The sequence below is a fragment of the Nonomuraea sp. NPDC048916 genome (genome assembly GCF_040649575.1).
Lineage (GTDB): Bacteria > Actinomycetota > Actinomycetes > Streptosporangiales > Streptosporangiaceae > Nonomuraea.
In genome coordinates, this window is sequence record NZ_JBEZFS010000031.1 from 1 (window position 1) to 55,566 (window position 55,566).

The 55,566-nt window shown below is 71.4% G+C and carries 54 protein-coding genes and 4 pseudogenes (1 of these 58 only partly in view); 37 read left to right on the forward strand and 21 right to left on the reverse strand.

The features are described 5' to 3' along the window. Positions 1–281 (forward strand): annotated as a pseudogene (locus AB0C16_RS28905) (hypothetical protein); the annotation flags it as partial. Between the two features lie 287 nt (positions 282–568). Here AB0C16_RS28905 and AB0C16_RS28910 read toward each other — a convergent pair. The 4 genes from AB0C16_RS28910 to AB0C16_RS28925 form a co-directional block, all read right to left on the reverse strand. Beyond that, positions 569–1,993 carry a beta-propeller fold lactonase family protein gene (locus AB0C16_RS28910; RefSeq protein ID WP_357687237.1) on the reverse strand — a complete coding sequence of 475 codons (1,425 nt, stop codon included), beginning with the start codon at positions 1,991–1,993 and terminating at the stop codon, positions 569–571. 30 nt (positions 1,994–2,023) lie between these two features. Beyond that, positions 2,024–2,392 carry a hypothetical protein gene (locus AB0C16_RS28915; protein WP_357687239.1) on the reverse strand — a complete coding sequence of 123 codons (369 nt, stop codon included), beginning with the start codon at positions 2,390–2,392 and terminating at the stop codon, positions 2,024–2,026. Positions 2,393–2,693: 301 nt separating this feature from the next. Further along, positions 2,694–3,530, reverse strand: coding sequence for an MBL fold metallo-hydrolase (locus AB0C16_RS28920; RefSeq protein WP_357687241.1), 837 nt, complete (start codon positions 3,528–3,530; stop codon positions 2,694–2,696). Further along, on the reverse strand, positions 3,524–3,880 hold the full coding sequence (locus AB0C16_RS28925) for a hypothetical protein (protein WP_357687243.1): 357 nt from the start codon (positions 3,878–3,880) through the stop codon (positions 3,524–3,526). Before AB0C16_RS28925 ends, AB0C16_RS28920 begins: the two co-directional genes overlap by 7 nt. A gap of 164 nt (positions 3,881–4,044) precedes the next feature. Here AB0C16_RS28925 and AB0C16_RS28930 point away from each other — a divergent pair, with 164 nt between their 5' ends. Then, on the forward strand, positions 4,045–5,493 hold the full coding sequence (locus AB0C16_RS28930; RefSeq protein ID WP_357687245.1) for a PLP-dependent aminotransferase family protein: 1,449 nt from the start codon (positions 4,045–4,047) through the stop codon (positions 5,491–5,493). Positions 5,494–5,548: 55 nt separating this feature from the next. On the opposite strand, the gene AB0C16_RS28935 is transcribed toward AB0C16_RS28930, so the two are convergent. Further along, positions 5,549–6,904: an FAD-binding protein gene (locus tag AB0C16_RS28935; protein WP_357687247.1), complete on the reverse strand. Its 1,356-nt coding sequence runs from the start codon at positions 6,902–6,904 to the stop codon at positions 5,549–5,551. Between the two features lie 205 nt (positions 6,905–7,109). Here AB0C16_RS28935 and AB0C16_RS28940 point away from each other — a divergent pair, with 205 nt between their 5' ends. After that, complete coding sequence (locus AB0C16_RS28940; RefSeq protein ID WP_357687249.1) at positions 7,110–7,454, forward strand: hypothetical protein; 345 nt, start codon at positions 7,110–7,112, stop codon at positions 7,452–7,454. A gap of 130 nt (positions 7,455–7,584) precedes the next feature. Here AB0C16_RS28940 and AB0C16_RS28945 read toward each other — a convergent pair whose 3' ends face one another. The 4 genes and pseudogenes from AB0C16_RS28945 to AB0C16_RS28960 all read right to left on the reverse strand — a co-directional run bounded on the left by AB0C16_RS28945 (position 7,585) and on the right by AB0C16_RS28960 (position 9,927). Then, positions 7,585–8,541 carry a TIGR01777 family oxidoreductase gene (locus tag AB0C16_RS28945; protein WP_357687251.1) on the reverse strand — a complete coding sequence of 319 codons (957 nt, stop codon included), beginning with the start codon at positions 8,539–8,541 and terminating at the stop codon, positions 7,585–7,587. A gap of 166 nt (positions 8,542–8,707) precedes the next feature. Continuing rightward, positions 8,708–8,902 (reverse strand): annotated as a pseudogene (locus AB0C16_RS28950) (transposase); the annotation flags it as partial. A 333-nt stretch (positions 8,903–9,235) separates the two neighbouring features. Continuing rightward, positions 9,236–9,637, reverse strand: a complete 402-nt coding sequence (locus tag AB0C16_RS28955) for a DUF6223 family protein (protein WP_357687253.1) — start codon at positions 9,635–9,637, stop codon at positions 9,236–9,238. Positions 9,638–9,753: 116 nt separating this feature from the next. Beyond that, positions 9,754–9,927, reverse strand: a complete 174-nt coding sequence (locus AB0C16_RS28960) for a hypothetical protein (protein ID WP_357687255.1) — start codon at positions 9,925–9,927, stop codon at positions 9,754–9,756. A gap of 154 nt (positions 9,928–10,081) precedes the next feature. Between AB0C16_RS28960 and AB0C16_RS28965 the strand changes: the two genes are divergently transcribed. From AB0C16_RS28965 to AB0C16_RS29015, 11 genes are all read left to right on the forward strand, one after another. Then, positions 10,082–11,221, forward strand: coding sequence for a LuxR C-terminal-related transcriptional regulator (locus AB0C16_RS28965; RefSeq protein WP_357687257.1), 1,140 nt, complete (start codon positions 10,082–10,084; stop codon positions 11,219–11,221). A 39-nt stretch (positions 11,222–11,260) separates the two neighbouring features. Further along, positions 11,261–11,653 carry a hypothetical protein gene (locus AB0C16_RS28970; RefSeq protein WP_357687259.1) on the forward strand — a complete coding sequence of 131 codons (393 nt, stop codon included), beginning with the start codon at positions 11,261–11,263 and terminating at the stop codon, positions 11,651–11,653. 261 nt (positions 11,654–11,914) lie between these two features. Next, positions 11,915–12,430, forward strand: a complete 516-nt coding sequence (accB, locus tag AB0C16_RS28975; RefSeq protein WP_357687260.1) for an acetyl-CoA carboxylase biotin carboxyl carrier protein — start codon at positions 11,915–11,917, stop codon at positions 12,428–12,430. Further along, on the forward strand, positions 12,427–13,809 hold the full coding sequence (locus AB0C16_RS28980; protein ID WP_357687262.1) for a biotin carboxylase N-terminal domain-containing protein: 1,383 nt from the start codon (positions 12,427–12,429) through the stop codon (positions 13,807–13,809). Before accB ends, AB0C16_RS28980 begins: the two co-directional genes overlap by 4 nt. Then, complete coding sequence (locus tag AB0C16_RS28985) at positions 13,810–15,282, forward strand: hypothetical protein (RefSeq protein WP_357687264.1); 1,473 nt, start codon at positions 13,810–13,812, stop codon at positions 15,280–15,282. Further along, on the forward strand, positions 15,279–16,136 hold the full coding sequence (locus AB0C16_RS28990) for an HAD hydrolase-like protein (protein WP_357687266.1): 858 nt from the start codon (positions 15,279–15,281) through the stop codon (positions 16,134–16,136). Before AB0C16_RS28985 ends, AB0C16_RS28990 begins: the two co-directional genes overlap by 4 nt. Then, positions 16,133–17,977, forward strand: coding sequence for a PEP-utilizing enzyme (locus tag AB0C16_RS28995; RefSeq protein ID WP_357687268.1), 1,845 nt, complete (start codon positions 16,133–16,135; stop codon positions 17,975–17,977). The genes AB0C16_RS28990 and AB0C16_RS28995 overlap by 4 nt, the downstream gene beginning before the upstream one ends. Continuing rightward, positions 17,974–19,080, forward strand: a complete 1,107-nt coding sequence (locus tag AB0C16_RS29000) for a PEP/pyruvate-binding domain-containing protein (protein WP_357687270.1) — start codon at positions 17,974–17,976, stop codon at positions 19,078–19,080. Before AB0C16_RS28995 ends, AB0C16_RS29000 begins: the two co-directional genes overlap by 4 nt. Beyond that, on the forward strand, positions 19,073–21,100 hold the full coding sequence (locus AB0C16_RS29005; protein WP_357687271.1) for an acetoacetate--CoA ligase: 2,028 nt from the start codon (positions 19,073–19,075) through the stop codon (positions 21,098–21,100). Before AB0C16_RS29000 ends, AB0C16_RS29005 begins: the two co-directional genes overlap by 8 nt. Further along, positions 21,097–22,002 (forward strand): amidohydrolase family protein, encoded by a 906-nt coding sequence (locus AB0C16_RS29010; RefSeq protein ID WP_357687273.1) that lies wholly within the window; start codon positions 21,097–21,099, stop codon positions 22,000–22,002. The genes AB0C16_RS29005 and AB0C16_RS29010 overlap by 4 nt, the downstream gene beginning before the upstream one ends. A gap of 44 nt (positions 22,003–22,046) precedes the next feature. Beyond that, on the forward strand, positions 22,047–22,829 hold the full coding sequence (locus AB0C16_RS29015; RefSeq protein WP_357687275.1) for an IclR family transcriptional regulator: 783 nt from the start codon (positions 22,047–22,049) through the stop codon (positions 22,827–22,829). Between the two features lie 43 nt (positions 22,830–22,872). Here AB0C16_RS29015 and AB0C16_RS29020 read toward each other — a convergent pair whose 3' ends face one another. Next, positions 22,873–23,535 (reverse strand): response regulator transcription factor, encoded by a 663-nt coding sequence (locus AB0C16_RS29020; RefSeq protein WP_357687277.1) that lies wholly within the window; start codon positions 23,533–23,535, stop codon positions 22,873–22,875. Beyond that, positions 23,532–24,659, reverse strand: coding sequence for a histidine kinase (locus AB0C16_RS29025; RefSeq protein WP_357687278.1), 1,128 nt, complete (start codon positions 24,657–24,659; stop codon positions 23,532–23,534). The genes AB0C16_RS29020 and AB0C16_RS29025 overlap by 4 nt, the downstream gene beginning before the upstream one ends. A 217-nt stretch (positions 24,660–24,876) precedes the next feature. On the opposite strand from AB0C16_RS29025, the gene AB0C16_RS29030 reads away from it, so the two are divergent. Next, on the forward strand, positions 24,877–25,299 hold the full coding sequence (locus AB0C16_RS29030; protein WP_357687280.1) for a DUF6223 family protein: 423 nt from the start codon (positions 24,877–24,879) through the stop codon (positions 25,297–25,299). Positions 25,300–25,328: 29 nt separating this feature from the next. Here the strand turns inward: AB0C16_RS29030 and AB0C16_RS29035 are convergent. Beyond that, positions 25,329–25,489, reverse strand: a pseudogene (locus tag AB0C16_RS29035) (IS5/IS1182 family transposase); the annotation flags it as partial. On the opposite strand from AB0C16_RS29035, the gene AB0C16_RS29040 reads away from it, so the two are divergent. Then, positions 25,446–26,078 (forward strand): hypothetical protein, encoded by a 633-nt coding sequence (locus AB0C16_RS29040; RefSeq protein ID WP_357687387.1) that lies wholly within the window; start codon positions 25,446–25,448, stop codon positions 26,076–26,078. The pseudogene AB0C16_RS29035 and the gene AB0C16_RS29040 overlap by 44 nt on opposite strands. A gap of 137 nt (positions 26,079–26,215) precedes the next feature. On the opposite strand, the gene AB0C16_RS29045 is transcribed toward AB0C16_RS29040, so the two are convergent. Then, positions 26,216–26,833, reverse strand: coding sequence for a class I SAM-dependent methyltransferase (locus tag AB0C16_RS29045; protein ID WP_357687282.1), 618 nt, complete (start codon positions 26,831–26,833; stop codon positions 26,216–26,218). A gap of 104 nt (positions 26,834–26,937) precedes the next feature. Between AB0C16_RS29045 and AB0C16_RS29050 the strand changes: the two genes are divergently transcribed. The 3 genes and pseudogenes from AB0C16_RS29050 to AB0C16_RS29060 all read left to right on the forward strand — a co-directional run. Next, the gene (locus AB0C16_RS29050) at positions 26,938–27,441 is read left to right on the forward strand and encodes a PrpF domain-containing protein (RefSeq protein WP_357687284.1); all 504 of its coding nucleotides are present in this window, start codon (positions 26,938–26,940) and stop codon (positions 27,439–27,441) included. Further along, complete coding sequence (locus tag AB0C16_RS29055; protein WP_357687286.1) at positions 27,362–28,315, forward strand: VOC family protein; 954 nt, start codon at positions 27,362–27,364, stop codon at positions 28,313–28,315. The genes AB0C16_RS29050 and AB0C16_RS29055 overlap by 80 nt, the downstream gene beginning before the upstream one ends. Before the next feature lie 209 nt (positions 28,316–28,524). Then, positions 28,525–28,620, forward strand: a pseudogene (locus AB0C16_RS29060) (ABC transporter ATP-binding protein); the annotation flags it as partial. 97 nt (positions 28,621–28,717) lie between these two features. Here the strand turns inward: AB0C16_RS29060 and AB0C16_RS29065 are convergent. Continuing rightward, entirely contained in the window at positions 28,718–29,380 is a 663-nt protein-coding gene (locus AB0C16_RS29065) for a response regulator transcription factor (protein WP_357687288.1), read from the reverse strand. Next, a complete protein-coding gene (locus AB0C16_RS29070; RefSeq protein ID WP_357687290.1) occupies positions 29,377–30,597 on the reverse strand; it encodes a HAMP domain-containing sensor histidine kinase in 1,221 nt (406 codons plus the stop codon). Before AB0C16_RS29070 ends, AB0C16_RS29065 begins: the two co-directional genes overlap by 4 nt. Before the next feature lie 86 nt (positions 30,598–30,683). On the opposite strand from AB0C16_RS29070, the gene AB0C16_RS29075 reads away from it, so the two are divergent. From AB0C16_RS29075 to AB0C16_RS29095, 5 genes are all read left to right on the forward strand, one after another. After that, on the forward strand, positions 30,684–31,601 hold the full coding sequence (locus tag AB0C16_RS29075; protein ID WP_357687292.1) for an ABC transporter ATP-binding protein: 918 nt from the start codon (positions 30,684–30,686) through the stop codon (positions 31,599–31,601). Next, positions 31,598–33,166, forward strand: coding sequence for a hypothetical protein (locus AB0C16_RS29080; protein ID WP_357687294.1), 1,569 nt, complete (start codon positions 31,598–31,600; stop codon positions 33,164–33,166). Before AB0C16_RS29075 ends, AB0C16_RS29080 begins: the two co-directional genes overlap by 4 nt. A gap of 43 nt (positions 33,167–33,209) precedes the next feature. Continuing rightward, positions 33,210–33,974 carry an ABC transporter permease gene (locus AB0C16_RS29085; protein WP_357687296.1) on the forward strand — a complete coding sequence of 255 codons (765 nt, stop codon included), beginning with the start codon at positions 33,210–33,212 and terminating at the stop codon, positions 33,972–33,974. Between the two features lie 120 nt (positions 33,975–34,094). Then, complete coding sequence (locus tag AB0C16_RS29090; RefSeq protein WP_357687298.1) at positions 34,095–35,000, forward strand: SPFH domain-containing protein; 906 nt, start codon at positions 34,095–34,097, stop codon at positions 34,998–35,000. A gap of 209 nt (positions 35,001–35,209) precedes the next feature. Further along, positions 35,210–35,671 carry a helix-turn-helix domain-containing protein gene (locus AB0C16_RS29095; RefSeq protein WP_357687300.1) on the forward strand — a complete coding sequence of 154 codons (462 nt, stop codon included), beginning with the start codon at positions 35,210–35,212 and terminating at the stop codon, positions 35,669–35,671. Positions 35,672–35,769: 98 nt separating this feature from the next. Here the strand turns inward: AB0C16_RS29095 and AB0C16_RS29100 are convergent, their stop codons facing one another. Both AB0C16_RS29100 and AB0C16_RS29105 read right to left on the reverse strand, forming a co-directional pair. Next, the gene (locus AB0C16_RS29100) at positions 35,770–36,273 is read right to left on the reverse strand and encodes an Lrp/AsnC family transcriptional regulator (protein ID WP_357687302.1); all 504 of its coding nucleotides are present in this window, start codon (positions 36,271–36,273) and stop codon (positions 35,770–35,772) included. A 53-nt stretch (positions 36,274–36,326) separates the two neighbouring features. After that, entirely contained in the window at positions 36,327–36,611 is a 285-nt protein-coding gene (locus AB0C16_RS29105) for an FAD-binding protein (RefSeq protein WP_357687304.1), read from the reverse strand. 288 nt (positions 36,612–36,899) lie between these two features. Between AB0C16_RS29105 and AB0C16_RS29110 the strand changes: the two genes are divergently transcribed. The 3 genes from AB0C16_RS29110 to AB0C16_RS29120 all read left to right on the forward strand — a co-directional run bounded on the left by AB0C16_RS29110 (position 36,900) and on the right by AB0C16_RS29120 (position 42,084). Next, complete coding sequence (locus tag AB0C16_RS29110) at positions 36,900–40,400, forward strand: indolepyruvate ferredoxin oxidoreductase family protein (RefSeq protein ID WP_357687306.1); 3,501 nt, start codon at positions 36,900–36,902, stop codon at positions 40,398–40,400. Positions 40,401–40,594: 194 nt separating this feature from the next. Continuing rightward, the gene (locus AB0C16_RS29115; protein WP_357687308.1) at positions 40,595–41,815 is read left to right on the forward strand and encodes a cytochrome P450; all 1,221 of its coding nucleotides are present in this window, start codon (positions 40,595–40,597) and stop codon (positions 41,813–41,815) included. Positions 41,816–41,853: 38 nt separating this feature from the next. Then, on the forward strand, positions 41,854–42,084 hold the full coding sequence (locus AB0C16_RS29120; RefSeq protein WP_357687310.1) for a (4Fe-4S)-binding protein: 231 nt from the start codon (positions 41,854–41,856) through the stop codon (positions 42,082–42,084). A gap of 283 nt (positions 42,085–42,367) precedes the next feature. Here AB0C16_RS29120 and AB0C16_RS29125 read toward each other — a convergent pair whose 3' ends face one another. From AB0C16_RS29125 to AB0C16_RS29135, 3 genes are all read right to left on the reverse strand, one after another. Next, positions 42,368–43,051, reverse strand: a complete 684-nt coding sequence (locus AB0C16_RS29125; protein ID WP_357687312.1) for an SDR family oxidoreductase — start codon at positions 43,049–43,051, stop codon at positions 42,368–42,370. 9 nt (positions 43,052–43,060) lie between these two features. Next, positions 43,061–43,858, reverse strand: a complete 798-nt coding sequence (locus AB0C16_RS29130; protein ID WP_357687314.1) for a TIM barrel protein — start codon at positions 43,856–43,858, stop codon at positions 43,061–43,063. 97 nt (positions 43,859–43,955) lie between these two features. Next, complete coding sequence (locus AB0C16_RS29135; RefSeq protein WP_357687315.1) at positions 43,956–44,900, reverse strand: 2-dehydropantoate 2-reductase; 945 nt, start codon at positions 44,898–44,900, stop codon at positions 43,956–43,958. A 177-nt stretch (positions 44,901–45,077) separates the two neighbouring features. Here AB0C16_RS29135 and AB0C16_RS29140 point away from each other — a divergent pair, with 177 nt between their 5' ends. The 9 genes from AB0C16_RS29140 (at position 45,078) to AB0C16_RS29180 (ending at position 53,937) form a co-directional block, all read left to right on the forward strand. Then, a complete protein-coding gene (locus AB0C16_RS29140) occupies positions 45,078–45,845 on the forward strand; it encodes a class II aldolase/adducin family protein (RefSeq protein ID WP_357687317.1) in 768 nt (255 codons plus the stop codon). Between the two features lie 2 nt (positions 45,846–45,847). After that, positions 45,848–47,035 carry an alpha-hydroxy acid oxidase gene (locus tag AB0C16_RS29145; protein WP_357687319.1) on the forward strand — a complete coding sequence of 396 codons (1,188 nt, stop codon included), beginning with the start codon at positions 45,848–45,850 and terminating at the stop codon, positions 47,033–47,035. Positions 47,036–47,160: 125 nt separating this feature from the next. Beyond that, a complete protein-coding gene (locus AB0C16_RS29150; protein ID WP_357687321.1) occupies positions 47,161–48,375 on the forward strand; it encodes an ABC transporter substrate-binding protein in 1,215 nt (404 codons plus the stop codon). A gap of 75 nt (positions 48,376–48,450) precedes the next feature. Continuing rightward, positions 48,451–49,311, forward strand: a complete 861-nt coding sequence (locus AB0C16_RS29155; RefSeq protein ID WP_357687323.1) for a branched-chain amino acid ABC transporter permease — start codon at positions 48,451–48,453, stop codon at positions 49,309–49,311. A gap of 46 nt (positions 49,312–49,357) precedes the next feature. Then, positions 49,358–50,380, forward strand: a complete 1,023-nt coding sequence (locus tag AB0C16_RS29160) for a branched-chain amino acid ABC transporter permease (RefSeq protein ID WP_357687325.1) — start codon at positions 49,358–49,360, stop codon at positions 50,378–50,380. Next, complete coding sequence (locus AB0C16_RS29165; RefSeq protein WP_357687327.1) at positions 50,377–51,204, forward strand: ABC transporter ATP-binding protein; 828 nt, start codon at positions 50,377–50,379, stop codon at positions 51,202–51,204. The genes AB0C16_RS29160 and AB0C16_RS29165 overlap by 4 nt, the downstream gene beginning before the upstream one ends. Then, the gene (locus tag AB0C16_RS29170; RefSeq protein ID WP_357687329.1) at positions 51,188–51,892 is read left to right on the forward strand and encodes an ABC transporter ATP-binding protein; all 705 of its coding nucleotides are present in this window, start codon (positions 51,188–51,190) and stop codon (positions 51,890–51,892) included. Before AB0C16_RS29165 ends, AB0C16_RS29170 begins: the two co-directional genes overlap by 17 nt. 99 nt (positions 51,893–51,991) lie before the next feature. Further along, a complete protein-coding gene (locus AB0C16_RS29175) occupies positions 51,992–52,663 on the forward strand; it encodes a hypothetical protein (RefSeq protein ID WP_357687331.1) in 672 nt (223 codons plus the stop codon). 89 nt (positions 52,664–52,752) lie between these two features. Then, on the forward strand, positions 52,753–53,937 hold the full coding sequence (locus AB0C16_RS29180) for an MFS transporter (RefSeq protein WP_357687333.1): 1,185 nt from the start codon (positions 52,753–52,755) through the stop codon (positions 53,935–53,937). Between the two features lies 1 nt (position 53,938). Here the strand turns inward: AB0C16_RS29180 and AB0C16_RS29185 are convergent, their stop codons facing one another. Further along, entirely contained in the window at positions 53,939–54,964 is a 1,026-nt protein-coding gene (locus tag AB0C16_RS29185; protein WP_357687335.1) for an amidohydrolase family protein, read from the reverse strand. Positions 54,965–55,164: 200 nt separating this feature from the next. On the opposite strand from AB0C16_RS29185, the gene AB0C16_RS29190 reads away from it, so the two are divergent. Next, positions 55,165–55,566: the 5' portion of an SDR family NAD(P)-dependent oxidoreductase gene (locus tag AB0C16_RS29190; RefSeq protein ID WP_357687337.1), read on the forward strand. Its footprint extends 369 nt past the window's final position; only the first 402 of its 771 coding nucleotides appear in the window; its start codon is at positions 55,165–55,167; its stop codon lies beyond the right edge, outside the window.

A 55,566-nucleotide genomic window follows, 5' to 3' on the forward strand; every position in this document is an offset into this window, starting at 1 on the left:
AGTTCATCGACGACGGCGAGGGCGGTGCCGCGCCCCGGCTCGCCCAGGTCCGGCCGTCGAAGGAGTTGCTCGGTGTGTACTTCGAGCAGCTCCGCAACGGCATGCGTGAACTGGCCCGCGCGGGGCTCGCGCACGGCGACCTCTCGCGCACCGAGATCGCCAACCAGGAGGCCGCCACGAAGACCACCACGACGACCACCAAGATGACCACGAAGACGACCAAGAGGGGTCCACGTAGCTTCGGCCGAAAATCCAACGGATATGCCTCTGGCCTGCATTGATGGGCAGGGCTCGGGTCTGACCCATCAATCTGAGACCTCTGCATGAGCGCAGGTGGGAGGTATATCCGTTGGATCCTGCGCCATTACTACCGGGATCCCCACTCAAGATCGACTCATGGCCGGTTTGGGCGCGCCCCGCTCGGGCGGCGGGAGCGCGGCGAACCGGGTCGAGCATGCCGCCGAGACCCTTGCCGACGACCTGCCAAGGTCGACGTACCGGGGGCCGGGTGACCGTGACCTCGCGACCCGCGTACCGGATCCTTCAGCACCCAGGGCCAACGGTGCCGTCAGGGACGGGCGGTGACGGTCTGGGACGCCCGAGCCTGGGCTGAGCCGTTGCAGTGCACCGTGGTTCCGGTGAACACCAGAGTCATCGAGCAGTTCTCGCCGTCGGTGACGGTGACGGTCGCGGTGAACCGTCCCGGCCGTCGGTAGGTGTGGACCGGTACGGGGCCGCCGTCGCGCAGGGTCGTGCCGTCGCCGAAGTCCCAGTCGTACCGTGCGACCCGGCCGTCGGGGTCGGTGGCGGCCGAGGCGTCGAAGCGGGTGGCCTGGCCGACGCGCCGGGCCTCGACGGCGAGGGCGGCGACCGGACCCTGGTTGGGAAGAACGGCGAGCGACTGGAACCGGGGAGCTGTGCCGCCGGTGAGGACCGGCGGGTTCGTGATCGGATCGAGGCGGCCGTCAGACCCGATGGCGAACGCGGACAGGAGGCCGGGGCCGGGGCTGCCCGCCACGAGCAGGCGTCGTCCGTCCGGGGTCGTGTCGATGCCGACCGGTCCCTGCCCGGCGGGGGACGGCGAACCGGTGACCTCGGTGAGGGAGCCGTCGCCGTTGATCGCGTAGGCCGACACCGCTCCAGGGTCATGCTCGTTGCCGGGGCCGGCGATGAACAGGTGTCGTCCGTCCGGTGCGATCGCGGCGCCTTCGGCGTTCACCGCGGCGTTGAACGGGCTGCCGGGAACCGGCGTCAGGTCCCCGTCCCGGCCGACGCGAAAACCGTCGACCTTGGCCTCGAACTGCGTGGCGACATACAGGAACCGCCCGTCAGGCGTGAAGACCATCCCGGCTCCCGCGGGATTGGTCGGGACCGGGCGACCCACCCGGCGAAGGGTGCCGTCCCGCCTGATGGCGAACCGGACGATGACATCGGGACCGGGCAGTGTGGGCATGCCATGCCCCACATAGAGGAAGCGGCCATCGGGGCTCACCCCCAGGCCCCGCGGGAGGGTGAAACCGGTCGGGACCGGGTCACCGGCTCTCTTCAGCGTTCCGTCAGCGTTGATCGTGAAGGCCGTGACCGTGTCGGACAAGAGGTTCGCGGCGAACAGCGACGTGCCGTCGGGCGCGATCGCGAGACCGAACGGCGTCATGCCGCCGGTCGGCTCGGCCGCCAGCAGCGTCAGCTCACCGCCGGAGCCGACCCGGTAGGCCGCGATCTCGCTGACCGTCCGGTTCGTCACGTAGGCCGTACGGCCGTCCGGAGCGAAGAGGATGCTTGCGGGCCCCGTGCCGTCGCCGGTCTTGACCAGCTCGCCGACGCGCTCCGGACTGCCGTCCTGGCCCACCCTGAACGTGGCGATGTCGTGGGAGAGGGCGTGGGTCACGTAGAACAGGCGGCCGCTCGGGGCGTCGGCCGCCTCGGCTGCGGGAGAGAGCAGCGCGACGCCCAGCCCGAGGACTGCGGCGATGGTGCGTGTTCGTAACAGCATGGCGGAATCCCGATGTAGGTGACACAAGCTCTAACGGAATCCACCGCAGCTAGGTTCAACGGCGATCGGGTCTTGGGATGGGAGCGTCGCGACGATCGACAGCAACGAGCGTTCGGGCATGCGCCGCTCGATCTCGGCCGCCAGCCGCTCGGCCTCGGCATCGGCCTTGAGATGGGCGACGAAGGCGGCAGGGGTGTCGGGCAGCCCGACCTTCTCGCAGAAGGCCGCCAGTTTCGGCTGGCATTCTTCCCAGGGCAGCAGGTGGGCGCTCCAGTCGGCGGACTCGTTCGAGCCGAGCACGGCCACGTCGCCAGTGCGCAGTTCCTCGGCCAGGTAGCAGAACACCATCGCCTCGAAGTGCCTGCGCGCGACCATGCCGGGGCGGCGCCGGTCGGTCACCGCGCGCCGCGGCGGGCGCCCGCCGACGGGGTGACGATGAGGAAGTGCCGGGGGGTTTCGGGGGGTGGACCTGCAACGAAACCGTTTCGTGCCGCGAGATCCCCAGCTTGCCCGCCGCCGCGTCCGCGGCCGCCAATCCCACCCGAGGCTCGGCGGCCAGCCGGCCGATCACCTCAGCCTGGTGCGTGTCCCGCAGAGGGCAACCCCCGCTGACCAGCCCGACCACCCTGGAGAACGTCGTGCCGCTGCCCCAGATCCCGACCGGCGACCCGCGCGTACTGGCTGTGTCGCACACCGATCGCTAGCGGGGCGCCCCGTCGCGCTCGCTTCTTTGGGCGAGGCGCTGGAGTTGCCCGTTGTGCACATCGCTTACCCACTCCCACCCGGGCTTAGCCGATGGGCCGACCCGCGGGTCGCTGAGAGCACGGCCGTCACGCAAGGCGAGCACGTACGCCCGATCCCGCTCGATCCGTGCGTGTACCTCGTCAGCTCCGCCGACTGACCCGTGGCCCGGGACGACGACATCGACGTCGCCCGCCACGCCCTCCAGCAGCCGCAGCGCGGAGAGGTAGTCCTCGATCGGGTCAGCGGTGCCGTTCAGGTCGAGCATCGGAATCAAGACATCAGAGAGCATGTCGCCGGCGACGAGAACCCCGCGTTCTTCAATGAACAGCGCCGCATGGCCCGGAGCATGCGCTTGATGCTCGATGATCCGGACCCCGGGGCCATCCCATGGAAGCTGCGTCGTCTCGGCGGGCAAGCCGATGATGAGGCCGAGCAGGTCCAGCGGGACCTGCCCGGCGATTTCCGTCTCGAGCAGGTGGGCGGCGATGCGGGCCTTCGCCCCCGGGTCAGAGAGCTGATCCCGGACAGTGGCCGCGCAACGGGCCGTGCCGTAACGAGGGGCCGCGCCGAGCTGGGCGTGCCAGAGTAGGTGATCCCAATCCGGATGCGTCGAGAAGCCTGCCACAACGGTCTGGCCCGAATCGGACAGGTCGTTCGCGAGGCAGGCCATTTCGTGGCCCTGCACCCCGGGGTCGATGAGCAACACGCCAGCCCGGCCGTGCACGACAACGGCGTTGCTCTGGACGAACTCGCTCTCGTGGACCAGCACACCCTCCGCGACCTGCCTCAGCACGAGCTCGCCTCCTTCGCATCCCGGATGGCGTAGCGATGCATCGTGACGCCCTGCTCGAACGATCGCTGCTCGAGCAGGTCGAGCTCGATCGGCACGTCGTAGTCGTCGAACAGCGGCCTGCCGAAGCCGAGGATTGCCGGGTGGGTGCAGTCATTGTCGGCGTCCCAGCCGTCTCGACCTCCCAGCACGGCGCCGGTGGTCTTGATGTACTCGTCTTCCAGGCCCGGACGGGCTGACATCCCGGTCATCCAGTCCATGGTGTGGTTCGGCCCGGCCACGAAGCCGTCCAGGGACATCGTGAAGTGCCAGAGCACCTTCCCGCCCGCGGTCTGCGGCTCGGTGTCGTTCATGCGTCGCCTCCTGCGATCTGCTTGCGGTTTGTGACTTGTCGAAGAGAGATGGCTTCAATCCCCGTGCCTCCGGCCAGGAGCTCATCTGGATGGTTCGCCACCGAGGAACCCGGCAGGTCACTCAGCCTGGCAGGAATTGGTACACGCCGGTAAGGTCCGATCCTGTGGGCCGATTGAGGACCAATTCCGGGCTGGCCGAGGACCTGCTCATCGAGCTGAACCGCGACGCCGGGGTGCCGCTGCACCGGCAGATCGAGGCGTCCATCCGCGCCGGCATCCGGGCCGGCCGGCTGCGATCGGGCGCGTCGCTGCCGCCCACCCGCACCCTCGCGGCCGGCCTCGGGGTTTCCCGCGGGGTGGTCGTGGAGGCCTATCAGCAGCTCGTCGCCGAGGGCTACCTCGCCAGCCGATCGGGCGGTTACACCCAGGTCGCCGCGTCGATGCCGCCAGCCGCCACCCCTGCCGACGGCGCGGGCTCGGCGGCTTCGATGGCGCAGCCGGCCGCGCGCAGCGTGGGCTTCAGGGTCGACTTCGGGTACGGGCGCACCGACGTGTCGCAGTTCCCGCGGGCCGCCTGGCTGCGCTCGGTTCGTACTGTGCTCGCCACCACGCCCAACGACCGGTTCGCCTACCTCGACGGGCGTGGTGTGCCGGAACTGCGCGGGGCCCTGTGCGACTACCTCAACCGGGTGCGCGGCACGTCGTCCGTCCCGGGCAACGTGGTGATCTGCAACGGCTATGGGCAGGGCATCTCGCTGCTGATCCAGGTGCTCGTCCGGCACGGCGCCAGGCGGATCGCCCTGGAAGACCCGTCGTCCAACGACGACGCCCGGGTGCTGGCCGGTGCCGCCGGTCTGGAAGTGGTCGGCATCCCGGTGGGTCCGGACGGCGTTCAGGTCGATGCGCTTCATCGGGCCGACGCCGATGCGGTCGTGCTCACGCCGTCGCATCAGTGGCCCACCGGGGGAGTTCTGTCGGCTGCGGCGCGGGCCGAGGTGATCCGCTGGGCGAAGCGCCGCGGTGCGATCGTGGTCGAGGACGATTACGACGCGGAGTACCGCTATGACCGGTCGCCGGTGGGCGCCATGCAGGGCCTGGCGCTCGATCATGTCGTCTACTGCGGTACGGCCAGCAAGACGCTCGCGCCGGGGTTGCGGCTCGGCTGGCTGGTCGTGCCTCCCCGGCTGGTTGCCGACGTCGCCGAGGCGAAGGTGCTTGCCGACCGTGGTTCGTCGGTCATCGACCAGTTGACGTTCGCCGACTTCCTCGCGCGTGGCGAGTTCGACCGCCATCTGCGCCGGATGCGTCCGGTGTATCGCCGTCGCCGCGATGCGCTGCTGGACGCCCTGCGCACGCACCTGCCCGATCTGGAACCGGGCGGGGTCGCCGCCGGGCAGCATGTGGTCGTCTGGCTCCCGCCCGACCTCGATGAGGCGGCGGTGGTGGCGGCCGCCGCCCGGCACGGGCTCGGCATCCACGGCGTCGGCCCGTACCGGATCGCCGGCACCGGACCGGGCGGCCTGATCTTCGGCTACGCCATCCTCGGCGAGAGCGCCATCGCCGAGGGGGTCGCGCTGCTGGCCAGGGCCATCCGGGAGGTTCGGGGGACCTGATCCCGCGCAAGCGCTCCGCAGGCGCTCCGCCGGCGGTGCATCCAGGAGATGCCCATCAGTGTGCCGGGCGGATGTTCTGGTTCAGGTGAAACACGTTGGCCGGGTCGTAGGCGGTCTTCAGCGCGGTCAGCCGGGCCAGCTTCGCGGTCGAGTACGCCCGCCGCACGCCACGCTGCCCATCGGCCAACTCGTCGGCCGTCAACGAGTTGACGTACACCCCGCTCGCGTACGGTTCGAGCGAGGCGCCGGCGGCACGGGCGGCATCCATCCTGGCGTCGTCCTCGGCCGGGTCGGTCCAGCGGGAGCCGGCACCGAACTCGAACATCGTGCCGCGGTGGCTGAACGCCGCGTCTGCTTCCGGGACATCGGCGATCGCGCCGCCGTGCGCCTGCAGGCCGACGCCCGGCAGGTATGGGTTCGCGCTCAGGTCGGTGCCGCCGCGCAGCAGGAACGCCTCGATCGCCGTGGTGGGGAATCGCCGCAGGTAGTGCCCCTTGGAGTAGCGGCGGTAGGCGTGGCCGCCGGTGGAGTCGTCGCGTTGCTGGAGTTCGAGGTAGGAGGGTGTGGTGACGCGCGAGGTGACGGGGCGTCCGAGCGCCCGCATCGCGGGGAGCAGCCGGCGGCCCTCGGCCGGGTCGCCGACCCACACGAACCCCAGAGTGGCGATCGGGCCGGCGGGACCGCTGCCGACACTGGCGGTGAACGTCGCCTGCCGGGGCGCGACGGCGTTCAGGTCGCGCCAGCCCTCGATGACCGGCACGGCGTCCTCGGCGCGGAAGTCGAACTCGGCGACCAGCGTCCGCGTGCCGGTGCGATGCAACTGGAACTCGAACTCGGTGACGATGCCGAAGTTGCCACCACCGCCGCGCAGGCCCCAGAACAGGTCGCGGTTCTCGGTGCGGCTCGCGGTCACCACGTCCCCCTCGGCGGTGACCATCGTGCAGGAGACGACGTTGTCGCAGGCCAGGCCGTACTGGCGGGCCAGCCAGCCCATGCCGCCGCCGAGCGTGAGCCCGCCGACGCCGGTGTGCGAGACGTTGCCGGCGGTGGTGGCCAGGCCGTACGTCTGGGACGCCCGGTCCAGCGCGCCGAGCAGCGCGCCGCCCTGCACCCGGGCCCGGCGACGGGCCGGGTCGATCCGCACGCCGCCCATGGGCGTCAGGTCGATCATGAGACCACCGTCAGGCACGGCGAACCCGGCGACGTTGTGGCCGCCGCAGCGCACGCCGATCTCCAGGTCCAGTTCGCGGGCCATCCGCACAGCGGCGACCACGTCGGCGACGCCCGCCGCGCGGACGATCATGCGTGGCCGCCGGTCGACCATGGCGTTCCAGACGGAACGGGCGGTGTCGTAGCCGGTGTCGCCGGGAGTGAGGAGCCGGCCGTCGAAGCGGGTCGTTGCCGTTGTCATGCCATTCAGCCTGGCAGGAATTGGTACATGCGATAAGGGCCGATCTTGGAGGCGAACTGAGGACCAATTCAGGGTCGGCCGAGGATCTGCTCATCGATTTCGCACCCGGCATCCGCCGGGTCTCCGTGCCCAGCGTGCTGGTCACGGTGGTGACCGCGGCCGCGGTCCACTCGCTGGAATCTACGATCCGGCCGGGCCTGGCCGGATGCTGTTCGCGTTCTTCGCCGCCATGGCCGAGACCGAACGGGAAGCAATCCGCGAAGCGACGCTGGAAGGACTGGACGCCGCGGCCCGCAGGGGCAACCACGGCGGCCGTCCCACCGTCATCACCGACGACGTGATCCACGCCGTCCTGCGGCGCCGCGCAGCCGGCGAACCCATCGAGAAGATCCGCAAGGATCTGATCATCCCCACTGGCGAGCGCAAGGGTCACAACCCCTCCCTCGCCAGCGTCTACCGCGCCCTCGCAGAACACGAGAAGGCCCAGCGCCACCCCGACGCTGTCGAACAGGCCCGCGCCGAGTACACCGTCCTGCGTCAGGAGCTCTGATCTCGCTCACTCGCGGATCAGTCCTCAACGCCGACACCCAGGGCGGATCAGCCTTCAGCCTTGCGCCTGTTTGTGCGGGCCGCGGAATGCGAACCGGCGAGGCCGTTGACGGTCGGCAGGGGCCGAAGGCTCACCTGGTGAAGCCAGGCCCGCCGCGCACGCGCCGCACGAGGTCGCCGGCGGCCTCCGGCCACTGGGCGTGGTCGAAAGCGAAGCCCGCTTCGAGCAGGCGGCCGGGGACGACTCGGCGGCTTTTCAACAGGAGTTCGGTGTCCGAGCGCAGCGCGAACGCGCCGAGCTCGGCCATCCACTTCGTCGCGGGCAGGCCCACCGGGACACCCCACGCGGTGCGCAGCACGCGCATGAACATGCGCTGTGGTAGAGGAACGGGAGCGGCGAGGTTCACCGGCCCGGCGAGGTCGTCCCGGTCGACCAGGAACTCAACAGCGCGGACAAAATCGCGGTCGTGGATCCAGGACACGTATTGCGCGCCGCCCGCGACCGGGCCGCCAAGGCCGAGCCGCGCCAGCCGCAGCAAGACGTCGAAGACGCCGCCGCGATCGGGACTCATCACCATGGCAGAGCGCATGGCGACCTTGCGCGTGTGCGGGGTTTCGGCTCGCTCCTGCGTCTGCTCCCACGCTTTCGCGATCTCGACGCTGTAGGCCCAGTAGCCCGGGACGCCGAGTTCGGTGCCGCCGAGCACGCCGGTCGCCTCGTCGTTGGGCGCGTCGAAGCGGTGGGAGTAGACAGTGGCAGTGCTCATCTGCAACCAGACGCGGGGAGGCCGCACGGCGGCTGCGATCGCCTCACCCACAACCCGGGCGGAGTGCACCCGCGAATCCATCATGGCCTGCAGATTGGCTGCGGTGTAGCGACAGCTGACGCTGCGTCCGGCCAGGTTGACCACGATGTCGCTGCCGTCGATCTCCTCCGCCCACGGACCCAGGGTCTCGCCGTCCCAGCGGACTTCGCGGTCGCGCACCGGCCCTCTGGTCAGGACCACAACTTCATGGCCCGCGGCGGTCAGCGCGTGATTGAGGATCGTGCCTACCTGCCCGGTTCCCCCGGGTATCACTATCTTCATCAGGCTTCCCCTAGGTGTGCGGGAAGAGCCTAGCGCAGTGGGTTGAACGCGTTCAAAAGGGAGTCGATGCTCACATCAAGGAAAACTCAGCACGGTTCTGGGCCGCGGAACCGAAAGGACTGCGGGTGGTGGACCTCGCGACCAGGTTGCGCTGCTTGTAGGCAAGGGCGTCGAAGGCATGAGGCCGGCCTCCGCGGCTGCCCTTGCGCCTGCGGTTGGCGATCTGGTCGCGCCGCTCGGGGATGACCACCTTGATGCCGCGCCGGCGCAGGTCAAAGCGGATCTTGCGAGTGGAGTATCCCTTATCGGCGATCAGCGTATCCGGCCGGGTGCGCGGACGGCCGCCGCCGGGGCGACGCAGCCGGAACTTTGCCGCGATTGCTTCGTATCGATCGTCCCGCCGTCATCCCCCTTTTTCGTGCTCCGGCGGCGTGCTGATTAACGTTCACCCTTGAATGGTCGATCGTGGTGCGACGTGGTGAGTTGACCGATAGGGCGTGGGCGCCGATTGGGCCGTTGCTCCCGGTGACCGATGGCCGGGAGCGTCCCTGGCGAGGTCATCGGCAGGTGAGCTTGTTGATGTAGAGCTGTCCGCCTGCACGTACATACGTACAAGATCACGACAAGCGGCCGCCGTGCGATCGAGGTGTCTACGGTCATCAGGGCCTCGATCGCGCGCTTGTATTCGCTGCGGTCAGCCGCTCAGCTCGAGGCGGCGGGAGCGGGCCAGAGCCAGCCCGCCGAGGACCGTACCGACCAGCCCGAGCGCCAGGGCCAAGGCCCCCCCGAATACTCCATTGCCGGTGCCGAGACCACCGTCGGCGACAGCCAGATTCACCGCGCCGTTGAGCACGCCGGTCAGCCCCACCACCAGGGCCACGATGGCTCGCCTCCTCCCGCCGTTGCCGATACGGCGGACGGAGCGCAGCGCCAGCCAGCCGATGACCACGCCGCCCAGCGCCACCAGTGCGGCCACACTGGCCCAGATTCGCTGCGGGGTGCCGAGGAAAGTATCGACACCCTGGCCCGCGCACTCTGCCGGCGTCGTACAGACTGGTGAGGCCGCCTGTGCGGCAAGGACAAATAGGACGGACATGAGGTTCTCCTCCGCTTCCTGCGACTGGACGCCAGAACTATGTCCGCTGAACCCGCCGCCCGTCATCCTGCTGACGGACACCTCTTCCTGCCGCAGACGCCGTACGAGCCGCGAATCTACTGCGTCCGCGGTAGGCGCGGGCCCGTGCCAGCAACAGCCGGCCCCTTCAGGTACGCGCGTACCCGGGTGACGTGGACGTTGGCCTTGTTGGCGAACGGCGCCACCGGCTTGGTCTTGGTCGAGACGTGGACCTCCACGGTGAACGTCAGGCTTTTCTTGAAGAGGCGCACCGCGGTGGCAGGCACCTGGTACGTCAGGCCGCGCGCCTTGGGATCGTCGGGGAACGCCTGCCCCTTGCCCGCCTGGCCGATCGCCTCCGCGTAGTGGCCCCCAGAAGGTGGCGACGGCGTTCGTCAGGAACGTGGAGTCGAGCTTGGGCGGCCGGTGCCCGGCGAACGCCTCCCGAAACGGGTCGCGGTCCGACAGCGCCCAGAAGCGGTAGGCCCGCCCGGCGAGGTCCATGAACTGCAGGACCTTCGCGCGTACCGAGTAGTACGCCTGCGTGACGAAGGCGCCGGCTACCACCGAGCGCTCTCCCGCTTCCACCAGGGCGCGCTGACCGCGGCGCTGGCCGACCTGGAGGCGCCCCAGATCACCTACGCCTCCGGCTGGACCTCGGCGGGCGGGTGGATCGCCACGTTGCTCGCCCGGCTGCACCTGGAACACGGCGACCGCGCCGCCGCCGGACAGGCCCTGCGCCTGGCCGACCGCGTCGTGGAGGGGTCGATGGACGCCGCGCTCGTCCGCCACGTCCGCGCGCAGCTCGCGCTGGCCGATGGCAGGCCGGCCGTGGCGCTCGACCTCGCCCGCGCCGCCGGTCGCCGGCTGGCGGAGGGCTACGGCATCGACCACCCGGGCATGCTTCCGTGGCGGGTCACGGCGGCCCTCGCCGCGCACCACCTCGACGACCACGAGCAGGCCCGGCATCTGGCCGCCCAGTCCCTCGACCGCGCCCGCGCCATCGGTGTCGCCCAGGCCATCGGCGTCGCGCTGCGCCTGTCCGGGCTGGTGGCCCGCCCACGCCCCGACATCGACCTCCTGGCCGAGGCAGCGACCCTCCTCCAGCAGACCCCGGCGGCCCTCGAACACGCCCGAACACTCATCGACCTGGGCGCCGCCCTCCGCCGGGCCGGCCATAGGAACGCCTGCCGGCAGCCCTTACGGCAGGGGCTCGCCCTCGCTGACCGCCTGTACGCCCGGCCGCTCGCCGACCACGCGCGGGCCGAACTGCACGCTGTGGGGGTTCGGCCGCGGCGGACGGCCGTGGCGGGGATCGAGGCTCCTACCGCGGCCGAGCGGCGGGTCACCTTGCTGGCCCTCCACGGCGACAGCAACAGCCAGATCGCCCAGGCGCTGTTCATCACGACCAAGACGGTGGAGACACATCTGGCGCGTGCGTACCGGAAGCTGTCGATCAGCAGCCGCCGGCAACTGCACGAGGTCTTCGCCCCCCACACCGGGACCGGCCCGTGCTGGTGGACTGGTTGCCGTGGAGCCACACCTTCGGCGGCAACCACAACGTGAACATGGTGCTGGCCAACGGCGGCACGCTCTACATCGACGATGGACGCCCGGTCCCCGGCCTGCTGGCCAGGAGCCTGGCCAACTATCGGGACGTACGACGTGTGCGCCCTGGCCTGGCTCAATGCCACCGAGGCCGGCCGCGTGCTCGGTGAGCTCCCAGACACCCAGGGCGAGGTCTTGTACTCCGCCGAGCCGGCCGCGCACCTGGCGCCGATCCTGGCCGGGCTCAACGCCGGTGCCGGCTCGGCGTCGCGGATCCAACGGCTCCTGGTCATGGCACGTCCGGCCAGTCTGGACGCCGGTGAGATCACCGACAAGGGCTACGTGAATCAGCGGCGAGTGCTGGCTCAACGAGCAGAATTGGCCGACCTGCTCTACCGCGACCCGCCGCCCGGCGAGGTCATCATCTCTTCGCGCAAGGAGGATTCATGAAATATCAGGACGTGGCGCTTCCGGCCGGGCACGCGTGAAGAGGGAGCTCAGGCAGATCCGCAAGCGGGGGTTCGCGATCAACAACCGGCGGACGGAGACCGTGAGCGACGTCGAGTCCGCCCTGGCCGCCGGGGAGTGATCGATTCCGGGGCGTCCGATTCCGCTCAGCAGAATTTGTCAAAACTTCATTGCGCATAGCAGAAGGCATACGTAACTTCGCCGTAACTCATCGGGATATTTCGGGCAATGGAGTCGGCGCTGATGGACTTTGATCTTGAGGAACTCGCCTCGATCATCGAGCTGCTTGACAAGGCGGACTTCCGGCACTTCAGCTTCGAGAAGGGCGATCTTCGCATCACGGTCAGTCGTGACGGGAACGTTCCACCCGACCTCGCCGCGCCGGCCGCACCGGCTGCTACCGCCGCCGCGCCGGTGCGGGCCGCCACCGTGCCGGCCGCCCCCGCCGGGTTGAGAACTCCCGTGAAGACCCCCGCGAGCGCCCCGGCCCGGACGGCCGTGGAACCGGACGAGGGCGAGATCGTGATCACGGCCCCGCTGCTCGGCACGTTCTACCGCGCCCCCAAGCCCGGCGAGCCCCCGTACGTCGAGATCGGCGACAAGGTCGAGCCCGACTCGGTGCTGTGCATCGTCGAGGTCATGAAGCTCATGAACTCCGTGCCCGCCGGGGTCTCCGGCGAGGTGACCAAGGTCTTCGCCGGAGACGGCGAACTCGTCGAGTTCGGCGGCCCGCTGTTCGCCGTCAGGACGATCGCGTGAGCCGTCAGGCCGACCGCGTGCGGCAGCGGGTCTTCGTCGCCAACCGCGGGGAGGTCGCACTGCGCATCGTCGAGGCGTGCGACCGGCTCGGCTTCGAGACCGTGCTCGGCGTCTCCAGCGCCGACCGCGACACGCTGGCCGCGCGCCGCGCCGGGCAGGTGGTCGTCCTCGGCGGCCCGCACGCCACCGGCAGCTACCTGTCGATCCCCTCCGTGCTGCACGCCGCCATCTCCACCGGCTGCACCGCCGTCCACCCCGGGTACGGGTTCCTGTCCGAGCGGGCGGACTTCGCCCGGGAATGCGCGGCGAACGGGCTGACCTTCGTCGGGCCCTCCCCGGAGGCGCTCGAAACGCTCGGCGACAAGCTGTCGGCCCGCGAACTGGCCGAGTCCCTCGGCGTCCCGGTCTCCGCCGGCGGTTACGCCGCCTCCGTCGCCGAGGCGGCCGAGCTGGCTGCCCGCATCGGGTACCCCGTACTGATCAAGGCGGCGTACGGCGGCGGCGGGCGCGGCATGAAGCTGGTCGAGTCGGACGCCGGGCTGGCCGAGGCGTGGGCGCCGGCCTCCGCCGAGGCCGAGGCCGCCTTCGGCGACGGCACGGTCTTCCTGGAGCGGTACGTCACCGACGCCAAGCACGTCGAGGTGCAGATCCTCGGCGACCGGCACGGCAACCGGATCCACCTGGGCGAGCGGGAGTGCTCGGTGCAGTACCGCTACCAGAAGATGATCGAGGAGGCGCCCTGCGCGGCGCTGCCGCAGGCCACCAGGGAGCGGCTGCACGACAGCGCGCTGCGGATCGCGCGGGCACTGGACTACGTCGGGCTCGGCACGGTCGAGTTCCTGTACGACGTGCGCCGCGACGAGCTGAGCTTCCTGGAGGTCAACCCCCGGCTCCAGGTGGAGCACCCGGTCACCGAGGCCGTCACCGGAGTGGACCTGGTCCGAGAGCAGCTCCTCGCCGCGCTGGGCGAGCCACTCTCGGTCCGCCAGGAGAACGTGCGGCTCAGCGGGCACGCGATCCAGGCCAGGATCACCGCCCAGGACCCGTGCCACCTGCTGCGGCCCTCCCCCGGGACGGTCAAGCGGTGGCGGCCCCCCGTCGGCGGCGGCCTGCGGCTCGACTCGCACATCTACGAGGGGTACGACTTCCCGCCCTTCTACGACGCGCTGATGGGCAAGCTCGTCGCCTGGGGCCCTGACCGGGCCTCGGCGGTGGCCCGGCTGGGCGACGCGCTGGCCGACTTCGAGATCGGCGGCGTCACCACGTCGCGCGACCTGCTGCGGAGCATCACCCGGCACGGCGACTTCCTGGCCGGGACCGTGACCACGCACTGGCTGAACGACCGGTTCAATGATCTGCTCGGCGATCGGAACGAGTGAATGACGGACATCAATCTCATCGACGTGTCGCTGCGCGACGGCAACCAGAGCCTCTGGGGCGCCGTCGGCCTGACGACCAGGATGGTCGAGGGGGTCGCGCCTCTGCTCGACCAGGTCGGCTACCGGGCGGTGGAGATCGCGTCGAGCACACTGCTCGCGGTGGCCGTGCGGTTCCACAAGGAGGACCCGTGGGCCCGGCTGCGCGCCGCCCGCGACCGCATGCCGAACACCAGGCTCGGCTTCCTCACCACCGGCAAGCGGTTCATCACCTTCTACCGGACCCCGGACGTCCTGTTCGAGCTGGCCTTCCGGCTGCTCGTACGCAACGGGGTGACCAGACTGTGGATCATCGACCCGATGCACGACATGGCCGGCGCCAAGCGGATGGCCGCGATGGCGCGGCGCGCGGGGTTCGAGGAGATCGTGGGCGGCGTCTGCTACACGACCAGCCCGGTGCACACCGACGCCTACTACGCCGGGCGGATCGCCGAGCTGGACGACTGTCCTGACATCGACGACGTCTACCTCAAGGACCCGGCCGGGCTGCTCACCCCGGAGCGGCTGTCCACGCTGGTGCCGATGCTCCAGTCGAAGCTGTCGCGGCTGCGGCTGAACGAGCTGCACAGCCACAGCACGACCGGGCTGTCTCCGCTGACCGCGCTGACCGCCGCCGACCACGGGATGGACACGATCCACTGCGCGCTGCCGCCGCTGGCGAACGGCAACTCGCACCCGGCCGCGCAGCGGCTGGTCCGAAACCTGCGCGCCCGCGGCCACCGGGTGGACGTGGACCTCGGCGCGATGGACCGGGCCTCGGCCTATCTGACCAGGCAGGCCAAGATCAAGCGGCTGCCCGCCGGGGTGCCGGCCGAGTACGACGAGGACTACTACCGGCACACCATCCCGGGCGGCGTCCAGTCCACCCTGGCCCGCCAGCTCGGCGAGCTGGGCCGCTCCGAGCTGGTCCCGGCCGTGATCGAGGAGTCCGTACGGGTCCGGGAAGACCTGGGCTGGCCGATCGTCATGACGCCGTTCGCCCAATACATCGTCACCCAGGCCACGCTGAACGTGATCACCGGCGAGCGGTACCGGCAGATCTCCGACGAGGTCGTCGACCTGCTGCGCGGCGACTTCGGCCCGCTGCCCGGCCCGGTGAACCAGGATCTCCTCGACCGGGCGCTCAGCACCAGGCGCGGCAGCCGCCCGGCCGACGACGGCAGCTCCGACATCACGGTGGCCGAACTGCGCAAGCGGTTCGGCGAGACCACCAGCGACGAGGATCTGCTGCTCCGCGCGGTCATGCCCACCGAACAGGTGGACGCCATGGTCGCGGCACGCGGATCCTCGCCGGTGTCAACGCTGCGGAGCCTGCTCAGGTCGGTGGAGGACCGGCCGAGGCTCACCACGGTCTCCATCCACCTGGGCGACACCCGGCTCGACCTGACCAGGAACGCTTCCGAGGAGGCCCGATGACAGGACCGCTGCACGCGATCGACGCCTGGGTGCTCGACGTGGACGGCTGCCTGATGCGCACCGCCCACGCGGGCGGCGCGGGCGGCACGCCGATGCCGGACGCCGTGCCGTTCGTGTCCGCGCTGAAGGCGGCCGGTCACGAGGTGGTGGTGTGCACCAACGCCTCCGAGCAGCCGCCCGGGACGTACGCCGAGCACCTGCGCGCGCAGGGGTTCGACATCGACGACGACCACCTCGTCACCGCGGGCAGCGCGGCGGCCGACTTCATCGCCAGGGAGCACCCCGGCGCCCGGGTGCTCGTCCTCGGCGGGGAGGGCCTGCGCGACCCGCTGCGGCGCCTGGGCGTCACGCCGGCGGACCCGGGCGACCGGGACCTGGCCGACGTGGTCGTGGTCGGCGCGGCCCGCTCGTACGGGACGGGCGAGCTGAACGCGGCCGGGCTCGCGGTGGATGCGGGTGCCGCCTTCTACACCACGGTGGACGTCCGCTGGTTCCACGGCGGGCTCGGCAAGTCCATCTGCGTCTCCGCGGCGATCGCCAACGCGATCGGCTGGGTGGCGGGCGCCGAGCCGCGGGTGCTCGGCAAGCCCTCGCCCGCCCTGGCCGCGACGCTGGCCCTCCGGCTCGGCCGGCCGCCGGGCCGCGTCGCCGTCGTCGGCGACGCTCTCGTCGAGGTGCGGCTGGCGCGGCACATGGGGGCGCACGCCCTTCTCGTCCTCAGCGGGGCGACCACGCCTGAGCGGCTCGACGGCGTGTCACAGGAAGAACGACCGGACGCGGCGTACGCCGACGTCGCGGAGCTTTATCGGCTCCTCACCCCCCACCTCACTCAGTCCGAAGGAGTCACGGCATGACCACCAACGATCATCACAGGTTCCCCTTCTTCGACGAGGCCCAGACCCCCGACGGCGCCACGGGCTGGGAGTCGATGTATCCGTACTTCCTCGTGCCGAGCGAGGAGACTCGCGAGGAGGAGAACTCGCGGTTCTGGTTCGCCGACACCATGCACTGGTCGCGCGGAGTCCATCCGTTCGACAGCATCGGCGCCGAGGCGGTCTACTTGGGCGCCGGCCAGAACAGCACCCGGATCTTCGTGCTGCCGACCTCGCTCGGCCTTGACGTGCGGGTCGTCAACGGCTACGTGTACATCTCGCCGATCGCCGTGACCGACCCGGAGGAGATCGGGCGGAGGGCCGCGTTCTTCCAGGAGCGCGCGGGCTACTACTACGCCAACTGGGACGAGCTGTACGGCCGCTGGAAAGAGAAGATGCTGGCCGCGATCGAGTCCATGCGGACCCTGAAGTTCGTGCCGCTTCCCGAGCTGGACCCGGTCGAGGTGGTCACCGAGGCCCGCGGCCGGTCGGTGTCGTGGGACGTCATCGAGAACTACCACCGCCTGATCGACGAGTTCTTTCTCGTCTGGCAGTACCACTTCGAGTTCCTCAACCTCGGCTACGGCGGTTACATCACCTTCTTCCAGTTCTGCCGCCAGGCGTTCCCGCAGATCAGCGAGCAGGACGTGGCTCGGATGGTCGCGGGCGTGGACGTGCTGGCGTTCCGTCCGGACGACGAGCTGCGCGGGCTGGCCGCGCTGGCCCGCGAGCTGGACCTGGCGGAGCGGTTCGCCGGGTTCACCGCCGCGTCACCCGCCGGCGAGCTGCTGGACGCGCTGTCCGGGACCGAGAACGGCCAGGTCTGGCTGGAGGCGTTCGAGAAGGCCAAGAACCCCTGGTTCAACTACTTCGCCGAGTACGGATTCACCCATGACCAGGACACCTGGGCGGCCAACCTGTCCATTCCGCTGACCGGAATCGCGCGGTACGTCGCGAAGATCCAGGCCGGTGAGGACATCAGCCGCCCGGTGGCCAGGCTGCGCGAGGAGCGGGATCGGCTGGTCACCGAGTACCGCGCGCTGCTCACCGAGGACGAGGCCCCCCAGTTCGACGCGCTGCTCAACCTGGCCCGGATGGTGTTCCCGTACATCGAGGAGCACAACATCTACGTCGAGCACTGGGCGCACGCGGTCTTCTGGGAGAAGGCCTGGGAGCTGGGCGACCTGCTGGTGTCGGCCGGGTTCACCCGGGAGCGTGATGATGTGTTCTACCTGAACCGCTTCGAGCTGGACACCGTCCTGTTCGACGTCGTCGAGTCCTGGGCGATCGGCGTCCCGGCCCGCGGCTCCAAGCGGTGGCAGGCCGAGATCGGCCGCCGCCGCGGCATCGTGGCCGCCCTGCGGAGCCAGGTGGCGCCCCCCGCGTACGGCATCCCGCCGGAGCAGGTGACCGACCCGTTCGCCGTGATGAACTACGGGGTCACCACCGAGCGGGTGCAGGAGTGGCTGGGCGCGGCGAGCGGCAACGACGGCCGGCTCACCGGCATCCCCGGCGGTCCCGGCACGGTCGAGGGCGTGGTGCGGGTGCTGCGCACCGAGAACGACCTCGGGCTGCTCCAGCCCGGCGAGATCCTGGTCGCGTCGATCACCGCGCCGTCCTGGGCGGCGGCGTTCTCCGTCGCGGTCGGCGTGGTCACCGACATCGGCGGGATGATGAGCCATGCCGCCATCGTCTGCCGTGAGTACGGCCTGCCCGCGGTGGTGGGCACCGGCTTCGCCACGGCGACGCTGAAGACCGGTCAGCGGGTCCGGGTCGATGGCGACACCGGTGTCGTGACGATCCTGCCGGAGGTGGGTGAATGACCGCGGTCTACACGGTTCCGTTCGAGTCGGAGACGTGCCGCGACGTGCGCGAGGTCGGCGGCAAGGCGCTCGGCTTGGCCGAGATGACCGCCGCCGGCCTGCCGGTCGCGCCCGGTTTCACGGTGACCGCCGCCGCCTACCGCGACTTCCTGGACGAGAACGGGCTTCGTGACGACGTCCGGCGCATCCTCGGCCAGGTGGATCCGGACGACCGGCCCACGTACGACGCGGCGGAGCGGGCGCTGACCGAGCGGCTGAGCCGGGCGCCGCTGCCGGCGCGGGTCGCCGACGAGGTGCGCCGCGCGTACGCCGAGCTGAACGCGCGGATCGGCCGCGACGACGTCCCGGTGGCCGTCCGGTCCAGCGCCACCGCCGAGGACTCAGGCGGCGACAGCTTCGCCGGGGAGTTCGAGACCTGGGTGGATGTGGTCGGCGCTGAGGACGTGCTGGCCTACGTGCACCGCTGCTATCTGAGCGTGTTCGCCGGCCGGGTGCTGTCGTACGCGCTGGAGCGCGGCATCGACCTGCGGACGGTCGAGATGGCGGTCGTGGTGCAGAAGACCGTCCGCGCCAGGTCGGCGGGCGTGATGTTCACGCTCGACCCGATCAGCGGCGACCGGTCCAGGATCGTCCTCGAATCGAACTGGGGCCTCGGCCTGTCCGTCGTCGGCGGCGAGGTCACCCCGGACCGGTACGTGGTCAACAAGGTCTCGCTCAGCCTGGACATGCGCGCCCTGGGCGACAAGCGGGTGGAGTATCGCAGGGGCGACCGGTCCGTGCCGGTGCCGGAGGACCGCAGGGAGCGGCTCTCCCTGGAGGACCATGAGGTGCTCGCCCTGGCCGCGCTCGGCCGCAGGCTCGAACAGCTCCAGGGCGGGCCGCAGGACATCGAGTTCGCCGTCGACGAGGACCTGCCGCGGGACGCCAACCTGGTGCTGCTCCAGTGCCGCCCGGAGACCGTGTGGAGCTCGGTCAAGCGCGCCCCGGCGTTCGACGCGGGCGCGGGCCTGATGTCGTGGATCACCGGTTCCATCGGAGCGGAAAGCCGGGCGCCCGCCGGATCGGCCGACGGTCACGGGCGCGGAGGTCACCGTCATGGCTAGCCCCACGGCGGACCTGGCCGCCCGCTCCGCCGCCGCGGGTCTCGAACCGCTGACGTCCCCACCGTACGACTCCTCACGTGATTCCGGCGTGCGGCGCTACCTGCGCTGGCTGGAGACCGAGCGCTGGCTGCCGTTCTCCGGCTGGGACGAGCTGTGGCGCTGGTCGGTGACCGACCTCGAAGGGTTCTGGGCGACGATCTGGGACTACTTCGGCGTCAAGGCGCGCACGCCCTACGAGAAGGTGCTCGGCCACAGGGAGATGCCGGGCGCCGAGTGGTTCCCCGGGGCCACGCTCAACTACGCCGAGCACGCGTTCGGCCTGCCGGAGGACGCGGACACGGTGGCGATCGTGGCCCACTCGCAGAACCGGCCGCCGATCGAGCTGACCTTCGGCGACCTGCGCGCCCAGGTGGCCAGGGCTCAGGCGGGCCTGCGCCGGCTGGGCGTCGGCCGGGGCGACCGGGTCGTGGCCTACCTGCCGAACATCCCGGAGACCATGGTGGCGTTCCTGGCCGCCGCCGGTCTCGGCGCGGTGTGGGCGAGCTGTTCCCCCGAGTTCGGCCCGGCCGGCATCGTGGACAGGTTCGAGCAGATCGAGCCGACCGTGCTGCTCACCGTCTCCGAGTACACCTACGGCGCCAAGCACGTCGACCGCAGGGCGGCGGTCGAGGAGATCAGGGCCGGGCTGCCGACGCTCAAGCACGTCGTGCACGTGCCGAACGGCGCGCAGGACCTGCCGGGGACGCTGTCCTGGGCGGGGCTGCTCGGCGAGCCGGTGTACGAGCCCGCGTTCGAGCCGGTGTTCGAGCCGGTGCCGTTCGACCACCCGCTGTGCGTGCTGTTCACCTCGGGGACGACCGGTAAGCCCAAGCCGATCGTGCACGGTCACGGCGGCGTGCTGCTGGAGCACCTGAAGAACCACGCGTTCCAGTGGGACCTCCAGCCGGGCGACCGGCTGCTGTGGTTCTCCACCACAGCGTGGATGGTGTGGAACATGCTGGTCTCCGCGCTGCTGACCCGCAGCTCGGTCGTCCTGATCGACGGCGACCCGACCTATCCGGACCTGGACTTCCAGTGGCGGCTCGCGGAGCGCACCAGGACGACGCTGATGGGCATCAGCCCGCCCTACCTGATGGCGTGCCGCAAGGCCGGGCTCAACCCGGGCCGCGACTTCGACCTGTCCAGCGTTCGGCAGATCGGCGCGGTGGGCAGCCCGCTGGCCGCCGAGGGCTACCGGTGGATCCACGAGCAGTTCGGCGACGACGTGCTGCTCAACGTGGGCAGCGGCGGCACCGACGTGTGCACCGGCATCGTGCAGGGCAGCCCCGAGCAGCCGGTCTGGCTTGGCGAGATGTCCGGCCCCAGCCTCGGCGTGGACGCCAAGGCGTACGACGAGAAGGGCGGCGTCGTGGTCGGTGAGCTGGGCGAGCTGGTGATCACCTCACCCATGCCGTCCATGCCGGTCGGCTTCTGGGGCGATCACGACGGCAGCCGCTACCGTGACGCGTACTTCGGCACCTACCCCGGGGTGTGGCGGCACGGCGACTGGATCAGGTTCAGCGAGCTGGGCAGCAGCGTGATCACCGGCCGTTCCGACGCCACGCTCAACCGCGGCGGCGTACGGCTCGGCACCGCCGAGTTCTACCGGGCGGTGGAGGAGATCGACGGCGTCGCGGACAGCCTGGTCGTCCACCTGGAGGACCCGGAGGGCGGGCCCGGCGAACTGCTGCTGTTCGTCGTCCCCTCCGGCGGCGGGCCGCTCGACGACACGCTGCGGGACACGATCGTCCGGACGGTCCGCACCGGGCTCTCGCCCCGGCACGTCCCGGACCGGATCCTGCGGCTGGCGAAGGTCCCGTACACCCAGACCGGCAAGAAGCTGGAACTCCCGGTTAAGCGGATCCTGGGTGGCGAGGCGCCGCAGACCGTGGTCAACATGGACGCGGTCGCCGACCCCGACGCGCTCACCGCCTTCGCCGACCTCGCCCATCAGCGCACTCACACGCAGGGAGAAGCATGACCGCCCGCTACGAACCCGCCATCGACCTCGCGGGCCTCGTGGCCATCGACGTGCACACCCACATCGAGGCCGACCGCGACCACCGGCACTTCGCGCTCGACGACGAACTGCTCGCCGCCTCCGCGAAGTACTTCAAGTCCGGCGACAACCGCACGCCGACCATCGACGAGCTGGCCGCCTACTACCGCGAGCGGAACATGGCCGCCGTCGTCTTCACCGTGGACGCCTCGACCGGGATGAACCACCCGGCGCTGTCCAGTGAGGAGATCGCCGAACAGGCCGCGGAGCACGCGGACGTGCTCATCCCGTTCGGGTCCGTGGACCCGCGCCGCGGCGCGGCCGCCGTCGCCCAGGCCCGCCGCCTGGTCGAGGAGTACGGCGTGCGCGGCTTCAAGTTCCACCCCAGCATGCAGGCGTTCGAGCCGAACTCCGCCGAGTTCTATCCTCTGTACGCGGCGCTGGAGGAGCTGGGGGTGGTCGCGCTGTTCCACACCGGCCAGACCGGCATCGGCGGCGGGCTCCCCGGCGGCCGGGGCATCAAGCTGCGGTACGCCGACCCGATGCTGCTCGACGACGTCGCGGCCGACTTCCCCGGCCTGGACATCGTCATGGCCCACCCGGCCGTGCCCTGGGTGGACGCGCAGATCTCGATAGCCACGCACAAGCCGAACGTTTACATCGACCTCAGCGGCTGGTCGCCCAAGTACTTCCCGCCGCAGCTCGTCCGCCAGACGAACTCGCTGCTCAAGCACAAGGTGCTGTTCGGCTCCGACTACCCGCTGCTCACCCCGGACCGGTGGCTGTCCGATTTCGACAAGCTGGAGATCAAGGACGAGGTACGCACGCTGGTCATGAAGGACAACGCGGTCCGGCTGCTCCGGCTCACAGCGGAGCGGACGTGAAGTAGCGGAAGCGAATCAGAGGAAGCGAAGCAGAGGAAACGGCGATGGGCACCCCCGAGTCGGCGTCGCCGCTGGAATCGGTCGACCGGGCACTACGCCTGGTCGAGATGCTCCGGCATGGCGAACCACTGACCGTCAAGGCCGCGGCGGAGCGCCTCGACGTCGCGCCCTCCACCGCACACCGGCTGCTCGGCGCGCTGATCCATCGCGGCTTCGCCGTACAGGACCGGGATCGCCGATACCACGCGGGCCCGGCGATCAGCCACCGGCACGAGACCGCCCTGAGCACGAGCGAGATCAGGGCGGTGGCCCGGGCCGGGCTCGACCACCTGCACGCCGCCGTCGGCGAGACCGTCCAGTTGATGGTGCTGCAACGGTGGAGCATCAAGTTCATCGACGGGGTCGAGTGCGACGCCCCGCTCCGGGTCGGCGTGCGCGTCGGCGACCTGATGCCCGCCTACTGCTCGGCCGGGGGCAAGGCCCTGCTCGCCGAGCTGAGCAACGCCGACCTGGAGATGCTGCACCGGGGCGGCCTGCCGCCCTGGCCCACCGCCAGGATCGCCACGCTGGCCGCGTTGAAGAGCCAGCTCGCGACCGTCCGCAGACGCGGCTACGGCATGAACACCGAGGAGACCGAACAAGGGGTGAGCGGCGTCGGCGTGGCCATCCACGATCCGGCGGGCAAGGCCGTCGCCGCGTTCACCGTCGCCGTGCCCGCGGTCCGGTTCCACCGCTCCGGCGTCTCGGCGTACGTGGCCGCGCTGCGCGAGGCCGGCGAGCTGACCCAGGCCCAGATCCGCTCCCTGGCCCGCCGCACCCCGGAGTGATCCGCTTCCCCCCTATATCTCATCCATCGGCGGCGCGTCGAGTTCAGCCGCCGCGCGGGGCTACCAGGCCGGATTCGTAGGCGAAGACCACGAGCTGGGCGCGGTCGCGGGCGTGGAGCTTGGCCATGGCTCGGTTGACGTGGGTTTTCGCGGTCAGCGGGCTGATCACCATGCGGTCCGCGATCTGGTCGTTGGACAGGCCCTGCCCGACCAGGGTGACGGCCTCGCGTTCGCGGTTGGTCAGCTCTTCCAGCCCTGTGTAGGTGCCGGTGCTGAGCGGCTGGGTGACGTACCGGTTGATGAGCTTGCGGGTGATCGAAGGTGCCAGCAGCGCGTCGCCGCGCGCGGCGACGCGCACGGCGTGCAGGAAGTCCTCGGGCACGATGTCTTTGACGAGGAATCCGGCTGCGCCGGCGCGCAGCGCGTTGAAGACGTATTCGTCGAAGCCGTAGTTGGTCAGGATGACGACGTGCACCCCGGCCAGGGCCGGGTCCGCGGCGATGCGCCGGGTCGCCTCGATGCCGTCGACGATCGGCATCTGGATGTCGATGAGAGCGATGTCGGGCAGGAGTTCCCTGGCCAGAGCCAGGCCCTCCATCCCGTCGCCGGCCTCGGCCACCACCTCGATGTCGTCTTCGAGGTCGAGAAGCGCGCGGAATCCGCTGCGCAGGAGCGGCTGGTCGTCGACCAGCAGGACACGGATCACGACGTCTGGTCCACAGGGAGTTCGGCCTGGACGGTGAAGCCTCCATCGCCGCGCGGCTCCGCGCGCAGGCGACCGCCGAGGGCGGTGACACGTTCGCGCATGCCGAGCAGCCCGACGCCGGGCACCGGGGCGGTGCCGGGTGTGGCCTTGCCGTCGTCATCGACGCGTATCGCCAGGGCGTCCGGACGGACGTCGATCTGGACCGACGCGGTGGCGGCGGCGGCATGCCGGGCGATGTTGGTGAGCGACTCCTGAACGATCCGGTAGGCGGTCCGGCTCACCGCGGCCGGCACGTCGTGTCGTTGCCCTTCGATCGTCAGCGTCGCGTCCAGGCCGACGGAACGGGCCCGTTCCACCAGCTCCGGGACGTGGTCGAGCCCACGCGGCGGGGTCGTGTCGTCGTCGCGCAGCGCCTGCAGGGTCGCGCGCAGCTCCCTGGTCGCCTCACGTCCGGCCTCCTGGATCGCCAGCAGGGCCTCCGGCACCTGTTCGCCACGCCTGCGGGCCACGTGGACGGCGACTTCGGCCTGCACCTTGATGATCGAGATCTGGTGGGTGAGCGAATCGTGCAACTCCCGCGCGATGTGCAGCCGCTCCTCGTCGGCGCGGCGCCGCGCGGTCTCCTCCCGGGTGCGCTCGGCTTCCTCCGCCCGCCGCTCGGCCTGTCGCAGCGCTTCACCCGCGGCGCCGGCCGCGACCAGCCAGGCGATCTCGAGGGCGCCTCGGGCCTGCGCGAACGCCTCGCCCGTGTTGTGCAGGCCCGAAACTAGGGCCGCGAAGGGGAGAGCGGCCAGCATGGTCACGCTCGCCGCCACCGTGACGGTGCGGTGTCCCGCCCGTACGGCGGCGTACACCGCGAACAGGTACGCGACGGCGGGCACGTCGAAACCGGCCGCCTGGTAACCCACCGCGCACAGCCCGGTGACGGCCAGGACGGGAACCGGAGCCCGGCGGCGCGCGGCCAGCGCCAGGCCGCCGGCCGCCAGCAGCGCGTAGCCGAGTAGGTCGAGGTTCGTGGCGGAGTTCGGCCCGGACAGCCCGGTGACCAGCAGCGCCGCCGCCACGCAGACGGCGATCGCCCAGTCTTTGACGCCGGCCGGGACACCGGACCGTCCTGTACTCATGCGCGCACCTTAGCCGGATATCCGCGCGGGCGACTCCTGCGCGCGGACGATCGGCCGGCTACCGCGTACGCGGTACCTTCGCGGCTCCTGCGACATCCGCGGCAGCCGGCTGTGGCATCGGCGGCAGCGCGAATTGCCTGCGTCCGCCGGACGACCAGGGGTGGGTCCGGCGGACATGATCAGACGACGTCCAGTCGTAGAAGAGAAGGAGCACTTCATGTCAGTCCGATTCGTGCTTGCCGTGGCCGCGGCCGCCCTGCTCGGAGGTTTCGGGCTTGCCGCGCCGGCGGCCGCGGACGTCTTGGTCCAGCCGGCCGACGTCAGTTCCTACGACATGACCGCCGGGCGTCTCTGGTCCGCGGTGGGCGCGGTGCTGGGGATAGCCGGCGTGGTCATCGGCGGGCTGGCTCTGGCCCGCTCCGCCGGTCGGATCGGCAGCGGCTCCGGCAGAAGGGGGGCCATCGTGGCCTTGGTGGCGGGGCTGGCCGGCGCGGTCATCGGCGGGCTGGTCGTGGCCGCCGCCGAGGGTGGTCCCGGCACCGGCTACGGAATAGTCGGGGGCTTCGTGGCCCTGGTGGTGGGGCTGATCGGCATGCTCCTCGGCGGGCTGGTTCTGGTCCGCTCCCGCCGCGCCGGCTGACCGTAGCGAATACGAGCGCGTTCGGGTCGGCGGCCTCCGCGCGGGCCTCGCTTCTTGCGGTTGGCGACCTGGTCCGTCTTTGCGGGATGACCGCCCGGATGCCGCGTCTGCGCAGGTAGACGCGATTGGCGCGGCAGGAGGAGGCCTTGTCGGCGGCGACCGCGCCGGGGCGGGTGCGCGGGCGGGCGGCCGCAGCCACGCCGATCATGGCCTCGAGACCTTCGCTCCGCGAGAGCATGCCTGGGCGCGAGCCGGTGACCATGACTGTGCACTACCGTCACGATGACAGATTCGACGCGGCGCTGACCTGCGTAATTTCGCTGGCACAGGGACGACAGCGTCCCGTACGACGAAAGGATCTGATCATGGCCGCCGTTGCCTCCCCCTCCACCGCTCCCGCCAAGGCCGAGGCCAAGCTGCTGCGGTTCGCGCTCAAGCAGGACGCCATCGGGTCGGGTGCCAACGGGCTCGTCTATCTGGCCGCCGCTGCGATCTTCGGCTCGATGTTCGGCCTGCCCGCGGCCATGCTGGTGCCGGTCGGGGCCTTCCTGGTGGCCTTCGCCGGGTTCCTGCTGTACCTCGCCTCGCGGCCTGCGGTGAACCGGGCAGCGGTTATCACGGTGATGGCGGTCAACGTGGCCTGGGTGATCGCCAGCGCGGAGGTGCTGATCGCCGGGTGGTTCCCCCTCACCGGACTGGGCATCGCCCTGGTGATTGCCCAGGCGGTGGTGGTAGCGGGCTTCGCCGGCCTGCAGTTCGCCGGCCTCCGCAAGTCCTGACGGCGTGTGGGGTGCGGAACTGGATTCGCTCTGGCCTTTCGTTTCGACAAGACCCCCGAGAGCTACCTGGCCGGGCTTCACCTGCGAGGCATCCGAGAAGCCTCCGACCGCCCAAAGATTCAAACTCCGAACACGGCTTAGAGCCGCCTGACCTTGAGGGTGTTGTTGGTCCGGGTGTGTTCCTCGCCGTCGGGGCCCGGATACGGCTGCGTGAACTCCTCGCTGACCAGCACCTCCCACTGCTCGTCCGTGAGCTCCAGCGACCGCAGCACCTCGCCGGGCGTGGGCAGGTGCAGGTCCGCGTGATCCTCGTGACCCGGCTGCCCCTCCGAGTGCCCCACGATGAGCAGCACACCACCACCTGGGTTGACCGCCTCGGCGGCGGTGCGCAGGATCCGCTCGCGTGGCATGTCACCGTGGGAGTGCAGGAACTGGGCTGAGACGAGGTCGAAGCCGCCCTCGGGGAAGGTGTGGCCGAGGTCGTGCCGCTGCCAGTCGATCAGGTCGGCCACGCCCGCCGCCGCGGCGTGGGCCGCCGCCCGTTCGAGGGCCACGCCGGAGATGTCGACGGCGGTGACCCGCCAGCCTCTCGACGCCAGCCAGATCGCGTCCGCGCCCTCCCCGCAGCCCAGGTCGAGAGCATGGCCCGGGGCCAGCCCGGACGTCTCCCTGACCAGGGCGGGGTTGGGCTTGCCGCTCCACAGCCGGTCCTTGCCGGCGTACCTCGTGTCCCAGAACTGTTGGTCCGTCGTCATGTGCCAGAGGATGCTCCACGGCGTGGGCCTGAGCCAAGTTCTGTTGCCGAACCGGCAAAAGCCGGTCGGGTGAAGCGTCTTCCGGCTCCGGGACCGTCGTGCTGATGGCCGCCGGGTCGCTCGGGGTGACGGGCTACGAGTCCCCCTCCGAGTTGGAGGGCGACGCGACGCTGAAGGCGAAGGTCGAGGAGATCCGCCTGCGGGCGGGTGAGCTCATGGGGCTGGGCGACGTGCGCGCGACCACGGTGCCCAAGATGACCCTGGTGGCCCCGCCCCGCGACGGGGGCGTCATCTCGACCCGGACCTTCATCCCGCACCGGGTCCACACCTCCATCGGCGTCCTGGGGGCGGTCTCGGTCGCCACCGCCGTCCTCGTCGAGGGCTCGGTGGCCGCCGGGGTGGCCTGCGGGGTGGCCTGCGGGGCGGCCGGTGGGGCGGGCGCGCGCACGGCACCGGGGGACACCGTGCGGATCGAGCATCCGACCGGCTCAGCAGACCGACGAGACCAGCAGATCAAGAGGAGATCCGATGCGGCCAGAAGCGTTCCGCGACATCGCCCACGTGGGCTCGGTAGAGCTTTTCACCTCGGTGCCGGAGGACACCCGTGACTTCTTCGTCGACCTGATGGCGATGAAGGAGGTCCACCGGGAGGGCGACTCGATCTATGTGCACGCGTGGGACGACTACGAGCGGTACACCGTGAAGATCACTGGCGGGGACCGGGCCGGAGCCGGCCGGACGTTCCTGCGGGCGGCGAGTCCGGAGGCGCTCCGGCGGCGGGTCGAGGCCATCGAGGAGGACGGTCTCGGCATGGGGTGGAGCGAGTCGGAGTTCGGGCTCGGGCCGGTCTACCTCTTCACCGACCCGGACGGCCACGACCTGGGCCTGTACTACGAGACGGAGAGGTATGTCCCCACCGAGGAGCACCGGCCGTCGCTGAAGAACCAGGCCTCGGCCTTCCCCGGCAGGGGGGCCAACGTCCGGCGGCTCGACCACGTGAACTTCCTCGCCTCCGACGTGCCGGCCGCCTCCGCCTTCATGTCCAGCACACTGGGCGCCCGGGCCACCGAGCGGATCGTCACCGACGACGGTGAGACGGCCGCCATCTGGTACTCGGTCAGCGACAACTCCTACGACATCGTCTACACCTCCGACTGGCTCGGCGCGCGGGGACGCCTGCACCACGTGGCGTTCGCTACCGACACCCGCGAGGACATCCTGCGGGCCGCCGACGTCTTCCTCGAGGCGGGCATCCACATCGAGACCGGCCCCCACAAGCACGCCATCCAGCAGACGTTCTTCCTCTATGTCTGGGAGCCCGGCGGCAACCGCGTCGAACTGTGCAACGCCGGCGCCCGGCTGATCCTGGCCCCCGACTGGGAGGTCATCACGTGGACGCAGGCGGAGCGCGCCAAGGGCCAGGCGTGGGGACTGAAGACCATCGAGTCGTTCCACACCCACGGCACCCCCGTGATCGAGTGACGCCTCCCCGGTGACACGGCGGCCTTCGTGCTGTCGATGCTCTTCCGGGTGGTAGAGGCCCGGTTGCTGAGCTGGTACACCGGACTGCGCATGTCACAGCGAGAGGGCTGAGATGACCACCACGCCCATCGGCGCCGCCGCGCGCCCGGAGACCTCCACCGCGATGCTGGACGTCCGCCTTCGGGCGCGGGCAAGACCACCCTGCTGCGGTGCGTCGCCGGGTCGAGCTCCCGCTGAAGGAGAAGAAGGTCCCCAAGGCCGAGCGCCGGCGGCTGGTCCAGGAGGCGCTGGAGGCCGTCGGCCTGCGTCTACGAGCTCATCCAGCGGGCCAAGAGCGGCCACCGCCCGGCCTCCTGAGCAGTCGGTCCGCCGGGGGATCGGATCACGGTTTCGCCGCGGAGGTCAGGCGGTGGTGATCCGATACCCCACGCCGGGCGTGGTGGTGATGGCCGGAGGCTCACCGAGTTTGCGGCGGAGGCGGCCGATGGTGACCGTGACGGTGTTGGTCAGCGGGTTCGCGTGCTCGTCCCATACCTGTTCGAGCAGGTCCTCGGCGCTGAGGAAGGCGGGGGCGGCGCGGAGGAGTGCTTCGAGCAGGGCGAACTCCTTGACGGACAGGTCCAGGTGACGGCCGTCGCGGGTGGCGGTGCGGCGCAGCGGATCGAGCTCGATGCCGGCCGCGCGCAGCGTACGGGGCCGGGAGGAGGGCTGGCGGCGGGCCAGGGCGCGGATGCGCAGCACCAGCTCGGGGAAGTGGAAGGGCTTGGCCAGGTAGTCGTCGGCACCCAGGGTCAGGCCGGTGACCCGGTCGACGGGCGAGTCGGCGGCGGTCAGCATCAGGACCATGACGCGGTCGTCGCGTTCGGTGATCATCTGACAGAGCGTGTCGCCGTGGATGCCCGGTAGGTCGCGGTCGAGGACGACCACGTCGTAGGCGTTGAGGTCGAGCTTGGCGGCGGCTTCCAGACCGTCGTGGGCCACGTCCACGGCCATGCCCTGATCGCTCAGACCTTCGACGAGCACGGCGGCGAGGGAGCGGGCATCCTCGACCACGAGCACTCTCATGCCGGAACCTCCGCCGGCACGGAGGCCAAGGGCAGCGAGACGGCGACTCTGAGACCGCCTTCCGGCCGGGCGCGCAGGTCGAGGGCGCCGCCGTGCGCGGTGGCGATGGCTGCGACGATCGACAGGCCGAGCCCGGAGCCGTCACCGGAGCGGGTGCGGTCGGCGCCGAGTCGCTGGAAGGGCTGGGCCAGCCGATCGACCTGCTCCTGGTCGAGAACACGCCCGCCGGTCTCGACCACGAGCCGAGCCGTCGTGCCCTCGGCGGTGGCGGCGACTCGGATCCAGCCGCCTTCCCGGTTGTGAATGATGGCGTTGTCGACGACGTTGCCGATCATGCGGGTGAGGAGCGTGCTGTTTCCCTGCGTCCACGCACCGTCGTCGGCGGTGCCCGGGGCGTCGGCGGTGCCGGGGGAGTGGACGAAGCCGGAGCGGACGGTGAGCCGCTTGGCGGCGATGTCGGCGGCGCGGGCGTCCAGGGCGTCGGCCGCCAGACGGCCGAGCGGGAGCGTCGTGCGCTCGGACAGGGCGCCGTGCTGGGCGCGGGCGAGGATGAGGAAACCTTCGAGTAGCCGGTCGACCTGGTCGAGCTCCGTGCGGAGCCGGTCGGCCAGCGCCGCGGTCTGCGCAGGCACGGGCTCCGGCTTGGCCAGGGCCACGTCCAGGGACGCGCGCATGGTGGTCAGCGGAGTGCGGAGCTCATGGGAGGCGTCGGCCACGAACCGCCGCTGCGCGGCGAACGAGCTCTCCAGCCGTTCCAGCAGCTCATCGATGGTGTCGGCGAGGTCCTTGACCTCGTCGGCGGGGCCCTGCGCGGCCAGCCGCTCGTGCAGGTTGTCGGCGGAGATCCGGCGGGTGGCCGTGGTGATCGTCCGCAGGGGGCGCAGCACCCGGCTGGTGATGACCCGGCCCAGCACGACCGACACCACGCCCATGACCGCCAGCGCCACCGCCGAGCCGATCAGGAGCTGGCGCGACTGGGCCGCGTGAGTGTCCGACAGCTGGGTCTGGAGCCACGCGATGCGATCGGACGCGGCGGCGAGCGTGGCCGGCCCGACCGGCGGAGTCCCGGCGGGCGCGGACTGGGTGACCCGTGTCCCCCCGAGGCCCACGAGGTTGGTGATGGCCAGCAATCCGACGCCGGACAGCAGGAACATGACTCCGTACAGGACGGTGAAGCGCAGTCGTACGGTGCGTGCCGGTCGTCGCCACTTTCTCATGGGTCCAGGATGCCGGGCCGGACCTAACAGCGATATGACAGCGTCCGTTCGGCCCGTGTTAGGGCCGGGGCCGTACAACCGGTCGCATGCGAGCAACCATTGAAGTCAACGCGCTGCGCAAGCGGTTCGGCCAGACCACGGCGCTGGACGGCATGTCGTTCACCGTGCTGCCGGGACAGGTCACCGGGTTCGTCGGACCCAACGGGGCGGGCAAGTCCACCACGATGCGGGTGATCCTCGGCTTGGACGCGGCCGACGAGGGCCATGCGCTGATCGGCGGGCAGCCGTACACAAGCCTGCGCGACCCGCTCAGCCACGTCGGTGCGCTGCTGGACGCGGCCGCGCTGCAACCCGGTCGCACCGCGCGCGACCACCTGCTGTGGCTGGCCCACTCCCAGGGCCTGGACGGCAGGCGGGTCGACGAGGTGCTCGAACACGTGGGGCTGCGGTCCGCGGCCCGGCGCAAGGCGGGCGGCTTCTCGCTGGGCATGCGGCAGCGGCTCGGCATCGCGGCCGCGCTGCTCGGGGACCCGCCGGTGCTCATGCTGGACGAGCCGGTCAACGGCCTGGATCCCGAGGGCATCGTGTGGATGCGCGGCTTCCTGCGGTCGCTGGCCGGCCAGGGCCGGACCCTGCTGGTGTCCAGCCATCTGATGAGCGAACTGGAGGACACCGCCGACCATCTCGTGGTGGTGGGCAAGGGCCGCGTCATCGCCGACACCAGTGTGGCCGACCTCATCACGACCGCCTCCCGCGGCCGGGTCACACTGCGTACGGCGGCGCGCTCCGCGGCGATGTCAGTGCTGGGCCACGCCGGCGCCACCATCGCCGCCACCGATCGCGACACTCTTGTCGTCTCAGGGCTGCCGTCCGAGCACATCGTGGCCGTCCTCAGCGCGAACTCGGTGCCGTTCTCCGAAGTGGCGGCGCATCGGGTGACGCTGGAGCAGGCCTATCTGGACCTCACCGGCGACGCGGTCGAGTACCGGGGAGCGGCACGATGAGCACCATCTCACAGCGCTCCGAGCCGCGGACCGGGCGCGGGGGCTTCGGGCGGCTACTGCGCGCCGAGTGGACCAAGTTCAGGACGGTACGCGGCTGGGTGGTCGCCATGACGGCAGCGGCGCTGGTCACCGTGCTGCTCGGGCTGCTGTCCGCGTCCGGTGAGCACTCCTCGTGCAGCGCCGGCCCGGTCGAGACCGCCTGCCCACCGCCTCTGATCGGGCCGGACGGCGAAGCGGTGGACGACTCCTTCTTCTTCGTGCACCGGTCACTGGCCGGGGACGGCAGCATCACCGCCCGCCTCGCCTCCTTGACCGGCGAGATCCGCAAGCCCGACCTCATCCCAGGGCAACGGAACACGATCGCCGGGGTCGTGCCATGGGCGAAGGCCGGAATCATGATCAAGGAAAGCACCAGGCGGGGCGCACCGTATGCGGCGGTCATGATGACCGGCGAGCACGGGGTGCGGATGCAGCACAACTTCACCCATGACGTGGCCGGCCGGCCGGGCCGCGTCTCCAGGCAGTCGGCGCGCTGGCTGCGGCTGACCCGCTCCGGCGACACCCTCACGGGGTACGAGTCCGCCGACGGCACGAACTGGACTCACCTCGGCACCTCATCCCTGGCCGGGCTGCCGGCGACCGTCCAGGTCGGGCTGTTCGCGGCCTCCCCGGGCGACCTGACGGTCACGCGGGGAGATCTCGGCGGGTCCATCGCGGCGGTCCGCTTCACCGAGGCCACCGGCGAGTTCGACCAGGTCAAGCTGGAGGGCGAGGTGTCCGGCACGTGGCGCGACGACGACATCCGCGGCGGCCCCCTCACGCCCGACGGGCAGGTGCACCACCCGGGCCGTGCCAGCCAGTCCGGCGGCACCTTCTCCGTAACCGGCGTCGGCGACATCGCGCCGGTCATAGAGGGCCCGTTCGTCGAACGCCCCCTCGGCAGCGCGCTGACCGGGCTGATCCTGGTGATCGTGGTGGCGGTCATGTTCATCACCGCCGAGTACCGGCACGGCCTGATCCGTGTCACCCTGCTGGCGGGCCCGCGCCGCGGCCGGACGCTGGCGGCCAAGGCCCTGGCGCTCGGCCTGGTCACCTTCGCCATCGCCCTGCCCGCCATCGCGATCACGTTCACGGTCGGCGGGCAGATCCTGCGAGCCAACGGCAACGCCATCCTTCCGGCGCCGGTGCTCACCCAGGTGCGCATCGTGGCCGGCATGGCGGCGGTGTTCGCACTGGCCGCCGTGCTCGCCCTCGCCCTCGGCGCGCTGCTGCGGCGCGGCGTCGCGGCGGTCATCACCGCCGTCGCGGTGATCGTGGTGCCGCTCGTCCTCGCGACCACCTCGATCCTGCCCGACAGCGCCGCGCGATGGCTGCTGCGCGTCACCCCGGCGGCCGGCTTCGCCGTCCAGCAGAGCATCCCCGAGTACGCGCACGTGCTCGGCCACTACGCGCCCACCGCCGGGTTCTACCCGCTGCCACCGTGGGCCGGCCTCGCCGTGCTGGCCGGTCATGCCGCGCTCGCCCTCGGCGTGGCCGTCTTCCAGCTCCGCCGGAGGGACGTATGAGACATCGCCCCCTGTACGTCTCCGGGAGTCGCGGGAGGAACGCATGAGAGAGCACCTGCATGCGGAGTGGACGAAACTCCGTACCCTGGCGGGCACCGGCCGGCTGCTGCTCACGATCGTCGTGCTGACCGTCGCCGTCAGCGTCGCGGCCTCCGCCGTCGTGTCCTGTGCCTCGGAGGACTGCGGCTACGACCCCGCCAAGATCAGCCTCTTCGGGGTCCAGGTGAGCCAGGCGGCCGTCGCCGTCCTGGCCGTCCTGACGATCAGCGGCGAATACGGCACCGGCATGATCCGCGTCACCCTGACGGCCATGCCACACCGGACCTGTGTGCTGGCCGCCAAGGCGATCCTCCTGGCCGGGCTGACCCTGATCGCCGGGAGCGTCGCCGTGCCGGCCTCCGCGCTGCTCGCGCGGCGCATCCTGCTCGACAACGGCTTCGCCCCCGAGATGCTCATCCTCACCAGCGGCCCCATGCTGCGCGCCGCCTTCGGCTCGGTCCTCTACCTGGCGCTGATCGCCCTGTTCAGCCTGGGGGTCGCCACCGCCGTGCGGGACTCCGCGACCGCCATCGGGGTCGTGCTCGGCCTGCTCTACCTCTTTCCCGCCCTCCTCTTGATGATCGCCGACGAGGACTGGCAGCGGCTTGTGTGGCAGATCTCCCCGATGAACGCCGGGCTCGCCATCCAAGCCACCACCAACCTCACCAGCCTGCCCCTCAGCCCCTGGGCGGGCTTGGCCGTGCCGGCCGCCTGGGCCATGACGGCGCTGCTGGGCGGCGGGCTGCTGCTACGGGTGCGCGACGCGTAGCCGCCCGCCGGGGTTCGGCGGCAGGTGGGCCGGACGCCGGGTGATATCGCCTTCTTGACCAGGACGTGAGGATCGCCTGACCCGGCTCGGACCTAGCCTTGGAGTGGAAGGGATAGGCCGATGATGATCATTAATATCGTGCTTGGGCTGATCGCCCTCCTCGTCATCTGGGCCGGGTTCAGCGGCATCCGCATCGTCAACCAGATCGAGCGAGGCGTGATCTTCCGCCTTGGCCAGGCCCAGCGGAAGATCCGCCAGCCAGGTCTCAACCTGATCATTCCGGGCGTGGACCGGATGAAGAAGGTGAACGTGCAGATCGTCACGATGCCGGTGCCTGCGCAGGAGGGCATCACCCGTGACAACGTCTCCGTCCAGGTCGACGCCGTCGCCTACTTCCGCGTGCAGGACCCGCTGCGCGCGGCCGTCCAGGTGCAGAACTACCTGTTCGCCGTGGAGCAGGTGGCGCAGACGTCGCTCCGCTCGATCATCGGTAAGAGCGAGCTGGACGACCTGCTGTCCAACCGTGAGGAGCTGAACAGGGGCCTGGCGCTCATGATCGACAGCCCGGCGCTCGGGTGGGGCATCCACATCGACCGCGTGGAGATCAAGGACGTCCATCTGCCCGAGTCCATGAAGCGTTCCGTGGCCAGGCAGGCCGAGGCCGAACGGGAACGGCGGGCCCGCGTGATCACCGCGGAAGGTGAGTTCCAGGCCGCGCGGAAGCTCGCCGATGCCTCGGCCATCATGTCCGAGACTCCGGGCGCGCTCCAGTTGCGGCTGCTGCAGACCGTGGTGGAGGTGGCGGCGGAGAAGTCCTCCACGCTGGTCATGCCCCTGCCCGTGGAGCTGCTGCGCTTCTTCGACCGCGCTTCGCGGCCCGCCGAGCGCGGCGCCGAACGGTCCTGGGAGGAATCCGGCGAACCGGAGGAACTGCCGGACCCGGCCACGCCCGAGTTGGCACAGGCCGACGAGGTGGTGCGCAGGTCCTTCGCCTACCACGCGGGTGAGGAGGCGGACCGGCGGTAGGCCGGCGCGGGGCGCCTCGACGGCGGGTCGGGCGGGGGCCGTGCCGCCGGCGAGGGATCGGGCAGTCGTGCGGGAGTGGCATGCTGGCCCGGCGGCCGTGTGCGCGGTCCTCCTGTGGAGCGGCGCGGGCCGCACTACTAGCATGATGCAAGCAACCTGGGCGGCGGTCGTGTGCCGCAGGTGACTCACCCGTGGCGAAGGAGCGTCCGATGCTCGGCAGGCTGTACGACAACGAGGTCTGTTCGGCCGCGCGTGCCCTGGAGGTGGTCGGGGAGCGCTGGAGTCTGCTGATCATCCGCAACGCCATGTTCGCCGGCGCCACCCGCTTCACCGAGTTCCAGCGCCGGCTGGGCATCGCGCCCAACATCCTGGCCAACCGGCTGGAACGCTTCGTCGAGGCCGGCCTGATGGAGACCAGGCCCCAGCCGGACGCCCCCGAGACGCGCGAGTACGTCCTGACCGGCAAAGGGCTCGACCTCCAGCCGGTGATCATCGCGCTCACCCACTGGGGCGACCGCTGGGCCGCTCCGAACGGGCCGCCGATCATCTACGAGCACGACGGCTGCGGCGGCACCGTCCACCAGCGCCTCTCCTGCGAAGCCTGCGCGGCCACCCCCGCGCCCGCCCAGGTCAGCGCCCGGCGCGGCCCCGGCATGCCCCCCGGCCGCTGAGCCGAGCACCGTCACCGGCATCAGCACCGTCACCGGCATCAGCCGCGTGGTCAGCCGCGTGGTCAGCGGCTTGGTCAGCGGCGTGGTCAGCGGCGTGGTCAGCGGCGTGGTCCGCCGCTGCGGCCGCGGCCCTGGCCGCTGGTCAGCGTCTCGAGGAGCGGGCCGATGCGATATTGCACCGGGGTCGTCAGGGCGATCTCGGTGGTCGAGCGGACGACGCCGCGGATGGTCAGGACCTCCTGGATCAGCGACTGGAGCTCGGCGTGGCTGCGGCAGGCGACCCGGGCCATGACGTCGCTGGTGCCGGTGGTGGTGCAGACCTCGAGCACGTGGCTGAGCCGCCCGAGCCCGTCGGTGACCTCCTGCAGAGCACCCTGCGCGAGCTGCAGGTGCAGGAACGCGATCACCGGCAGGCCGAGACGTTCGAGGTCGACGCGGGCGCTGAAGCCCGCCAGGATCCCCGACTCGGCGAGCCGCTGGTAGCGGGCCTGGACGGTGTTGCGGGCGACCCCCAGCTTGGCCGCGAGCTCGCTGGTGCCGGCCCGGGGGTCGTCGGACAGCGCGATCAGGAGCTCCGCGTCGAGCCGGTCGATGCTGGTCAAGCGCTCACCTGTCGTCGGTCGCCGTGGCTGCTGGCTGAGCAAGAAGCTCAAGATTATCGCAGGGTGTTGACATCCTGACCATCTGACTTCGGGTCAGCGCACATCGGCGTCAGCTCCGATGGATCCGGCGCCCGGCTCGTCCGAGACCGGTAGGCCGGCGTGATGCCGCGGCCGAGGGCGAAGCCGCTGTTGTAGCCGCTCCCCGTCGTGGTGAGAGCCGCGACGGATCCGACCGCGTACAGGCCGGGGATCACATTCCCCGCCTCGTCGAGCACGTGCCCGTCGCCGTCGATGTGGACGCCGCTCGACCCGGTCCCGGTGCCGGCCGGGGTCCTCATGGCGCTGTGGGAACGCCTGCTCGCCGGGCGTCCGGCCGGGGCCTACATACACAGAACCTGACCAAGGACGGCACCTCGCTGGTGCCGCCCGGGGGCGGCCGAGAGCGCGATCAGGAGCTCCGCGTCGAGCCGGTCGATGCTGGTCGCTGTGCTCACCTGTCATCGCTCGCGATGGTCGCCAACTGCGCAGCATGCTCAAAATTCTGGAAGAACGTTGACTAATTGGACGCTCTAACCGCACATTAGCGCACAAATACGTCAGCTCTGAGCTCGATGAAAGAGGGTGCCGTGACCCAGACCACCGAGTCGGTCGCCGGTGCTGAGGCCCGGATCAGTCTCGCCGATCGCTATCGCCCGGGAGCCCGTCCGGTGCTGCTGACGGGCGTCCAGGCCGTCGCCCGACTGATCGCCGAGCAGCACGAGCGCGACGGCCGGGCCGGCCTGCGCACCGCCACCTTCGTGTCGGGATACCAGGGCAGCCCGCTGGCCGGGCTCGACAAGACGCTCGCGGGCCTGAAGTCCCTGCGGGACGACCACGACCTACGCCTGCTGCCCGGTCTCAACGAGGAGCTCGGGGCCACGGCCGTCTGGGGCAGCCAGACCGCGCTGCCCGCCGGCCGCCGGACCCACGACGGCGTCGTCGGCATCTGGTACGGCAAGGGCCCCGGCGTCGACCGGTCGGGCGACGCGATCCGGCACGCGTCCACGTACGGCGTCGACCCGCGCGGCGGGGTGCTGGCCCTCGCGGGAGACGATCCCGGGTCGTCGTCGTCCACGCTGCCGTGTGTCAGCGAGCGCGCGCTGGCCGCGATGGGGCTGCCGGTGCTGTATCCGCGCGACGCAGGGGAACTGGTCGCCCTCGGGTTGTACGGCGTCGCCCTGTCGCGGGCGTCCGGCTGCTGGGTCGGCGTCAAGGTCGTGGGCGGCGTGGCCGACGGGATCTTCACCGTCGATCGCGACTTCGCCGGCCTGCGGATCGAGATCCCCTCGCTCGAGTGGGAGGGGCGGCCGTGGACCTACCGGCAGCGCACCCTGCTGTCCCCGACCGACAGCCTGCTCGCCGAGGACGACCTGTTCGGCCCCCGGTGGGCGATGGTCGAGGCGTTCGGAGCCGCCAACCCCCTCGACGTCGTCGACGTCGACCCCGCGGACGCCTGGCTCGGGATCGCCGCGCCCGGGGCGACGTACGACGCGGTGCGGCAGGCCCTGCTCGACCTGGGACTCGACCAGCGAGGTCTGGACCGGGCCGGGATCCGGCTCATGCGCATCGGGATGCCCTACCCGCTCGGGTCCGCCACCCTGCGGTCGTTCGCGCGCGGGTTGCGGCAGATCGTCGTCGTGGAGGAGAAGACCGCCTTCGTCGAGAGCCAGGTGCGCGACCTCCTGTACGGCTCGTCCGGCTCACCGGCGGTGCTGGGCAAGCGCGACGCGGACGGCGGGCCGCTGGTGCCCGCCGGTGGGCTGCTGACCGCCGACCGGCTGGCCGGGCCGCTGCGCCGGCTGCTCACCGGCCGGGTCGAGCTGGCCCCGCCCCCGCCGGCGCCCCGGATGACGCTCAGCCTGACACCGACGGCCGCCCGCAAGCCCTACTTCTGCAGCGGCTGCCCGCACAACCGGTCGACGGTGCTGCCCGAAGGGTCGCTCGGAGCCGGCGGCATCGGGTGCCACACCATGGTGACGATCGCCGATCGCGAGACCTCGCAGGTCACGTCCCTGACGCAGATGGGCGGTGAGGGGGTCCAGTGGCTGGGGCAGGCGCAGTTCACCGACGTGCCGCACATCTTCCAGAACGTCGGTGACGGCACGTTCTTCCACTCCGGCCAGCTGGCGCTGCAGGCGTGCGTGGCGGCCGGGGTGAACATCACCTACAAGATCCTCTACAACCAGGTCGTCGCGATGACCGGCGCGCAGGACCCCCAGGGCTCCCTGAGCGTCCCGGCGCTGACGCGCAAGCTGCACGCCGAAGGCGTGTCCAGGATCGTCGTCTGCTCCGAGCAGCCTCGCGGCTACCCCAGGCGGGACCGGTTCGCGCCGGGAACGCTCGTCTGGCACCGTGACCGGCTCGACGAGGCGCAGCGGCTCCTGCGCGACACGCCGGGCGTCACCGTGCTGATCTTCGACCAGCAGTGCGCCGCCGAGGCCAGGCGGCTGCGCAAGCGCGGCCGGCTCCCCGAGCGGACGCGACGGGTCGTCATCAACGAGAGCGTCTGCGAGGGGTGCGGCGACTGCGGGGTGAAGAGCAACTGCCTGTCGGTGCAGCCCGTGGACACCGAGCTCGGCCGCAAGACCCGGATCGACCAGACCTCCTGCAACACCGACTACACCTGCCTGCGGGGAGACTGCCCGTCCTTCGTCACGGTGCGGGTCGGCGCGCCCCGGAAGTCCGCCTCCGGGAAGCGGCCCGAGCCCCCCGCGGTGGCCGATCCCGTCCTCCCCGCGGCGAGCCCGACGTTCGACGTGTTCCTGGCCGGGATCGGCGGCACGGGCATCGTGACGGTCAACGCCATCCTCGCCACCGCCGCGCTGCACGATGGCCTGCGCAGCGCCGGGCTCGACCAGACCGGCCTGTCGCAGAAGGCCGGCCCGGTGACGTCGCACCTGCGGCTCTCGGCCGGCGGCGGTGAGCCGGCCAACCGGGTCAGCGCCGCCGGCGCCGACACCGTCCTGGCGTTCGACCTGCTCGTGGCCGCCGACGCCCGGCACCTGACCCTCGCCGATCCCGGCCGCACCGTCACCATCGCCTCGACGAGCCGGACGCCGACGGGGGAGATGGTCTACGACCCCGGCGTCACCTACCCGGACGCCGGGCCGATGCTCGCGCGGCTGCGGCGCTCGGCGTCCACGCTGCACGAGCTGGACGCGCTCGGCGCCGCCGAGGCGCTGTTCGGCTCCACCGACGTGGCCAACCTGCTGGTCGTCGGCGCCGCGTTCCAGGCCGGCGCCCTGCCGCTGACCGCGCGGGCCATCGAGGAGGCGATCGCGCTCAACGGGGTGAAGGTCGACCTCAACACGGCCGCCTTCCGCTGGGGCAGGGTCAGCGTCGCCGATCCCGCCGCGTTCGCCGGGGCCGTCTCGGGAGCCTCCGGCGGGCCCGCGCGGCCGGCCGTACCCGATGGATCGGAGTTCCTGGCCGGCCGGCCGATGCGGGGCGAGACCGCCCGGTTGACGGGCGTCCGGGCCGCGGGACTCCAAGCCCACTCCGGCGCGGACGCGGCCCGCCGCTACGCCGACCTCGTCGAGGTCGCGTGGACGGCGGAGCGCGCCGTGGGCGACGCGACGGCCTTCAGCGAGGCGGTGGCCCGCGGCGCGCACCGGCTCTGGGCCTACAAGGACGAGTACGAGGTGGCCCGGCTCCTCACCGACCGGGCCCTGGAGTCGTCGGTCGCCGCGCAGGTCCCCGGTGCCGCGAAAATGACCTACAACCTGCATCCACCGATGCTGCGCTCGATGGGAGTCGACCGGAAGCTCGTCCTGGGCCCCTGGTTCCGGCCGGTGCTGCGCGCGCTCGCCAGGGGCCGGGTGCTGAGAGGCACGCCTCTGGACCCGTTCGGGTTCGCGCGCGTCCGGCGCCTCGAGCGGGCGCTGGCGGCCGAATACCGGGACGTGGTCACCGAGCTGGCGCGGACGCTCGACGCCGCGAGCCACGACCGGGCGGTGGCGGTCGCCGAGGCCGCCGAGCTGGTGTGCGGCTACGAGGGCGTCAAGCTGGCCGGCGTCCAGCGCTACCGCGAGCGGCGCGCCGAACTCGGTGTCCCGCTCGGCGACGGAGTGCTGCGGCTCCTGCGCTGACCACGGGTTTCGGCACCGGCCCCGCCGGGGGAGTCGCACGAAGGTTCGCCTCTAGTGTCAAGTCTCCTAACCACCGTTGCTCGTCCGGCTCCATGCCTGCACACGATCTTTGTCCTAACCCTTGAGTAGGTCTTGACGTGAGTGTTCTACCGACTACATGCTGAACGCCAGGCCCGATCCGGAGGATGTCGCGAATGATCACCCCAGAAGCCAGCGTCGCCACCTTCACCATCAGCGGTTTCGATGCGGCGAAGGACGTCTACCGCCAGAAGGACCTGCGGCAGGCGCTCTACGACGAGGGGGAGGTCGTCATGGAGGACGTTCTGGTCAACCTCCACGGCGACGAGCACCGGCGACGCCGGCGGGTCGAGAACCGCATCTTCCGGCGCGAGACCTTCGACCACTACGAGCGTGACCTGTTCCCCAAGGTGACGGAGCGGACCCTGGCCCCCTACGTGGCCAAGGGCGGCGTCGACCTGGTCCACCTCGGGCACGAGCTGATGCTCAACCTCGCCGCGCTGACCGCCGGGATCGACCGGCCGGAGGGCACCGCCGAGGAGACCCGGCGGCTGTACGACTACATGCAGTGGTTCATCAAGGGCGCGACGCTCGCGCACTCCACCGAGGACAAGCAGGCCCTCGCCGCCCGGATCAGCCAGGCCCTCGAAGAGTGGGACGAGGAGTTCCTCAAGCCGTCCATCGCCCGCAGGAAGGAGGCCCTGGCGGCGCTGGAGGCGGGAGAGATCACCGAGGACGACCTGCCGAAGGACGTCCTCATGACGCTGCTGCGCAGCAACGACGAGCTGGACCTGCCCGCGTACGTGCTACGGCGCGAGATCGCCTTCTTCCTGCTGGCCGGCGCGCACACCAGCGCCACCGCGTTCGTCCGGTCCATCGACCACATCCTGGGCTGGCTGGCCGACCACCCCGAGGACGCCGGGCGCGTCGCCGACGACCCCCTCTTCGTGCAGCGGTGCGTGCACGAGACGGTCCGGCTCAACCCCTCCAGCCCCGTCGGCATGAGGTGGGCACTGGCCGACGTGTCATTGAAGTCCGGGACGGAGATCCCGAAGGGCGCCAAGGTCATCGTCGACCTGCAGGCCGTCAACCGCGACCCGGAGGTGTTCGGGCCCGACGCCGCCGACTTCAACCCGTACCGCGAGCTGCCAGCGGGGGTCGGCCCGTTCGGCCTGTCGTTCGCCGCCGGCATCCACGTGTGCATCGGACAGGATCTGGCGGCCGGTGTGGTGCCGAGAGGCGACACCGATCCCGGCACGCACCTGTTCGGCCTGGTGCCCGGCGCGGTGCGGTATCTGTTCAACCAGGGGGTCCGGCGCGACCCGGCGAATCCGCCGCAGCGCGACGCCCACACGCAGCGCCCCTACTGGGGCACGTACCCCGCCCTGCTGGGCTGAGTGCGCGCCCGGACGGGCATCGAATTCGGAGCGATCAGGTGAGGGAGCAGATGGGTTTCGAGGTACGGGTCGACAAGGACGTCTGCATCAGCTCGGGCAAGTGCGTGGCGGACGCGCCGGCGGCCTTCCGGTTCGACGACGACGAGATCGCCGAGCCCACGGGTGACGTGAGCGCGCTGAGCGACGACGACATCATCGAGATCGCGCGGAACTGCCCCTCCGGCGCCATCCAGGTGTTCGACCAGGGAGCCGAGGTCGCGCTCGACTGAGCGCGCCGGCCCCGCGCTCGGCCGAGCGCGCCGGCCCTGTCCGCGACGCGGCCGGCGCTCGATTGAGCGCGCCGGCCCCCGCGCTCGGCCGAGCTCGCCGGCCTGACCACGACGCGGCCGGCGCTCGATTGAGCTCGCCCGGCCCCGCCCGTGCATCGGCCCGGTCCACCGTGAGCCGGACGTCGCCCGGCTCTCGGACGTCGCCCGGCTCTCGGAGGTCGCCCGGCTCTCGGAGGTCGCCCGGCTCTCGGAGTGCACTCGGCTCGCGGACGGTGCCGGTGTCTCAGCTCGCCGTCCATCCCCCGTCGACCGGCAGCAGGACGCCGTTCACGTACGAGGCGGCGTCGGACAGCAGGAACGCGGCCACGGTGGCGATCTCCTCCGGCTCCCCGGCCCTGCCCGCCGGAACGCGGGACATCAGCCAGGCCGTCTGGGCGGGGTCGGTCAGCCGGTCGGCGGTCATCGGCGTCCGGATGATCCCCGGGGCGATGGCGTTCACCCGCGCGCCGACCGGAGCCAGCTCCACGGCGGCCGCTCGCGTCATGGCGGCGATCGCCCCCTTCGCGGCCACGTAGTGGATCTGCCCGGCGACGGCGTTCGTGGCCACGACCGAGGCGATGTTGACCACCGCGCCGGTCGCGTTCCGGGCCGCCCAGCGCCGCGCCATTCCCCGGATGCCGAGGAAGGTGCCGACGACGTGCACGTCGAGCATCCTCTGGAAGCCGGCCAGGTCCAGCTCGGTGATGCCGGCCCGGTTGCGGATCCCGGCGCAGTTCACCAGGCCGTCCAGCGGGCCGGCCGCGTCGAGGGCCCGCTCCCACGCGGCCTCGTCGGTCGTGTCGAGGGTCAAGCCGCCCTCGGGGGCATGGAGGTCGGCCGGGATGGCCGTCCACCCGATGCCGTCCAGATGCCGGCAGACCGCCGCACCGATCCCCGATGCGCCGCCGGTCACGAGAATTCTTGACATGACCACTCCTTAGGTCGTCGCGCGGCTTCGTCCGTCGAGGGAAGCCAGCAGCCGTTGCGTGCGGGCGAGCAGGTGCCCGGCCCTGGAGAAGGGGTCGCATCGGGCGGCGAGCCGATCCGACTGGACCTCGACGCTGAGCGGGACGGCGGGGCTCACCTGGGCCAGCAGTCCGGCGAGGGGCAGCTCGCCCTCTCCGGGGGCCAGGCGCTCGTGCCTCGCCTCCCGGGACAGCGCCTCGAGCCCGTGCGGCGCGCGCGCCGGCGCGTCGCAGAGCTGCACGTAGCCGATCCGTCCCGCCGGGACGCCGGCCAGATCCTCGGGCGACTCCCCGGCGCGGTGCAGGTGCAGTGCGTCCACGACCACGACGGCGTCGGTGAGGTCGTTCCCCTCCAGCAGGGCGAGCGCGGCGGCCAGGCTCGGCACGCCGGTGAACCGCATGAACTCCAGGGCGATCCGGGTGGTGTGACCCCGCGCCGCGTCGTGGAGCCTGCACAGGTCGGCCGCCGTGGCGGCGTCGTCCTCGTGCTCGCTCACGGTCAGCAGGAACCGGGCTCCGAGCGTCTCGGCCAGGTCGAGCAGCCGTCGCCGGTCGTCCACGGGGCGGCCCGGACCCAGCCGCACCACTTCGACGTCCAGCACCCGCAGCCCGAGGTCGTCGGCCTGACGGCGCAGCCGCGCCGCCTCGGTGAGGCTGACGGACGCCGGGTCGAGCCGCAGGCCGGCCGCGTCGTAACCCGCGGCGCCCGCCGCTTCGAGGACCCGCGTGGGACGGGCATCCAGTACGGTTCCTGCCGCGAGTGAGATCACCCTCGTAACGCCCTTCGGTCGGATGGCCGCGAATCCACGACGGCGAACTCTAGTCGTTATATTGATCACTACGATTGATGGCCGGTCGTGGCCGGATTCACCTGACGCCCAGCGCTCCGAGCATGCCCAGCACGAAGCCGTGCGCCGGCGCCGGAACGCCCCGCTCGGCGGCCAGCCGATGGACGGCGCCGGCCATGCTCGACAGCTCGGTCTCGCGGCCGTTCATGACGTCGGCGCACATGGAGGTGTAGTGCTCGCCCGTGCCCTCGAACACCCGGCTCGCGTGGGCCCAGGCGTCGTCGGGGTCCAGGATCACCCGCTGCGCGGACGCGACCGCCACCACCTCGTCGAACATCTGCCGCACCAGCGACCGGCCCTCGGCGGTGGCCCACACCTGGCCCACGGTCAGCCGCAGGACCGAGCTGACCGGGCTCATGACGGCCAGCGCGAGCTTCCGCCAGATCTGCTCGCTCACCTGCGGAGTGTGGGTGGCGGGCAAGCCCGCGGCGTTCAGCGCGCCGACCAGGCCGGCCGCCCGCCGCCCGCCCCGGGCCTCGTCCATCTCGCCCATGCAGGTGAAGGTCTCGCCCGTGGCCGTGGCGCCGGAGATGGAGATCCGGCCGGGGGACAGCAGCGCGGCGCCGACCGTCGTGGCGCCGACCAGCGAGCGCTCCTCGCCGAAGACGGCGGCGAGCCGGGAGGCCAGCCCGAGGCCGTTCTGCAGGCTGACCGCGACCCCTCCCGGAGCGAGGGCGGGCACGACGGACCGCGCGGCCGGCGAGGTGTCGTACGTCTTCGTCAGGATGACGACCGCGTCCAGCGACGCCGGGGGCAGGTCCGCCGCGTGGAGGGCGACGTCGAGGCCGACGGACCAGGACGTCTCGCCGGGGGGCCGCACGACCAGGCCTCGGTCGGCGATCGCCCGCGCATGCTCGCCACCACGGCCGATGAGGACGACGTCGTGGCCGGCCCTGGCGAGGAAGGCCGCGAAGGCGGACCCCATCCCACCGGCTCCGAGGACTCCGATCCGTCCTGCTGTCACCAGTCCTCCAGGTTGACGATGTGGGCGCCGCGGGCCGTCGCCGCCATGGCGGGATGCGCGCGAGCGACAGTCCGGAACTGAGCGTCACTAGAACCCTAGCGCCGTAAAGGGCACACGGCTAGCCTTCGTGGGACAGGTGGTGCCGCCGTCCGGGCGGCAGCCGAAACGGAGGATCCCGTGAGTCTCACCGAGAACATGAGCGCCGCCGCCTCCCGCCGTGTCACCAGCGAGAGCGACCCGCGCTTCCAGATCGCCGCCGCTCGGCGGATCCTGCACAGGGAAGGGCTCGACAGTCAGGTCGGCGGCCACGTGAGCCTTCGCGTGCCGGGCGAGGACGCGTTTCTGGTCACCCCGTTCCAGTACTTCGACGAGACGCTGCCCGAGCACGTGAGCAAGGTCGGGTTCGACCTCGAGGTCATCGAGCCGGCGACGTTGCCGGCGTCGGTCGGGATCAACTTCCACGCGTCCATCTACCAGGCCCGGCCCGACGTGAACTGCGTCATCCACACCCACGCCAAGAACATGTCGGTGCTCAGCACGACGGGCGAGCCCTTCGGCGTCTACTACGACTACGCGGCGCTGCTGCTCGACGAGGTGGTGCCGTGGGTGGACGACCCGAACCTGGTGCCGTCCGAGGAGGGCGAGCTGATGGTGGAGGCGCTGGGCGGGCGCAAGGCCCTGCTCATGGGCCACCACGGCTCGCTGCACGTGGGGGACACCCTTGAGCACGTGACCGTGGAGGCGCTGCTGATGGAGCTCTGCGCCGGTTACCAGCTGGCCGCGATGGCGGTCAACGGCCGGCCGCTCGACCGCACCACCGCCGAGAGCTACCGCTCGGCGTACCTCAAGAGCAGCTTCCGCGAGCAGATGTGGGCGGCCAACTACCGGCGGCTGCTGCGCAGCGACCCCGATCTGTTCGCGGTCCTCGCGGAGGCGGGGCGGTAGGAGTGCGTGGGCGACGGCGCCGGCAGGCGATCACGCTGCGGGACCTGCGGGAGGCGGCCCGGCGCCGGCTGCCGCGGATGGTGTTCGACTTCGTCGACGGCGGCGCCGAGGACGAGTTCACGGTCGGGGAGAACCGGCGCGCCTTCTCGGACGTCGCGTTCCGCCCGCGTGTGCTGGTCGATGTCAGCTCACGTCCGCAGGCGGTCACCGTGCTGGGCCGGCGGCTGGAGATGCCGGTCATCCTCGGCCCGACGGGGCTGGCGCGGATGGTGGGCCGCGCCGGCGAGGCCGCGGCGGCCGTGGCGGCGCAACGGTTCGGCACGGTGTCGGTGGTCAGCTCGGGGTCCAGCGTGTCGTTCGAGGACGTCGCGAGCTCCGTCGCCGCGCCGCAGTGGTTCCAGCTCTATCCCTGGGGCGACCGCGCCACGATCCGGGCGCTCATCGCGCGGGCCAGGGACTGCGGGTTCGGCGCCATGGTGGTGACCGTCGACGTCCCGGTGGTGGGAGCCCGCGAGAAGGACCTGCGCAACGGCCTGACCGTCCCGCCCCGGGTCGACCTGCGCACCGGCTGGGACGTGCTGAGCCATCCCCGGTGGCTGGCCGAGCTGGTCACCGGGCCCAAGGTCACCTTCGCGAACTTCACCGGGCTCATGCCGGAGCAGCGCACGACCAGCGGGCTGGCCGCCGCGACCGCGGGCCTGCTGAACCCCGGCCACACGTGGGCGGACCTGGAGTGGATGATCGCCGCCTGGGACGGTCCCGTGCTGCTCAAGGGCGTGATGACGGCCGCCGACGCCCGGCGGGCGGTGGACGTGGGGTGCCAGGGCGTCGCGGTCTCCAATCACGGCGGGCGCCAGGCCGACTCCCTGCCCGCCGGTCTCGACGCGCTGCCCGAGATCGTGGCGGAGGTGGGCGGCGAGGCCGACGTCCTCCTCGACGGCGGCGTGCGCCGGGGCGGCGACGTCGTCAAGGCGCTGTCCCTCGGGGCGCGGGCGTGCCTCGTCGGCCGTCCCTGGCTCTACGGGCTCGGCGCGGGGGGCACGGCGGGCGTCGGACGGGTCCTCGAGATCCTGCGTGACGAGATCGACCGCACCCTCGCGCTCATCGGGCGGCCGGGTGTGGGGAGCCTGGACGCCTCGGCGATCCGCGTGCGGCCAGGGCGCGGCTGGGTCGATTCCCCCGGTGACTAGCGCGATCACCCGGGCAAACGGTCGTCGTTAGACCCTTGACTACGCTCCAGCTGGCTTCATAGATTAACGGCACGTTACACGCGTAACACCTTTCCTCCCCCCGACGGCCCCTTTCGGAGGTCCGGATGGCTCGCAAGCCACACATGGTCACGGCGGCACTCTTGGTCGCCGTGCTCGCATCAGCCTGCGGAAACGTTTCGAGCGACGCCGGCACTTCCGCCCGCTCGGGTGAGACGCCCCCAGGAATCACCCAGGACGAGATCACACTCGGCGCTACCCTGCCCCTTACGGGTACGGCGGCGGTCGCCGGGCAGGGCCTCGAAGCCGGTTTGAAGATCGCCGCGGACGAGATCAACGCGGCTGGGGGAATCAACGGCCGCAAGATCAAGCTGGTCCTGCTCGACGACGGGTTCACGGCGGACCGCGTCGTCACCAACGTGCGCCGCCTGGTCTCCCAGGAGAAGGTGTACGCGCTGGTCGCGCCGGCCGGATCGCAGGGCCTGCCCGGCACGTGGTCCTTCATCGCCGAGAACGGCACCCCGGTCTGGGGCCCGGTCTCCCCGGCGGACCCCAAGCAGCAGGAGGTCTACCTGCTGAGCGCGACGCGGGCGAGCCAGCAGCAGGTCGCGATCGACTACTTCGCCAAGCAGGGATCCAAGAAGCTGGCGGTCATCAAGCAGGACAACGACCTCGGCGTCTCCATGAAGCAGGCGCTCGACCTCCAGATGCCCAAGCACCCCGACGTGAAGATCGTGGCGAACGAGGACGTCCAGCCCGGCTCGACCGACGTGAGCTCGGCGGTGAACAAGGTCATCGCCGCCGAGCCCGAGGCGCTGCTGCTGGCGACCGACAACAACCAGGTCGCCCTGATCCTGCAGCACCTGCGCCAGCGCAACATCACCATCCCCGTCTTCGCCGACCAGGGCGGCGCCGGCACCGGCGGCACGAGCGCGGTCGGGCCCGCCGGCGCCGCGGCCGAGGGCTTCATCGGCGGCATGCAGGCCGACGTCGTCTCCACCGACAACCCGAGCGTCGAGCACTGGCGCGCCCTCGCCAAGCAGTACCAGGGCCAGCAGGGCGAGAGCGGCTTCTCCCTGCAGACGTACAGCTTCCTGAAGGCCTTCGCCGAGCTGGTCAAGCGGCTGGGCGACGACGTCTCCTACGCCAACTTCAACAAGACGGCCGAGAGCCTGGCCGACAACCCGATCTCGCTGGGCTCCATCCCGGACATCGAGTGCGGCAAGCTGCCGGACGGCCACACGTGCGTGCAGCAGGCGGGTCTGGCGGAGTTCAAGGGCGGCAAGTGGACGGTCCTGCAGGGCTTCACGGCAGCGAAGTGAGCCGCCACCGGCCGGCCGGGCACAGCGCCCGGCCGGCCGGCCCCCCGAAGTCGTACTGGACCGGAGCGGAGAGACATGTTGCAGACAGTGCTCAGCGGACTGGAGTCCGGGAGCTGGTTCGCGCTGCTGGGCCTGGCCATCGTCGTGGTGATGAAGGCGGCCGACGTCCCGAACTTCGCCATGGCGGAGATCGGCCTGGTGGCCACCTACGTGGGCACGGTGCTGAACGCCGCCGGAGGCTCGTTCTGGCCGGCCGTGGCCGTCACCCTCGTCGTCGGCACGCTGCTCGCGATCGTCATCGACCTGGCGCTGATGCGCAAGCTGGCCAAGTACGGCCACTTCCCGCTGCTCCTCATGACCATCGGCCTGTCTCTGGCGTTGAACGCGCTCATCGGGCTGATATGGGGACACGAGCCGCGCAGCTTCACAGCGCCCTGGTCCGGCAACCACATCGACATCGGCGGCCTCGACGTCAGCTGGGCGCAGGTGGTCACCATCGCGGTCGGCGCCCTCGGAGCGATCGGCATCACCGTCTTCTTCCGGTCCTCCGTGGGGGCCCAGATGCGAGCCGTCGCCGAGAACCGGGAGACCGCGCGGCTGATCGGCGTCAACGCCGGCCGGTTGTCCGCGATCGCCTGGGGGCTGGGCGGCCTGATCGCGAGCACGGCCGTCATGCTGCAGGCCCAGTCCACGCTGGTCTCCACCCACTCGGCGGCCTCGCTCATCATCTACGGGTTCGTCGCCGCCACCATGGGCGGCTTCGTCTCATTGTTCGGCACCTTCGTCGGAGGCCTCACGCTGGGCATCATCCAGCAGCTGGTAGGCACCTACATCTCGACGTCGGCGCAGTTCGCCGTCGCGTTGCTGGCCGTGTTCGTGGTGCTCATGCTCCGTCCTGACGGGTTCACCAAGGGGATGAGGTTGAGAGATGTCTGAGGCGGCACGAGCCACAGCGACGACCACGCACACGGAGGATCCGAGTATGGCCATCGCCGGCGCCGAAGCGGCCAGCGACCAGCGGGCACGCAGCGTTCAGCGCACCAAGGGCCTGGTGGCGGTCACGGCGCTGCTGCTGCTGTTCGCGGCGCCCTTCGTCTTCAACACATATTTCCTCTTCGTCCTGAACCTCACCCTGGTCTACGCCGTCGCCGCCCTCGGGTTCAACCTCCTCGTGGGGTGGTCCGGCCAGATCGGGCTGGCGCACGCCGCGCTGTTCGCGATCGGCGCGTACGGCAGCGCGATCGCCATGGAGCAGGGCGTGCCGTTCCTCCTCACCATCCCGCTCGTCGGGATCGTCGCCGGCGCCCTGGCCGTGCTCATCGGGTTCCCGGCCATCCGGCTCACGGGCTTCTTCCTGGCCATCGCCACCCTGGCGCTGGGCATGGCGATCATCGAGCTGCTCAAGGGGGCACGCTCGGTGACCGGCGGCGGAGGCGGCATGAACGTCCAGGTCTTCACGTTGCCCGGCATCACCGGCAGCGCCTCGACGTACTTCGTCACCCTCGCCGTCGCCGCGCTCGGCTTCTTCCTGGTGCGCCGGTCGCTGATCGGGCGGTTCGGCCGCACCCTGCAGGCCGTCCGGCACCTGGGACAGCTGTCCGGCTCGCTCGGCGTCTCGGCGCTGAGGTACCGGCTGATCGCCTTCGGGCTGTCGGGCTTCATCGCCGCCATCGCCGGGTCGCTGTACGGGCAGCTGCAGACGTTCGTCTTCCCGGCCATGTTCGAGATGAACCTGCTCGTGCCGATGCTGGTCATGGTGTTCGTGGGCGGAGCGGGCTCGCACTGGGGGCCGCTCATCGGCGCGGCGTTCGCGGTGGTGCTGATCGAGCTCTTCCAGGACCTGGGAGACCTGCAGGCCATCGCCTATGGAGTGGTTCTCATGGTGGCCATCGCCGTCCTGCCCGGCGGGCTCGTCTCCCTGTTCGCCACGTTCAGAGACTCACGGTCGATCGGGCGGCTTTTCGCGCGACGCACCGCGTCAGAGGGTTCGGAGGTGGGTCGATGATGTCGATCGATACGTCAACGGGCTCGGCGGCGGCGAACTCCGCCGTCGGCGAGCCGGTCGTCGAGCTGGACGGGATCAGGATGTCGTTCGGGGGCAACGTCGTCCTCGACGACGTCAGGCTGCCGGTGCGCCCCGGTTTCACCGGCCTGATCGGCCCGAACGGCGCCGGCAAGACGACCTGCCTCAACGTGATCTCGGGCTACCTGCGTCCCGGCCAGGGGGACGTGCGGTTCGGGGGCCGGAGCATCGTGGGCGGTTCCGCCCATCAGATCGCGAAGCTCGGCGTGTCACGTACCTTCCAGACCCCTCGCCTGATCCCGCACCTGTCGGCCACCGACAACGTGATGGTCGGCGCGGGGCGTCACTACCGCGGCGGGCACCTCGCCGAGCTGTTCGGCCTTCCGTCCGCGCGGCGCGACGAGAGGCGGCTGCGCGGCCAGGCCCGCGACCTGCTGGAGACGTTCGGGCTGGGAGACCATCCCGAACGCGCGGCGAGCCAGTTCCCCATCGGCAGCCAGAAGATCATCGAGGTCGCCCGGGGGCTGCTGAACGAGCCGCGGCTGCTCCTGCTGGACGAGCCGGCGGCCGGTCTCGGCGCGGAGGACGTCGACCGGCTGGTCGCCGGCCTGACCAGCTGGGCGGCGGGCCGCGACGCGGCGGTCCTGATCATCGAGCACGACCTGGAGCTGATCACCCGGCTGTGCCCGGCGGTCGCCGTCCTGCACTTCGGGCGCATCATCCAGTCCGGCGCGCCGGCCGACGTGCTGCGCGACCCCGTCGTTGTCGAGGCCTACCTAGGAGCCGACTTTGCTGCTGGAGATTGAGGACGCCCGCACCGGCTACGGGCGGCTGGAGGTCCTTCACGGCGTCTCGCTGAACGTGGCCGAGGGGGAGATCATCACCGTTCTCGGGCCCAACGGCACCGGCAAGACGACGCTGATGCGGCTGCTGTCGGGAGTGGTGCCGCTGTGGTCGGGCAAGGCCCGCTTCGACGGCGCCGACCTGCTCAAGGCGACACCGGAGAAGCGCGCGTCGCTCGGCCTGTGCCAGCTGCCCGAGGGCAGGGGGATCTTCCAGACCCTGACCGTGGGCGAGAACCTCCACCTCGGAACCGCGGGCCGCAAGGCGTCGGCCGCGCAGGTCCGCGGCGACCGGGACCGCATCCTGGGCATCTTCCCCGAGCTCGCCGGGCGCCTGACGGCCTCGGCGTCCTCGCTGTCGGGAGGGCAGCAGCAGATGCTCGCCCTGGCCCGGGCGATGATGGGCCGGCCGCGGCTCCTGCTGATCGACGAGCTGTCGTTCGGCCTGGCGCCGAGGATCGTGCACGACCTGTTCGAGGTGGTGCGCGAGCTGCGCGACGACGGTGTCACCTTCCTCATCGTCGAGCAGCAGGCCTCCGCGCTGCGGATCTCCGACCGCACGTACGTCATGCGCAACGGCCGCAACGAGCTGGACCGGGCCTCGGACGAGCTGCTGGCCTCGGACGAACTGGTCGCGTCCTACCTGCGCTGACGCGTCCTACCTGCGCTGACGTTGTGTCCGCGCGGGGGAGTGCCCGCGCTGGAAAGTCGCCGCGCCGAAGAGCCGTACCCGCGCCGAAGAGGAGACACCGTGGCTTGCGACCCTCCGCACCTGACACCCCTGCCGGAGCGGTTACGGCTGATGGATCCACCGCCGGCGGACGCAGTCCTCGCGCTGGTCGACGAGGAGCACGCCCGGTGGCGGCAACTGCACGACCGCCTGATCTCCCTCATCGCCGGCCTGCTGGACATCGCGGCCGGCGACCGCGCCCTCGACGACGTCATCTCCAGGCTGATCGGTGAGGCCACCGTCGGGCTGGACGAGCTGGTCGGCACGCGGATCGACGCGGGCGAGGTGGCGGCGCTGCTGCGCGCCCACGGCTCGGTGGGCACGGTCGAGGTCCACGGCGCGACGACGACGTTCCGCCACGCCTGCGGCAGCGGGGGACGGTACTGGCGCGACAACCCCGCGACGGCCACGGTGGCCGAAGGCGAGGTGCCGGGAGTCCCCGCGGGACGCCCGAGATACTGCGCCCGATGCGTCCGCAGCATCGACGCCTACGGCGGGCGAGCCTGGACGGTCGCGCCGCCGGCCGCTCCGGACGTGCCATGCGTATGGACAGTGTCCACAGACGCCACCGCAGATCCGGGCCACCCTCCGAACATCGGCCACGATCCGGGCCACGCTCCAAGCATCGGCCACGGCCCCGGCCACGGTTCGCGTGGTGGCCTGGATGACGGCCTGAGCGACGGGGCGTCCTGATTCGCTCCCGCCCGGCCGGGCCGGAGGGGGCCGCGGCCGAGGCTCGTGCCACGGGCGGGCGCTCACCGCGCGGCCGGGGGATGTGGGCGGTGATCACCGTGTGCAGCCTGGCCATCGGGCTCGGCGCCGGCCCCGGCTTCCTGTTCGGATTCGTCGGCCCGGCGTTGCAGGAGGAGCTGAGGATCAGCCGCGCGGGCCTGGGCCTGCTCATCGGGTTGTTCTTCGGGTTCACGGGCGTGGCCTCGTTGCTCGCGGCCCGCTGGGGGGCGCGGCTGGGCGCCCGCCGCTGCCTGGCCCTGAACATGGTCACCGTGGCCGTGGGCGGCTGCGCCGCGGCGCTGTGGGGGAGCTATCCGATCCTGGCGGTCGTGGCCGTGACGGCAGGCGCCGCCTACGCGTTCGGCAACGTGGGCACCAATCTCGCGGTCATGGCGGTCGTCCGCCCGGGCATCGGCGGCTTCGCGCTGACCCTCAAGACGGCCGGTGTGCCGGCGATCGCCAGCGTGCTGGCGCTGGGCGGTGGATGGGCCGAGACGGCCGGATGGCGCGCGGTGGCCTGGGTGCTGGCGGCCGCGGGCGGCGTCGCGGCGCTCGCCGTGCTGCTCGTCCTGCCCCGGAGTGGCGGCGCCGCGGTCACGGCCCGGCCGGAGCCGCCTCTGCGGCGGGGCTTCTGGACGCTGCCCGTCGCGGCCTTTCTGTTCATCTGCGGTTCTCAGCCGCTGCAGTCGTGGATGGTGACGTACGTGCACGACGAGGCCGGGTTGCCGCTGACGCAGGCCGGGCCGCTCATGGCCGCCGGGACGGCGCTCGGCCTGACTGGGATGCTCGGCGCGGCGCGCTGGGCGGACCGGCTGGGGCCGCGGCGGCGGGCGGTGTTCGTCGCGCTGGTGTGCGTGGTGGCGGCGGTGGGTATCGGCGGGCTGCTCGCCGGGGCCCGCTGGTGGCTGCCCCTCCTCGCGGCCGGGGCGGTGCTGGGAGTGTCGGCGAACCTGGCCGGCGCGGGGCTGACCCACGCGGTCGTCGTCGACCGGGCGCCCGAGTCCGTGGGACGGGCGTCCGGAGTCACCATGACCGGCTACTACGCGGGCGCGCTCGTCGCGCCCTGGGGCTTCGGCGCCCTGGCCGACGCCACCGACGGCTACGAGGCGCCCTGGGCGGCGTGCCTGGTGCTCCTGCTGCTCGCGGCCGTCGCCTACGGGTGGGCCCACCGGGTGATGCCCGTCCAGCCCGGGGCGGGGACGGGCGCCCGCCCTCGCCCCCGGAATGGGGACTGACTCACCCGAGGCGCAGGAGTCTGGCGGCGTTGCCCGACAGCGCCGGCATGAGGTCGCCCACCTCGTCGGCCGCCCGGGCGCCACCGGCGTCCCAACCGGCGAAGTTGGTGCCGAAGACCAGCCTGCCGGTGCCCACCACGTCGACGAGGAGCTCCAGCGAGCGCTCGCTGTGCACGTGCGTGTCGAGCCACAGCCGGCGCAGGTACGGCTCGACGCCGTTCTCCCGCAGGAAGTCGGGGACCCACGGTCGTGGCGCCGCCACCGCCCGGGCGAACCGGCCGGCGACGTAAGCCAACGCGCCGCCTCCGTGGGACAGGCAGACGTCCAGCCGGGGGTGCCGGTCGAGCACCCCGCCGAAGACGAGCGCGGCCACCGCGAGGGTCTCGTCGTAGGCGAACCCGAACAGCAGGTCGAGGTCGAATCTGCGCAGCCGGGCGTCGTCGGGCGGGCCGCCCGCGCCGATGGGCGTCGGGTGCACGAACACCGGCACGTCCAGGTCGACGGCCGCCTCGTACAGGGCGTCCATCGCCGGATCGTCCAGCGGGCGCCCCGGGTCGGTGTCGACGTAGGCGGCCAGCAGCCCCAGCTCGCGCACGGCCCGCTCAAGCTCGGACACCGACGCCCCGACGTCCTGCAGAGGGAGCTGCGCCGCGCCCATCAGCCGGTCGGGGTGGGCGCGTACGAGCTCGGCCAGCGCGTCGTTGTGCGCCCGGCAGTAGGCGACCGCCGCCGCCGCGTCGAGGTCGTTGAAGTAGGTCAGCGGGTTGGGGGACAGCAGCTGGCGGTGGATGCCGGCGGCGTCCATGCCGTCGAGCCGGACGTTCACGTCCATGAACGGGCTCCCCTCGTAGCGCACGCCGTGCAGCACGTAGTCGCCGACGCGGTAGAACGGCCGCCCGTCGGGCGAGGTGCCGAGCTCGGGGCCGGCGGCTCCCGCGGCCCCCTGTGTCATGGGGAGCACCGCGTGGGCGTGAACGTCGATCACGCCGAGGTCTCGCGCGGGGGTGTGCTGGTCGTGATCGGTCACGGTGGCTCCTTCGGCGGCCCGCGAGCGGGAAATCGCGGAGAGCGGTATGGACGGATGCGCCTATGACATACTAGCGTCGTTGGTGTTATAGCGACGCATGTGGATCGGTGTGAGATCACACGCCGCAGGAATCCGTCCCGGCCGGCGAGCAAGCCGGCGGATATGTCTGCTGGGGGACGATGAACTCGAAGGAGAGCGAGATGGGCTTGGCGGTCGTCACGGGGGCGGGCAGCGGCATCGGAGCGGTCATAGCCGGGCACGCCGCCAAAGCGGGCTACCGGGTCGCCCTCTGGGACGTCGACGAGGCGGCGGTGCGGGAGGTCGCGACCGCCATCGGCGAGCCCGCCGTGGCCAGGAAGGTGGACGTCACGTCCGAGCCGTCGGTCGCCGCCGCGTTCGCCGCGCTCGGCGAGGCGCCCGCGCTGGTCGTGAACAACGCCGGGCTGGTGCGGTTCGGCCCGTTGAGGACGCTGAGCCTGGACGACTGGGAAGCCGTGCTCAAGGTCAACCTCACCGGCACCTTCCTGGTGTCCCGCCACGCGGCCACGATGATGGAGCCCGCGCGAGGGGGCGCCATCGTGAACATCGCGTCGATCAACGGC

What these genes read in the sequence shown, in the direction of transcription:
- AB0C16_RS28910 (WP_357687237.1), bottom strand. Translation starts at nt 1,993, where the DNA reads ATGCTGTTACGAACACGCACCATCGCCGCAGTCCTCGGGCTGGGCGTC.
- AB0C16_RS28925 (WP_357687243.1), bottom strand. Translation starts at nt 3,880, where the DNA reads ATGAACGACACCGAGCCGCAGACCGCGGGCGGGAAGGTGCTCTGGCAC.
- AB0C16_RS28935 (WP_357687247.1), bottom strand. Translation starts at nt 6,904, where the DNA reads ATGACAACGGCAACGACCCGCTTCGACGGCCGGCTCCTCACTCCCGGC.
- AB0C16_RS28940 (WP_357687249.1), top strand. Translation starts at nt 7,110, where the DNA reads ATGCTGTTCGCGTTCTTCGCCGCCATGGCCGAGACCGAACGGGAAGCA.
- AB0C16_RS28945 (WP_357687251.1), bottom strand. Translation starts at nt 8,541, where the DNA reads ATGAAGATAGTGATACCCGGGGGAACCGGGCAGGTAGGCACGATCCTC.
- AB0C16_RS28955 (WP_357687253.1), bottom strand. Translation starts at nt 9,637, where the DNA reads ATGTCCGTCCTATTTGTCCTTGCCGCACAGGCGGCCTCACCAGTCTGT.
- AB0C16_RS28970 (WP_357687259.1), top strand. Translation starts at nt 11,261, where the DNA reads ATGGACGCCCGGTCCCCGGCCTGCTGGCCAGGAGCCTGGCCAACTATC.
- accB (WP_357687260.1), top strand. Translation starts at nt 11,915, where the DNA reads ATGGACTTTGATCTTGAGGAACTCGCCTCGATCATCGAGCTGCTTGAC.
- AB0C16_RS28985 (WP_357687264.1), top strand. Translation starts at nt 13,810, where the DNA reads ATGACGGACATCAATCTCATCGACGTGTCGCTGCGCGACGGCAACCAG.
- AB0C16_RS28990 (WP_357687266.1), top strand. Translation starts at nt 15,279, where the DNA reads ATGACAGGACCGCTGCACGCGATCGACGCCTGGGTGCTCGACGTGGAC.
- AB0C16_RS28995 (WP_357687268.1), top strand. Translation starts at nt 16,133, where the DNA reads ATGACCACCAACGATCATCACAGGTTCCCCTTCTTCGACGAGGCCCAG.
- AB0C16_RS29000 (WP_357687270.1), top strand. Translation starts at nt 17,974, where the DNA reads ATGACCGCGGTCTACACGGTTCCGTTCGAGTCGGAGACGTGCCGCGAC.
- AB0C16_RS29005 (WP_357687271.1), top strand. Translation starts at nt 19,073, where the DNA reads ATGGCTAGCCCCACGGCGGACCTGGCCGCCCGCTCCGCCGCCGCGGGT.
- AB0C16_RS29010 (WP_357687273.1), top strand. Translation starts at nt 21,097, where the DNA reads ATGACCGCCCGCTACGAACCCGCCATCGACCTCGCGGGCCTCGTGGCC.
- AB0C16_RS29015 (WP_357687275.1), top strand. Translation starts at nt 22,047, where the DNA reads ATGGGCACCCCCGAGTCGGCGTCGCCGCTGGAATCGGTCGACCGGGCA.
- AB0C16_RS29025 (WP_357687278.1), bottom strand. Translation starts at nt 24,659, where the DNA reads ATGAGTACAGGACGGTCCGGTGTCCCGGCCGGCGTCAAAGACTGGGCG.
- AB0C16_RS29030 (WP_357687280.1), top strand. Translation starts at nt 24,877, where the DNA reads ATGTCAGTCCGATTCGTGCTTGCCGTGGCCGCGGCCGCCCTGCTCGGA.
- AB0C16_RS29045 (WP_357687282.1), bottom strand. Translation starts at nt 26,833, where the DNA reads ATGACGACGGACCAACAGTTCTGGGACACGAGGTACGCCGGCAAGGAC.
- AB0C16_RS29050 (WP_357687284.1), top strand. Translation starts at nt 26,938, where the DNA reads ATGGCCGCCGGGTCGCTCGGGGTGACGGGCTACGAGTCCCCCTCCGAG.
- AB0C16_RS29055 (WP_357687286.1), top strand. Translation starts at nt 27,362, where the DNA reads ATGCGGCCAGAAGCGTTCCGCGACATCGCCCACGTGGGCTCGGTAGAG.
- AB0C16_RS29065 (WP_357687288.1), bottom strand. Translation starts at nt 29,380, where the DNA reads ATGAGAGTGCTCGTGGTCGAGGATGCCCGCTCCCTCGCCGCCGTGCTC.
- AB0C16_RS29070 (WP_357687290.1), bottom strand. Translation starts at nt 30,597, where the DNA reads ATGAGAAAGTGGCGACGACCGGCACGCACCGTACGACTGCGCTTCACC.
- AB0C16_RS29075 (WP_357687292.1), top strand. Translation starts at nt 30,684, where the DNA reads ATGCGAGCAACCATTGAAGTCAACGCGCTGCGCAAGCGGTTCGGCCAG.
- AB0C16_RS29080 (WP_357687294.1), top strand. Translation starts at nt 31,598, where the DNA reads ATGAGCACCATCTCACAGCGCTCCGAGCCGCGGACCGGGCGCGGGGGC.
- AB0C16_RS29085 (WP_357687296.1), top strand. Translation starts at nt 33,210, where the DNA reads ATGAGAGAGCACCTGCATGCGGAGTGGACGAAACTCCGTACCCTGGCG.
- AB0C16_RS29090 (WP_357687298.1), top strand. Translation starts at nt 34,095, where the DNA reads ATGATGATCATTAATATCGTGCTTGGGCTGATCGCCCTCCTCGTCATC.
- AB0C16_RS29095 (WP_357687300.1), top strand. Translation starts at nt 35,210, where the DNA reads ATGCTCGGCAGGCTGTACGACAACGAGGTCTGTTCGGCCGCGCGTGCC.
- AB0C16_RS29105 (WP_357687304.1), bottom strand. Translation starts at nt 36,611, where the DNA reads ATGAGGACCCCGGCCGGCACCGGGACCGGGTCGAGCGGCGTCCACATC.
- AB0C16_RS29115 (WP_357687308.1), top strand. Translation starts at nt 40,595, where the DNA reads ATGATCACCCCAGAAGCCAGCGTCGCCACCTTCACCATCAGCGGTTTC.
- AB0C16_RS29125 (WP_357687312.1), bottom strand. Translation starts at nt 43,051, where the DNA reads ATGTCAAGAATTCTCGTGACCGGCGGCGCATCGGGGATCGGTGCGGCG.
- AB0C16_RS29150 (WP_357687321.1), top strand. Translation starts at nt 47,161, where the DNA reads ATGGCTCGCAAGCCACACATGGTCACGGCGGCACTCTTGGTCGCCGTG.
- AB0C16_RS29155 (WP_357687323.1), top strand. Translation starts at nt 48,451, where the DNA reads ATGTTGCAGACAGTGCTCAGCGGACTGGAGTCCGGGAGCTGGTTCGCG.
- AB0C16_RS29160 (WP_357687325.1), top strand. Translation starts at nt 49,358, where the DNA reads ATGGCCATCGCCGGCGCCGAAGCGGCCAGCGACCAGCGGGCACGCAGC.
- AB0C16_RS29165 (WP_357687327.1), top strand. Translation starts at nt 50,377, where the DNA reads ATGATGTCGATCGATACGTCAACGGGCTCGGCGGCGGCGAACTCCGCC.